This window comes from Comamonas guangdongensis (assembly GCF_041079535.1).
GTDB lineage: Bacteria > Pseudomonadota > Gammaproteobacteria > Burkholderiales > Burkholderiaceae_C > Comamonas > Comamonas guangdongensis.
Genome location: NZ_JBFYGN010000012.1, coordinates 1 through 54,106, shown reverse-complemented (window position 1 = coordinate 54,106; position 54,106 = coordinate 1). Strand labels below are relative to the sequence as shown.

Annotated in this window: 60 protein-coding genes and 1 pseudogene (1 of these 61 cut by a window edge); 28 read left to right on the top strand and 33 right to left on the bottom strand. The window is 63.3% G+C overall.

The features are described 5' to 3' along the window. The 5 genes from AB6724_RS12170 to AB6724_RS12150 all read left to right on the top strand — a co-directional run. A protein-coding gene (locus AB6724_RS12170; RefSeq protein ID WP_369338786.1) for a DUF3164 family protein crosses the window boundary here: on the top strand, nucleotides 1–347 show its 3' portion. 283 nt of this gene lie to the left of the window's left edge; only the last 347 of its 630 coding nucleotides appear in the window; the start codon falls outside the window, past its left edge; its stop codon occupies nucleotides 345–347. Continuing rightward, nucleotides 344–571, top strand: coding sequence for a hypothetical protein (locus AB6724_RS12165; RefSeq protein ID WP_369338785.1), 228 nt, complete (start codon nucleotides 344–346; stop codon nucleotides 569–571). The genes AB6724_RS12170 and AB6724_RS12165 overlap by 4 nt, the downstream gene beginning before the upstream one ends. 10 nt (nucleotides 572–581) lie before the next feature. Further along, on the top strand, nucleotides 582–1,040 hold the full coding sequence (locus AB6724_RS12160; protein WP_369338784.1) for a regulatory protein GemA: 459 nt from the start codon (nucleotides 582–584) through the stop codon (nucleotides 1,038–1,040). Continuing rightward, complete coding sequence (locus AB6724_RS12155) at nucleotides 1,037–1,453, top strand: Mor transcription activator family protein (protein ID WP_369338783.1); 417 nt, start codon at nucleotides 1,037–1,039, stop codon at nucleotides 1,451–1,453. Before AB6724_RS12160 ends, AB6724_RS12155 begins: the two co-directional genes overlap by 4 nt. Before the next feature lie 186 nt (nucleotides 1,454–1,639). Then, complete coding sequence (locus AB6724_RS12150; protein ID WP_369338782.1) at nucleotides 1,640–2,992, top strand: hypothetical protein; 1,353 nt, start codon at nucleotides 1,640–1,642, stop codon at nucleotides 2,990–2,992. A 328-nt stretch (nucleotides 2,993–3,320) separates the two neighbouring features. On the opposite strand, the gene AB6724_RS12145 is transcribed toward AB6724_RS12150, so the two are convergent. After that, on the bottom strand, nucleotides 3,321–4,037 hold the full coding sequence (locus tag AB6724_RS12145; RefSeq protein ID WP_369338781.1) for a hypothetical protein: 717 nt from the start codon (nucleotides 4,035–4,037) through the stop codon (nucleotides 3,321–3,323). Nucleotides 4,038–4,173: 136 nt separating this feature from the next. Here AB6724_RS12145 and AB6724_RS12140 point away from each other — a divergent pair, with 136 nt between their 5' ends. Together AB6724_RS12140 and AB6724_RS12135 are read left to right on the top strand one after the other, a co-directional pair. Beyond that, nucleotides 4,174–4,623, top strand: a complete 450-nt coding sequence (locus tag AB6724_RS12140) for a hypothetical protein (RefSeq protein ID WP_369338780.1) — start codon at nucleotides 4,174–4,176, stop codon at nucleotides 4,621–4,623. 196 nt (nucleotides 4,624–4,819) lie between these two features. Then, nucleotides 4,820–6,184 carry an AlbA family DNA-binding domain-containing protein gene (locus AB6724_RS12135; protein WP_369338779.1) on the top strand — a complete coding sequence of 455 codons (1,365 nt, stop codon included), beginning with the start codon at nucleotides 4,820–4,822 and terminating at the stop codon, nucleotides 6,182–6,184. 127 nt (nucleotides 6,185–6,311) lie between these two features. Here AB6724_RS12135 and AB6724_RS12130 read toward each other — a convergent pair. After that, a pseudogene (locus AB6724_RS12130) lies at nucleotides 6,312–6,741 on the bottom strand (DNA adenine methylase); the annotation flags it as partial. Nucleotides 6,742–6,810: 69 nt separating this feature from the next. Then, entirely contained in the window at nucleotides 6,811–7,473 is a 663-nt protein-coding gene (locus AB6724_RS12125) for a dihydrofolate reductase family protein (RefSeq protein WP_369338778.1), read from the bottom strand. A 335-nt stretch (nucleotides 7,474–7,808) separates the two neighbouring features. Between AB6724_RS12125 and AB6724_RS12120 the strand changes: the two genes are divergently transcribed. Beyond that, nucleotides 7,809–8,024, top strand: a complete 216-nt coding sequence (locus AB6724_RS12120; protein ID WP_369338777.1) for a hypothetical protein — start codon at nucleotides 7,809–7,811, stop codon at nucleotides 8,022–8,024. Between the two features lie 32 nt (nucleotides 8,025–8,056). On the opposite strand, the gene AB6724_RS12115 is transcribed toward AB6724_RS12120, so the two are convergent. From AB6724_RS12115 to xseA, 6 genes are all read right to left on the bottom strand, one after another. After that, nucleotides 8,057–8,611, bottom strand: a complete 555-nt coding sequence (locus AB6724_RS12115) for an SRPBCC family protein (RefSeq protein WP_369338776.1) — start codon at nucleotides 8,609–8,611, stop codon at nucleotides 8,057–8,059. Between the two features lie 29 nt (nucleotides 8,612–8,640). Then, nucleotides 8,641–9,354: a YceI family protein gene (locus AB6724_RS12110; protein WP_369338775.1), complete on the bottom strand. Its 714-nt coding sequence runs from the start codon at nucleotides 9,352–9,354 to the stop codon at nucleotides 8,641–8,643. Next, nucleotides 9,351–9,929: a YceI family protein gene (locus AB6724_RS12105; protein ID WP_369338774.1), complete on the bottom strand. Its 579-nt coding sequence runs from the start codon at nucleotides 9,927–9,929 to the stop codon at nucleotides 9,351–9,353. Before AB6724_RS12105 ends, AB6724_RS12110 begins: the two co-directional genes overlap by 4 nt. 79 nt (nucleotides 9,930–10,008) lie before the next feature. Then, entirely contained in the window at nucleotides 10,009–10,488 is a 480-nt protein-coding gene (locus tag AB6724_RS12100) for a VOC family protein (protein ID WP_369338773.1), read from the bottom strand. 263 nt (nucleotides 10,489–10,751) lie between these two features. Then, on the bottom strand, nucleotides 10,752–11,339 hold the full coding sequence (locus AB6724_RS12095) for a superoxide dismutase (RefSeq protein ID WP_369338772.1): 588 nt from the start codon (nucleotides 11,337–11,339) through the stop codon (nucleotides 10,752–10,754). A gap of 322 nt (nucleotides 11,340–11,661) precedes the next feature. Further along, the gene (gene xseA / locus AB6724_RS12090; RefSeq protein ID WP_369338771.1) at nucleotides 11,662–13,002 is read right to left on the bottom strand and encodes an exodeoxyribonuclease VII large subunit; all 1,341 of its coding nucleotides are present in this window, start codon (nucleotides 13,000–13,002) and stop codon (nucleotides 11,662–11,664) included. Nucleotides 13,003–13,408: 406 nt separating this feature from the next. On the opposite strand from xseA, the gene AB6724_RS12085 reads away from it, so the two are divergent. From AB6724_RS12085 to adk, 7 genes are all read left to right on the top strand, one after another. Then, a complete protein-coding gene (locus AB6724_RS12085; RefSeq protein WP_369338770.1) occupies nucleotides 13,409–14,044 on the top strand; it encodes a MotA/TolQ/ExbB proton channel family protein in 636 nt (211 codons plus the stop codon). A 16-nt stretch (nucleotides 14,045–14,060) separates the two neighbouring features. Further along, the gene (locus tag AB6724_RS12080) at nucleotides 14,061–14,492 is read left to right on the top strand and encodes an ExbD/TolR family protein (RefSeq protein WP_369338769.1); all 432 of its coding nucleotides are present in this window, start codon (nucleotides 14,061–14,063) and stop codon (nucleotides 14,490–14,492) included. 53 nt (nucleotides 14,493–14,545) lie between these two features. Beyond that, nucleotides 14,546–15,910, top strand: a complete 1,365-nt coding sequence (locus AB6724_RS12075; protein WP_369338768.1) for a hypothetical protein — start codon at nucleotides 14,546–14,548, stop codon at nucleotides 15,908–15,910. Nucleotides 15,911–15,976: 66 nt separating this feature from the next. After that, nucleotides 15,977–16,999, top strand: a complete 1,023-nt coding sequence (gene lpxK, locus AB6724_RS12070) for a tetraacyldisaccharide 4'-kinase (RefSeq protein ID WP_369338767.1) — start codon at nucleotides 15,977–15,979, stop codon at nucleotides 16,997–16,999. Nucleotides 17,000–17,065: 66 nt separating this feature from the next. Continuing rightward, on the top strand, nucleotides 17,066–17,257 hold the full coding sequence (locus tag AB6724_RS12065; RefSeq protein WP_369338766.1) for a Trm112 family protein: 192 nt from the start codon (nucleotides 17,066–17,068) through the stop codon (nucleotides 17,255–17,257). A gap of 3 nt (nucleotides 17,258–17,260) precedes the next feature. Continuing rightward, nucleotides 17,261–18,037 carry a 3-deoxy-manno-octulosonate cytidylyltransferase gene (gene kdsB / locus AB6724_RS12060; RefSeq protein ID WP_369338765.1) on the top strand — a complete coding sequence of 259 codons (777 nt, stop codon included), beginning with the start codon at nucleotides 17,261–17,263 and terminating at the stop codon, nucleotides 18,035–18,037. Nucleotides 18,038–18,358: 321 nt separating this feature from the next. Beyond that, complete coding sequence (gene adk / locus AB6724_RS12055; protein WP_369338764.1) at nucleotides 18,359–19,015, top strand: adenylate kinase; 657 nt, start codon at nucleotides 18,359–18,361, stop codon at nucleotides 19,013–19,015. 90 nt (nucleotides 19,016–19,105) lie between these two features. Here adk and AB6724_RS12050 read toward each other — a convergent pair whose 3' ends face one another. Further along, nucleotides 19,106–20,122 (bottom strand): asparaginase, encoded by a 1,017-nt coding sequence (locus tag AB6724_RS12050; RefSeq protein ID WP_369338763.1) that lies wholly within the window; start codon nucleotides 20,120–20,122, stop codon nucleotides 19,106–19,108. 101 nt (nucleotides 20,123–20,223) lie between these two features. On the opposite strand from AB6724_RS12050, the gene lexA reads away from it, so the two are divergent. The 4 genes from lexA (at nucleotide 20,224) to AB6724_RS12030 (ending at nucleotide 24,708) form a co-directional block, all read left to right on the top strand. After that, nucleotides 20,224–20,898, top strand: coding sequence for a transcriptional repressor LexA (gene lexA, locus AB6724_RS12045; RefSeq protein WP_369338762.1), 675 nt, complete (start codon nucleotides 20,224–20,226; stop codon nucleotides 20,896–20,898). 162 nt (nucleotides 20,899–21,060) lie between these two features. After that, a complete protein-coding gene (locus AB6724_RS12040) occupies nucleotides 21,061–21,435 on the top strand; it encodes a hypothetical protein (protein WP_369338761.1) in 375 nt (124 codons plus the stop codon). Between the two features lie 584 nt (nucleotides 21,436–22,019). Next, complete coding sequence (locus tag AB6724_RS12035; protein WP_369338760.1) at nucleotides 22,020–23,093, top strand: linear amide C-N hydrolase; 1,074 nt, start codon at nucleotides 22,020–22,022, stop codon at nucleotides 23,091–23,093. A gap of 412 nt (nucleotides 23,094–23,505) precedes the next feature. Further along, complete coding sequence (locus tag AB6724_RS12030; protein ID WP_369338859.1) at nucleotides 23,506–24,708, top strand: GGDEF domain-containing protein; 1,203 nt, start codon at nucleotides 23,506–23,508, stop codon at nucleotides 24,706–24,708. 193 nt (nucleotides 24,709–24,901) lie between these two features. Here AB6724_RS12030 and AB6724_RS12025 read toward each other — a convergent pair whose 3' ends face one another. Then, nucleotides 24,902–25,147, bottom strand: a complete 246-nt coding sequence (locus tag AB6724_RS12025; RefSeq protein ID WP_369338759.1) for a hypothetical protein — start codon at nucleotides 25,145–25,147, stop codon at nucleotides 24,902–24,904. A gap of 19 nt (nucleotides 25,148–25,166) precedes the next feature. Here AB6724_RS12025 and AB6724_RS12020 point away from each other — a divergent pair, with 19 nt between their 5' ends. Beyond that, nucleotides 25,167–26,186: a D-2-hydroxyacid dehydrogenase family protein gene (locus AB6724_RS12020; protein WP_369338758.1), complete on the top strand. Its 1,020-nt coding sequence runs from the start codon at nucleotides 25,167–25,169 to the stop codon at nucleotides 26,184–26,186. Nucleotides 26,187–26,204: 18 nt separating this feature from the next. On the opposite strand, the gene AB6724_RS12015 is transcribed toward AB6724_RS12020, so the two are convergent. From AB6724_RS12015 to AB6724_RS12005, 3 genes are read right to left on the bottom strand one after another with little or no spacing between them, the layout of a single operon-like run. Next, nucleotides 26,205–27,002 (bottom strand): hypothetical protein, encoded by a 798-nt coding sequence (locus tag AB6724_RS12015; RefSeq protein ID WP_369338757.1) that lies wholly within the window; start codon nucleotides 27,000–27,002, stop codon nucleotides 26,205–26,207. 3 nt (nucleotides 27,003–27,005) lie between these two features. Continuing rightward, nucleotides 27,006–27,437: a DNA polymerase III subunit chi gene (locus AB6724_RS12010; protein ID WP_369338756.1), complete on the bottom strand. Its 432-nt coding sequence runs from the start codon at nucleotides 27,435–27,437 to the stop codon at nucleotides 27,006–27,008. A gap of 52 nt (nucleotides 27,438–27,489) precedes the next feature. Further along, on the bottom strand, nucleotides 27,490–29,025 hold the full coding sequence (locus AB6724_RS12005) for a leucyl aminopeptidase (protein ID WP_369338755.1): 1,536 nt from the start codon (nucleotides 29,023–29,025) through the stop codon (nucleotides 27,490–27,492). 23 nt (nucleotides 29,026–29,048) lie between these two features. On the opposite strand from AB6724_RS12005, the gene lptF reads away from it, so the two are divergent. Genes lptF through AB6724_RS11980 form a run of 5 tightly spaced genes read left to right on the top strand, consistent with a single transcriptional unit; the run spans nucleotide 29,049 to nucleotide 33,889 of the window. After that, nucleotides 29,049–30,158, top strand: coding sequence for an LPS export ABC transporter permease LptF (gene lptF / locus AB6724_RS12000; RefSeq protein ID WP_369338754.1), 1,110 nt, complete (start codon nucleotides 29,049–29,051; stop codon nucleotides 30,156–30,158). Next, a complete protein-coding gene (gene lptG, locus AB6724_RS11995) occupies nucleotides 30,155–31,258 on the top strand; it encodes an LPS export ABC transporter permease LptG (RefSeq protein WP_369338753.1) in 1,104 nt (367 codons plus the stop codon). Before lptF ends, lptG begins: the two co-directional genes overlap by 4 nt. Nucleotides 31,259–31,262: 4 nt before the next feature. Continuing rightward, the gene (locus AB6724_RS11990) at nucleotides 31,263–31,697 is read left to right on the top strand and encodes a sirohydrochlorin chelatase (protein ID WP_369338752.1); all 435 of its coding nucleotides are present in this window, start codon (nucleotides 31,263–31,265) and stop codon (nucleotides 31,695–31,697) included. A 51-nt stretch (nucleotides 31,698–31,748) separates the two neighbouring features. Next, nucleotides 31,749–32,690, top strand: a complete 942-nt coding sequence (locus AB6724_RS11985; protein ID WP_369338751.1) for a CysB family HTH-type transcriptional regulator — start codon at nucleotides 31,749–31,751, stop codon at nucleotides 32,688–32,690. A gap of 32 nt (nucleotides 32,691–32,722) precedes the next feature. Then, entirely contained in the window at nucleotides 32,723–33,889 is a 1,167-nt protein-coding gene (locus tag AB6724_RS11980; protein ID WP_369338750.1) for a pyridoxal phosphate-dependent aminotransferase, read from the top strand. A 130-nt stretch (nucleotides 33,890–34,019) separates the two neighbouring features. Here the strand turns inward: AB6724_RS11980 and AB6724_RS11975 are convergent, their stop codons facing one another. The 10 genes from AB6724_RS11975 to AB6724_RS11930 form a co-directional block, all read right to left on the bottom strand. Beyond that, nucleotides 34,020–35,129 carry a YeeE/YedE family protein gene (locus tag AB6724_RS11975; RefSeq protein ID WP_369338749.1) on the bottom strand — a complete coding sequence of 370 codons (1,110 nt, stop codon included), beginning with the start codon at nucleotides 35,127–35,129 and terminating at the stop codon, nucleotides 34,020–34,022. A 74-nt stretch (nucleotides 35,130–35,203) separates the two neighbouring features. Next, nucleotides 35,204–36,937 (bottom strand): thiosulfohydrolase SoxB, encoded by a 1,734-nt coding sequence (gene soxB / locus AB6724_RS11970; protein WP_369338748.1) that lies wholly within the window; start codon nucleotides 36,935–36,937, stop codon nucleotides 35,204–35,206. A 66-nt stretch (nucleotides 36,938–37,003) separates the two neighbouring features. Beyond that, complete coding sequence (gene soxX, locus AB6724_RS11965) at nucleotides 37,004–37,657, bottom strand: sulfur oxidation c-type cytochrome SoxX (protein ID WP_369338747.1); 654 nt, start codon at nucleotides 37,655–37,657, stop codon at nucleotides 37,004–37,006. Between the two features lie 9 nt (nucleotides 37,658–37,666). Next, on the bottom strand, nucleotides 37,667–38,482 hold the full coding sequence (soxA, locus tag AB6724_RS11960) for a sulfur oxidation c-type cytochrome SoxA (RefSeq protein ID WP_369338746.1): 816 nt from the start codon (nucleotides 38,480–38,482) through the stop codon (nucleotides 37,667–37,669). 137 nt (nucleotides 38,483–38,619) lie between these two features. Further along, the gene (soxZ, locus tag AB6724_RS11955) at nucleotides 38,620–38,931 is read right to left on the bottom strand and encodes a thiosulfate oxidation carrier complex protein SoxZ (protein WP_369338745.1); all 312 of its coding nucleotides are present in this window, start codon (nucleotides 38,929–38,931) and stop codon (nucleotides 38,620–38,622) included. Between the two features lie 24 nt (nucleotides 38,932–38,955). Next, nucleotides 38,956–39,411: a thiosulfate oxidation carrier protein SoxY gene (gene soxY, locus AB6724_RS11950; protein WP_369338744.1), complete on the bottom strand. Its 456-nt coding sequence runs from the start codon at nucleotides 39,409–39,411 to the stop codon at nucleotides 38,956–38,958. A 49-nt stretch (nucleotides 39,412–39,460) separates the two neighbouring features. After that, nucleotides 39,461–40,525 carry a c-type cytochrome gene (locus AB6724_RS11945; protein ID WP_369338743.1) on the bottom strand — a complete coding sequence of 355 codons (1,065 nt, stop codon included), beginning with the start codon at nucleotides 40,523–40,525 and terminating at the stop codon, nucleotides 39,461–39,463. Then, a complete protein-coding gene (soxC, locus tag AB6724_RS11940) occupies nucleotides 40,509–41,858 on the bottom strand; it encodes a sulfite dehydrogenase (protein WP_369338742.1) in 1,350 nt (449 codons plus the stop codon). Before soxC ends, AB6724_RS11945 begins: the two co-directional genes overlap by 17 nt. Nucleotides 41,859–42,074: 216 nt before the next feature. Beyond that, the gene (locus AB6724_RS11935) at nucleotides 42,075–42,554 is read right to left on the bottom strand and encodes a thioredoxin domain-containing protein (protein ID WP_369338741.1); all 480 of its coding nucleotides are present in this window, start codon (nucleotides 42,552–42,554) and stop codon (nucleotides 42,075–42,077) included. Next, a complete protein-coding gene (locus AB6724_RS11930) occupies nucleotides 42,554–43,534 on the bottom strand; it encodes an MBL fold metallo-hydrolase (protein ID WP_369338740.1) in 981 nt (326 codons plus the stop codon). Before AB6724_RS11930 ends, AB6724_RS11935 begins: the two co-directional genes overlap by 1 nt. 153 nt (nucleotides 43,535–43,687) lie before the next feature. Between AB6724_RS11930 and AB6724_RS11925 the strand changes: the two genes are divergently transcribed. Continuing rightward, on the top strand, nucleotides 43,688–44,104 hold the full coding sequence (locus AB6724_RS11925; RefSeq protein ID WP_369338739.1) for a DsrE family protein: 417 nt from the start codon (nucleotides 43,688–43,690) through the stop codon (nucleotides 44,102–44,104). A gap of 54 nt (nucleotides 44,105–44,158) precedes the next feature. Here AB6724_RS11925 and AB6724_RS11920 read toward each other — a convergent pair whose 3' ends face one another. From AB6724_RS11920 to AB6724_RS11910, 3 genes are all read right to left on the bottom strand, one after another. After that, nucleotides 44,159–44,467, bottom strand: a complete 309-nt coding sequence (locus AB6724_RS11920) for an ArsR/SmtB family transcription factor (protein ID WP_369338738.1) — start codon at nucleotides 44,465–44,467, stop codon at nucleotides 44,159–44,161. 193 nt (nucleotides 44,468–44,660) lie between these two features. Then, nucleotides 44,661–45,242 carry an NUDIX domain-containing protein gene (locus tag AB6724_RS11915; RefSeq protein ID WP_369338737.1) on the bottom strand — a complete coding sequence of 194 codons (582 nt, stop codon included), beginning with the start codon at nucleotides 45,240–45,242 and terminating at the stop codon, nucleotides 44,661–44,663. A 141-nt stretch (nucleotides 45,243–45,383) separates the two neighbouring features. Next, nucleotides 45,384–46,304, bottom strand: a complete 921-nt coding sequence (locus AB6724_RS11910) for a LysR family transcriptional regulator (protein WP_369338736.1) — start codon at nucleotides 46,302–46,304, stop codon at nucleotides 45,384–45,386. 184 nt (nucleotides 46,305–46,488) lie between these two features. On the opposite strand from AB6724_RS11910, the gene AB6724_RS11905 reads away from it, so the two are divergent. Next, a complete protein-coding gene (locus tag AB6724_RS11905) occupies nucleotides 46,489–47,160 on the top strand; it encodes an orotate phosphoribosyltransferase (protein WP_369338735.1) in 672 nt (223 codons plus the stop codon). Then, a complete protein-coding gene (locus AB6724_RS11900; protein ID WP_369338734.1) occupies nucleotides 47,157–48,416 on the top strand; it encodes a hydantoinase/carbamoylase family amidase in 1,260 nt (419 codons plus the stop codon). Before AB6724_RS11905 ends, AB6724_RS11900 begins: the two co-directional genes overlap by 4 nt. A gap of 48 nt (nucleotides 48,417–48,464) precedes the next feature. Here the strand turns inward: AB6724_RS11900 and AB6724_RS11895 are convergent, their stop codons facing one another. From AB6724_RS11895 to AB6724_RS11870, 6 genes are all read right to left on the bottom strand, one after another. Further along, nucleotides 48,465–49,451 (bottom strand): tripartite tricarboxylate transporter substrate binding protein, encoded by a 987-nt coding sequence (locus tag AB6724_RS11895; protein ID WP_369338733.1) that lies wholly within the window; start codon nucleotides 49,449–49,451, stop codon nucleotides 48,465–48,467. Nucleotides 49,452–49,519: 68 nt separating this feature from the next. Beyond that, nucleotides 49,520–50,449: a 2-hydroxyacid dehydrogenase gene (locus AB6724_RS11890; RefSeq protein ID WP_369338732.1), complete on the bottom strand. Its 930-nt coding sequence runs from the start codon at nucleotides 50,447–50,449 to the stop codon at nucleotides 49,520–49,522. A gap of 8 nt (nucleotides 50,450–50,457) precedes the next feature. Then, nucleotides 50,458–51,228 carry a class II aldolase/adducin family protein gene (locus AB6724_RS11885; RefSeq protein WP_369338731.1) on the bottom strand — a complete coding sequence of 257 codons (771 nt, stop codon included), beginning with the start codon at nucleotides 51,226–51,228 and terminating at the stop codon, nucleotides 50,458–50,460. Nucleotides 51,229–51,270: 42 nt separating this feature from the next. Further along, on the bottom strand, nucleotides 51,271–52,815 hold the full coding sequence (locus AB6724_RS11880; protein ID WP_369338730.1) for a class I adenylate-forming enzyme family protein: 1,545 nt from the start codon (nucleotides 52,813–52,815) through the stop codon (nucleotides 51,271–51,273). An 80-nt stretch (nucleotides 52,816–52,895) separates the two neighbouring features. Beyond that, nucleotides 52,896–53,882: a tripartite tricarboxylate transporter substrate binding protein gene (locus AB6724_RS11875; RefSeq protein WP_369338729.1), complete on the bottom strand. Its 987-nt coding sequence runs from the start codon at nucleotides 53,880–53,882 to the stop codon at nucleotides 52,896–52,898. 128 nt (nucleotides 53,883–54,010) lie between these two features. Further along, nucleotides 54,011–54,106, bottom strand: a 96-nt coding sequence (locus tag AB6724_RS11870; RefSeq protein WP_369338858.1) for an electron transfer flavoprotein subunit alpha, incomplete at its 5' end; no start/stop codon positions are given.

Genomic DNA, 54,106 nt, shown 5'->3' with positions numbered 1-54,106 from the left:
TCAAGGTCGTGCGCCAGATGCAGGACCAGATCACCTTTGGCGAGCAGCTCCAGGCCGCCAAGAGCTTGATCGACCAGTGCGTGACGCGCTGGGCCGAGGGAGCCAACGACAACATCAAAGTGCTGGTGGCCGATGCCTTCCAGGTCGACAAGCAGGGCCTGATCAACACGGGCCGCGTACTGGGCCTGCGCCGCCTGGACATACAGGACGAGGACTGGCAGATGGCCATGAAAGCCATCTCGGACAGCATCCAGGTCGCCAGCACCAAGCCCTATATCCGCTTCTACAAGCGCAACGAAACCACAGGCGCTTATGACGCCATCAACCTGGACTTGGCTGCCGTATGACGACCACCCGCCTTGCCTCTACTGCCGATGTTGCTCACTCCGTCTGTACCAGCGAAGGGGCGCAATCGCTGCCCTTGATGCAGATCACCAAGATCGTGGACTTCACCCTGCGCACGGCCATCGGTCTGAATTGCCAGAACGGCAACACCCTGGAAATCAATCTCGACAACGGCCATGTCTTGAGCTGCTGTATCAAGAAAGCCATCGGCCCTACAGACGTTTAAAGGAGGCGACATGACCCGCTTTGTTGCTCACACCTCGCCTTTTGCTGCAAAAGATCAGCGCCGCCGTGAGCTGGGCCACATTCACCAGGGTCGCACAGCCTTGGGTTGGACGGATGACGACTACCGCTTCCACCTGGTCGAACTCACGGGTGTGGCCAGCTCCGCGGATCTGGACGCAGCGGGTCGTGCCAAGGTGCTTGCTCACATGGCTAAGCTGGGCTTCCAGCCCAAGTCCAGCAACTTCAAGCCATTTGGTCAGCCCGAGAAGATCAAATGGCTCTGGAAAAAGCTGGATGAAGCGGGAGGCCTGCGCGACGGCAGCGCTGCGGCCCTGCTCGCCTTCGTGGCCCGAACCATAGGCACTGAGGTGTCGGATGTGAAGTTACTGCCAACTGCCCAGGCCAGCACGGTCATTGAGGCGCTGAAGTCCATGCTGGATCGGGCCAAACGTCAGGCGCAGGTGAAATGAGCCACGCCATCACCGTCCCGATCGACCTGCTGCCGCCACTTCTGCAAGAGTTTGAGCGCCTGGTGGGTCTGCAAACCACCATGGCGCTGGTTCAGAAATGGGGTGGACTGCGGGTGTACTTCCCGACGCCGGAGCGTGTCACTGAAGAGCACCCCTATGCCGCAGTCATTGGCATCGACGCGCTTTTAAAGCTGGCAGAGGAATATGGAGGGCTGCCTCATTTTCAGCTGCCGAAAGCGGAAAGGGCGCTCCAGGCCGTGCGCAATGCTCGGATTGCTGCCGACTATGCAACGAACAAGACTGCTCGAGAAATTGCTGCGGAATATGGCCTGACAGAAGGGCAAGTGGTAAGGATTGTGGCCATATTGGGAGTGAATGCCCCACCTGATCGCCGCCAGCGGACACTTTTTTGATCTAGGATGCCTGCTCCACATATGCAAGCGCTCAACCCTTCACGCGGTTGAGCGCTTTTTTCTTTGGCTGGCGATTTAAGCCAAGCGCTGCAGCCCCCCCTAGCTCTAGGACTAATGTGAATCAAATAATTGTGTTGTCTTTATTCACTTTGACAACACAACATCCAAAAAGACATGATCCACCTTATGCAAAAAATCAAAAAGCCGGTGGGTCGCCCCGCCCTCCATATTAAGCCAGCAGTGCTCGCACAACTTCGTGCAGATGCTGGGTTTACACAATTTCAACTAGCTAGGGCCGTTTATGAATTGGCAAACAAGCGCTGGGAAAGCACAAACAGTCTGAAGAGCACAGCTCAACGCTGGGAGACTCGGGGCACCCTGGACAAAGCACTGGCTATTCACCTCGCAGCAGTCCTCAAAACAACGCTGCCAATTCTGACCGGAGAGCATCCAGTTTCCGCCCCCAGTCGCGTGGGCGAGCTGGAGGAAATTCTGAAAACACGCATGCAAGACCCGAGCAATCTGAAACTGCAGGAAGTATTGCGGCAAATGGGTGAACAGGGGTCAGACAATCCCATTCCCGAACTCGCCAGCGATCTGAACCGCTTTATTGAAGTCGCACAACTCAGTCAGTCCCCACAAGCCTTTGAGCACATCACCGCCCTAACGGGGCTGGAGCGTACAGAGCTGGAACAACCTACCAGTCACTTTGGTCTCTGGCTGATGATCGGTAGTGGTCATGGTCTTGCATTCCGTGAAATTGTCACCGGTATTGATAGCCTCATGCATAAACTGAGAGATGAATGGGAAGACGCATCAAAGTCCTTTCGCATTCGGGACTGCAGCATTGAATTTTCGGAAGAAAAGCCCTGGTTCAAGGTTCGCTGGACTGCCAGTGGCCTTGTTGGTTTTAGCCGCACAATCCGCTTTGTGCGCTGCCAGCCCAGCGCCAAAGGGCTGAGCTGGGTTGCTCCCTCAGAATGGGACAAATTTCATCTGGAATCTTTCGCCCCTTCGGCCCGACCATATTTCGACGTTGTAACCGGCTTCGATGCGGTGCAAATTCCGGCAGCCCTCAAAGACTTGCGGGTACGAGTCGAGAGAAATTATTCACCTCGTGAGTACGAAGCGAACCCATCCAGGGGGTACTCAGAAACATTGGCACTGCATTCAGGAGAACTGCCTGAATACGCTGGCCAAATTATTGAGACCTACTCTGCCTCCGCCAGCATCAGTTTAATGGCAATCCAGCATCTGTGCTTTGGCCTGTGGGACACTTTACTGCCACATCTTTCAGGGTGGCCATTGAAGTACTGGTCTATTCAGTCGGGCTTGAGTCATATCAGCGTTGTGCTGGGAGAAATTCCCCTAATGGAATGGCCATCATTGGACACTATGCCTCCGCTGGGGCACAGATTTTCCATCTCACTGGTGGAACTGCAAGCAGACGGCAGCTACCGCACAGCGCCATGGAGAACCGCCCTTGTTGAATTGATCTGTGAACGGCTCAACAAAAGGCTGGAAGAAGCGCGCACTTAATCAAGTCTAAATTTCAGTTGAAAAAAAGCTGCACGTGGCTATTGGTCCCGGGCTCGGTGTAGCTCATCCATTTTTCGGGACTAGGAGATAAATTATGAAGAAACCAGCACCCTTCAATGGACCCAGTAAGACCGGTGGCCCGTCTGGCGGTGGTCGCGGCAATAATCCCCCTCGCCCCAAATAAGGCAAGGCATATAAACACCTAATTCTGAAACTATAGTAGTTTAACGGCACCCAACTCCCAAGCGGCTGGGTGCCTTTCTTATGCGATCAACAAGGCACAGTATTCGTGAAATTTTCATTAAAAATATAAATCAGTACAACTTTTTCATTTCAGGGAAGGATGTGAAACAAATTCCATTTTTTCCAATGGAATGACACGGCTTCGCTGAATCTCAGTATCAAAAATTGCGATATAGGACGCAGATGTATCAATCACAAACCCATTGGCGACGGTGACACCATCCTTCTTTATCTCAACACAAGGCGTTCTTGGCTGCCAACACCCTTTTATCAACTCGGCCTTCTGACTTGCAGCTGCTGCCTCCCCACCACTTTCACCGAGAGCGGCAGGGATCACCATAAGTGCGGTCAACAGAATAAGAGTCAGAGGCATCATTGCCACAGCCATCGCTGTCAGAACGATATATCGAGCAAGACGCTGCTGCCACTCAGCCCGCCTTAATACCCAATTAGTCAGTTTGCCTGGCGTCTTGGAAACTGGTGTCTGTAGAACAAACACATACACACCTATAACTACCGTCGCAACCAACAGCCAGTGTATGTTCCCGAAGATTGCAGTCAAAATCACTGCAAACCTGTCGACGATACCGTAATACCCATTGATCAGTATCCAGTCCGTCGTTTTTGGGAACAGACCCGCATCAATGCCCCAGTAATGAAGGTACTGTCGGTGTCTAACATCGCCTATCAGATGCAGAGCTACTGTGCCTATGGCCACGAACACCGTGAGAACGCGGAGCATGGCAGGCCACTGCAAAGCAAGCCGCTCTTTGGACGAATCAGAGGTCTTTTCTTGTGTCATGTGCTTACTCTACCCTTAGAGCTGACCCAGCCCTTTAAGCCGCAGGACTGACAACAGTCAAAGCAATGCACAAAGGATTGAAGAATCTGTACAAAGCTCCAGTCCCAATGTCCGACCACAGAAAGCTCGGACGGCAATGAGCATTTACGTAGCTCACAGTAAGTATTTGTTTTTATTGAAAAATAGGAGCCTACAAGAAAGTGTGTCCGACCTATATGCGTCCGACCTTAGAAGAGATCGTCTACTTGTGGCGGAGCATAAGCCACACCTCCCCCCCCCACATTCCATCGGCGCATCATCAGCCCATTTTGGCCGTTTTATGCCTCTGGTCGGCCCAATCGGTGCCAAAGCTGCCAACATGCTCAACACCCTCGAAATCGCCTACAAGCCCGCATCAACATTAGCAAACCTGAAATTTCACAGGTTCCAACTCTGTGCCAAAACGGTCACTCCCCCACAGTTGCGCGGCCTTTGGCACAAATTTGCGCGAGCTTTGGCACAAAGTAGCACAGCCTTTGGCACCAAGGCTGACAAATCAGCAAGCGATCACATCATGCGATGTGTTGTTTTGTCGTCTATTGGCTAGTGTGCGACCGTCGCTGAACTCTCCCTTTGCGATCTCTCCGAGAAGTGCTGCAAAGCGGTTAGTTGATGCACAGACTATACTTTTGTAACAAATACGCCTGTGAATCCAATCCAACTGCATTCTTGCACTGCAAGGCCACAAGCCACTTGGAGAGCGGGGTCCACAGACTGGGGCAGCGGTCGAAGGGTAAAAGGATATGGTGGTCACCCAGATGCTTAATAGAGACATCAACTCGCGCTTCGAAGATTGGCTCTTAAGTCCGCGTGAGACACTCGATTTTGAGGTTAAGCAATGGCTCGATATGAGTGATGCCGAGTCACAAGGAGTGGTCGCTAAAGCTCTTATCGCATTGGAGAATCACGGTGGTGGCTTCCTCCTGTTCGGCTACAAAGAGAATGACGACAAGTCTCTTAGTCCAGACCAAAATCGTCCTGCTTCTTTGGAGCCGTACTTGACGGATGCGCTGAACGCGATAGTTAAGCGCCGCGCTGAGCCTCCATTCCACGTGGAGGTTATTCTCCAGCGGCACCCCACCTCAGGCGACGAGTACCCGCTCGTTCGCATTGCAGGCACTTCAAAGGTACCTGTGCGCTCCGATAGCGCTACGCCGGGAGGAAGCCTAAAGCAGCATGTCTACTACGTGCGGGCTCCTGGTCCAGAAAGCCGAGGGCCATTGAACGCGGGGGAATGGGATTCCCTACTCCGTCGCGTGATCATGAACCAGCGTGAGGAGAACATTAGCCTACTCCGAGCCCTCTTACCTACTTTTGCCACTGGAGTGGCATCGCAGGCGCCCCCCACAGAGGCAGACACTCTTCATGCATTCGCAGAAAAGGCGAAGCTGAAATGGAATGCACTAAATGATGCTCTAGATGCATCAAACCAGTCGAAAATCACCCACGGCACTTTCTCCTTTGCTGCACGTATTGTCGGAACTTCACGTAACCTTGACCCACGTCGTATTCTGGAGATAAATGAAAGCGCTAGACGCTACACAGGCTGGCCGGCCTTAGTGACTCTTAACCATGAGAAGACTAGGCCACGCTTGGTGGACGGTTGCATCGAGGCATGGCTTGCCGATATCAGCAACCCAGGCGTTGGATATGCAGACTTCTGGCGTATCGATCCTAAGAACGGAAACTTCTTCTTACTCCGCGGTTATCACGAGGATTCACTTGATCCAAGTCGTTTTGGCAAACCCGGAACCCTCTTTGAACTTACGCTCCCGGTTTGGAGGCTTGGTGAGTTCCTTCTTCGGGTTCTTGACCTGGCCGACGCTATGTACGACCAGCCCTATGAAGTGCTCGTTGAGTGTGAGTGGGACTGCATTGCTGGTCGTCATCTGTTCTCTCACAACTACAGGCGTCACATTCCCCCATACAAGTCTGCCGAGTCAACTGTTCGCACGACAGGGTCGTTTCCGCAAAACGTTCTTCGCGAGCTTTTGCCAGAGGCGGTCAAGGCGCTGACGAAACCGTTGTACGAGCACTTCGAGTTCTTTGTCCCGCCGGACAGCTTTTTCGCGGAAGAACTGAGCGAAATGACCAAAAATCGCTTCTAAGGCTCGTCACAGATAGCCGGCCCTGTCATCAATCGGGCCCCCGGTCATTGTTCCGGAAGACGTTAAAGGATAGTTTTTCACCGCCGTCGCAGTCTGCTTCTGGCCGACACGAGTCGGCCATTCCACTTTAAAACAGCCCTGCCGGCTCCTCGCTCCTGGCCCAGCTGTAAATCACCAGCTCTCCTCGCTCTACCCGGTTCGCGCCACCGCCTACGGTGTAGTCCAGCTTGAGCGCCTCCATCTCAAAGTCTTTGAAGCACTCCCTGATCGCTGGGTGATCGTTGATGCTGATGACGGCCTTGCCCTTGATCGTCTTGAGCTTCTGGGCCATCAGCTCGTATTGCTCCCAGGGAAACGGCACACCGTAGCCCTCGGTCTCCCAATACGGTGGGTCCATGTAGAAGAGCGTATGGGCGCGGTCGTAGCGGTCGATGCAGGCGGCCCAATCCAGCTGCTCGACATAGGTTCCAGATGCCGCGCAAATGCGCGGCCGAGAGGTTCTCTTCGATGCACAGCAGGTTGATGGCCGGGGCCGTGGTCGCCGTGCCGAAGGCCTGCTTGGAAAGACAGCGCTCATTCAAACGCTGAGCAGCCGGCTAGAGCCACGGCTCCAGCCCGTAGCCGGCCTAGGCCGCCGTACGCTGCTTGCGCCGCAGAACGACATGTGTCGCCTTCTCCGAGGCCACAAATTCCACACATTCGTATCCCAGAGCCCGCATATCCAGCCCCTGGAACAACGACTCCCCCTGGCCAAGCAGCACCGGTGCGATGGCAATGTGCAGCTCATCGACGAGGCCTTCGCGAAGATATTGCCGGATGGTGTGTGGCCCGCCGCCGATTCGCACATCCAGTCCCGCAGCGGCCTCGCGTGCACGCGCCAGCGCCTCGCGAATGCCTCCGGTGATGAAGTGGAATGTCGTACCGCCCTCCATCTCGATGGAGGGACGAGCATGATGGGTCAGGATGAAGGCCGGCACGTGATATGGAGGATTGTCTCCCCACCAGCCCTTCCAACTGGTGTCAGGCCAGGAACCACGGATGGGGCCGAACATGTTTCGCCCCAGAATCCAGGCCCCGACATTCTCAAAGCCGCGGGCCGCAAAATCGTCGTCGACCCCGCCGGTGCCGCCGTCCTTGCCAAACAGGGTCTGCTGGAAGGTACGCGTCGGGAGCAGCCACTGGTGCAGCTCCATCCCGCCAACGCCCAGCGGATTGTTGAGGTCTTGATCGGGACCGGCTCCATATCCGTCTAGCGAGATGGTGAAGCCCTCAACGCGAACTCGTGTCATCGCCTGCCTCCGTCCAGACACCTCGCGGCCAATCAGGCCTGCGTCCGGATATGCATCTTAGCCGGGAGCGAATGATTCGGCCGTTTCGAACATCGGGGCTCTGGTCAAAGCTTGTGTCGAAATGCTGAAGCAGGATCATGGCCGGAGGTCCGGATCCTGCGCCAAACCGGCGATGTGACTCCAATTGCACCGCGACCATAGCCAGCCTTGCGAACAATCCAGGCGCCGACGACCCCGCTAGCTCTCCGGCAATCAGCGGCCTCCATCCAGAGTCCAGCGGCTGCGCAAGTCACAAGCTATAGTGCCTGCAACTACATAGGGGGGATGGACAGAGCATGTTCAAGCGCGGCGATCTAGTGGAGTTCGATGGCCCGCTGGCCGTGGGCTCGTTCGAGGACGGCGCGGCGCCTGAGGATCATCTGGCCCTGTGGTTTGGCACGCCCCAAGGCATCCGCCAGTCGCAGGGAGGCCCGGGCGGCCTGCAGCCCGAGGTCTGGACCGTACCCTCCGACTATTGCCAGCCGGCCTCAGAGCCCATCGTCAGGCACTGATCTACGGCCTCCAATTCTCACCCCGGCCTGCCCTATTGCGCTTGAGCCGGCGGCGTCTGCGGTGCGGCCCGCGCTTCGCGCCGCAGGATCTCGCCCACCAGGGCGACAAATTGCCGCGCCAGTATTTTGCGCACCACCAGCTTGCCGACCAATGGCGGGATCGTGAAGTCGGGCAGCAGACGGCCCGCGTATGAGAGCCGAACTTTGCCATCGGGCAGAGTCTCCAGCGTATAGCTGCCATCCATCTGCTTGAGATTGCCGCCCACGGCATGCGCAACGATGCGCCGCGGCGGCGATTCGGTCACGGCCAGCCTGACCTGGATAGGCTGCTGAAAGAACAGAAAGCCGAACACTCCGGTCTGCTCCAATACCAGCTGGTTGCCGTTGCGCTGAACTACGCGCGAGCTGCGCATATTGGGCAGGAAGTCAGCCAGATGGTCGTAGTCGGAAATCACGCTCCAGGCCGTGGCCGGCTGGACTCTCATGTCGGCCGAGGCGCTCACCATGATCACTCCGCTGCTGTCCGAGGTCTCTATGCTGAGTTCCTGCGTCCATGCCGCATGGCAGACCCAGAGCAGGAGCGGCATAGTCCAGCGAACGACAAGGCCGCGAGCGCTCATGGCACCGCCGGGCGCTCGCTGGCGCGCACATCAAAGCGCAGTTCGACCCGGTCTTGAACCTGGATCGCCCCGCCCAGAATCGAGAAAGGCGCGATGCCGAAAACGGATTGATCGAAAGCCAGGCGGCCATGGACTCTCAATCCGTGGCCGTCGCGCTCGATGTCCGCCGGCACACTGAAGCTGCGCGTGACGCCGTGCAGCGTGATGTCCACCGCCAACGGCACAGCGCCCGCCGCGGCCGGGGCGGCGCGCACATGGATGAGTACAAAAGGAAACTGCCGTGTCTGCAACACCTTGGTCAGCATATTGGCGCGGGTTCCGGCGATGTCGGCCGCGCTGGGCTGGGTGTCGAAGCCGGCCTCGGCGCGCAGCGCCGGCTCGTCTACCGACAGGCTGTCCAGCGCAAGATACAGGTCGGCCCGGCCTTGCTCGGGCGCCACATAGCCTTGGAGTTCGCGGCTGGAGACCACATGGTCATGCCCCAGCCTGGCCAGGGGCCCGCCGCTGCGCACGGTGATGGCGATCTGCGAAAGCGCGGGATCGACCCTCAGCACCTTCTGCCTCTGGGCCGCGACCTGCGCATAGGCCGCGGCGGGAAACTCTGCTGGCGCCGAGGTCGATGCGGTGACCGGCTGCGGCCCGTGCTCCGGCTGCGCGCAGGCCGCGAGCAGCGCCGTCAAGGCCAGGACCAGCTGCGCACGGAATTTCATAGCGGCTTATTCAGCTTGACGCGAAACTTCACCTTCACATCGGCGCCCACGGTATCGGTGGCCGCCCATTCCCCCGTGCCTATGCCGAAGGCCGCGCGCTGCAGCACGAACTCGCCCTCCAGCATGGCACCAGCGCCCACCGCCATCCAGGCAAACGGCACCTCCACCGGCTGCCGCACGCCTTTCAGGGTGAGGACGCCGCGCGCCAGATAGCGACCGGCGGAGGCATCTCCGGACAGGCGGCGGATATCGTCGGTATGGAATTCGGCCTGCTGATAGCGGGCGAAGTCGAACCAATCCCGCGTCGCGATCGCCTTGTTGATGTCGACGCTGGCCATGTCCGCACTGGCCACACGGATGCTCACGTCCAGATGTCCGCCGGCCGGCTTTTCAGGGTCGAAATCAAGCCGCACCGCGAAGTCCTTGAAGACCCCGGTTGCAGGCGCCTGCTCAAAGGTAGCAATGAACTCGAGCCGGTTGCCCGCGGCCGTATCCATCGTCCACTCGGCGGCCTGGGCCTGGTGCAGGCAGGCCACGGCGGACAACCCAGCGAGGCAGAACGCGATTTTGCTCATCTCGATGGCTCCTGAAAGGCGGAATTCGGCTCCACATGGCTTTGGCACTGCGGCAACGGGACAGCCCGCGCCGCTGGCATCAACCGAGCCGCGCCGCTTCGATCGCGGCGATATCGATCTTTTTCATTCCCATCATGGCTTCGAACACGCGCTTGGCCGCCGCGCCGTCGGAATCGCCGATGGCGGCGCTCAGCACGCGCGGCGTGATCTGCCACGACAGGCCCCAGCGGTCCTTGCACCAGCCGCAGGCGCTTTCCTGGCCGCCGTTTTCCACGATCGCGTTCCACAAGCGATCGGTTTCGGCCTGGTCGTCGGTCGCGACCTGGAACGAGAACGCTTCGCTGTGCTTGAATGCCGGCCCTCCGTTCAGGCCCAGGCACGGGATGCCCATCAGCGTGAACTCGACCGTCAGAACATCGCCCTGCTTGCCTGCGGGATAGTCGCCAGGCGCGTGATGGACGGCGTTCACCGCACTGTCGGGGAATGTCTGCGCGTAGAACTGCGCGGCTTCCAATGCCTCGCCGGCGAACCAGAGGCAGATCGTGTTCTTGCTGACCATCTTCGCTCTCCCCAATCCGGAAAACCTGGACCGATGGGCGCCCGCAAGCCAGCCGCTTCATGGCTGCGCATGCAGTGCCGCGCATGCATCTCACTTCATCGAACGATTGGACTCGTATTCGCCTGCGGGATCAAGCCTCGGCTCTCGGCCCTGAGCTCTGCGCAGCTGTGCCGCTGCGGAAATGAAAAAACCTCCTTGCGGAGGTTTTATTCATGGCGACAGATCGTGCCCGCACCCATGCGGGCCGGGCCCGGATACTGTCATCAAGCCGCGAAGTTGGCTTCGGCGAACTTCCAGTTCACCAGCTTTTCCAGGAAGGTCTCGACAAACTTGGGACGCAGATTGCGGTAGTCGATGTAGTAGGCATGTTCCCAGACGTCCACGGTCAGCAGAGCCTTGTCGGCGGTGGTCAGGGGGGTGCCAGCAGCGCCGGTGTTCACGATGTCCACGGAGCCGTCGGCCTTCTTGACCAGCCAGGTCCAGCCGGAGCCGAAGTTGCCCACGGCCGAAGCCTGGAAGGCCTTCTTGAACTCGTCGAAGCTGCCCCACTTTTTGTTGATGGCGTCCAGCAGAGCGCCGCTGGGAGCGCCGCCTCCGTTGGGGATCATGCAGTTCCAGAAGAACGTGTGGTTCCAGATCTGGGCCGCGTTGTTATAGATGCCGCCGGAAGACTTCTTGACCACGTCTTCGAGCTCCATGTTTTCAAACTCGGTGCCCTTTTGCAGGTTGTTCAGGTTCACCACATAGGCGTTGTGGTGCTTGCCATGGTGATACTCCAGGGTTTCCTGGCTGTAGCCAAACGGTGCCAGTGCGTCGATGGCATAAGGCAGTGGGGGCAGAGTGCGTTCCATGATGGTTTTCCTCGTGGTTGAAATATGGGGCAGTCTCGCGCCCTCATAAAGGCTGAGGGACGCGGGCGATGACCGTTGTGCTTGCAAGGCCGGCTGGCACATTGCTGTACTACAGCCGTCAAGTATTGCACTAACCAAGCCATTGTAGAAAGAACTCGGGGCCCGAACGCCGTTCAACAGGACTATTCGGCGGCAGACCCTGAGCAGCCGCTCACGCTCCGATGCCTGTCGCTTCTGGACTTTCCGCCATTGAGCGCCCCGGCGGCAAAAGAGACCTGATCAAGAACCCGGTTAACTCTGAGGTCAAATCGGCCCATGCGCATCACAGCAGGCGCGGCTGCGTGACCACCACATCAACCGTACCGTCCGACAGCTGCGCCTTGAGGGCCGCGCCCGGCGGCGCCTGCCGCACCTGGGTGACAGGCCTGCCCTGCTCATCGCTGAGCAGCGCATAGCCGCGCTGCAGCACCAGACGCGGGTCCAGCAGCTGCAGGCGCAGGTCCATGCGCTCCAGCTTTTGCCTCTGCTGCTCCAGGCCGCGCTGCAGGACCTGAGGAAAATGGCTCTGCAACGCTTGCTGGTTCTGCGTCAGCCGCTGCAATTTCAGAAGCATTGCATGCCGCAGCCGCTGCGCCTGCCGGGCCAGCTGCAGCCGATTGCGGGCCAGCTGCTCGCTGGGGCGGCCCAGGCGCTGGGCCGCCAGGTCCAGGCGCTGGGCCTGCCTGTCCAGCAGGCGCTGGACGGCGTTGTCCAGCCGGCCCTGCAGCAGATCCAGTGCCCCCAGCCAGACCTCGCGCGGCTGGGCCACCAGCTCCGCCGCCGCGGTAGGCGTAGGCGCGCGCAGGTCGGCGCAGAAGTCGGCAATGGTGAAGTCGGTCTCGTGCCCCACCCCGCTGATCAACGGCACCGGGCTTTGCACTATGGTGCGTGCCAGCTGCTCGTCGTTGAAGGCCCAGAGGTCCTCGAGCGAGCCGCCGCCGCGCACCAGCAAGATGGTGTCGATGATGGGGCCATCACCAGCAGCCGGGTCGCGCTGTGTCGCTTGCCCATCCTGCGCCATCCGATACAACTTTGATAGCGCCTGGACCAGGGACTGAGGCGCCTGCGCGCCCTGTACCAGGGCCGGGACAATGAGCACGGGGATATGCGGCACGCGCCGGCGCAGCGCCGTGACCACATCGTGCAGCGCCGCCGCCCCCAGCGAGGTGACCACGCCTATGCCGCGCGGCAGCGCGGGCAGCGGACGTTTGCGAGCGGGCTCGAACAGGCCTTCGGCTTCCAGTTGGGCCTTGAGGCGCAGGAACTGCTCGAACAGCGCGCCCTGGCCCGCGCGCTGCATGCTCTCCACCACCAGCTGCAGATCGCCGCGCTGCTCGTAGACGCCCAGCCGCCCACGCACTTCGACCAGTTCGCCATCGCGTGGCGCGAAGCCCAGATGGTCGGCCGCGCGGCGGAACATGGCGCAGCGCAGCTGGCCGCTGGCGTCCTTGAGGTTGAAATAGCAATGCCCGCTGGCGGCGCGCGAAAAGCCGCTGAGTTCGCCGCGCACGGCCACGGGGTTGAAGCGGGCCTGCAAGGCATCGCCAATGGCGTGGCATAGAGCGCCAACTTCCCATACGCGCGGCGCGGCTGCTGGGCTCGGGCTTTCAAAGATTGAATTCATGCGGTGTTTACAAGGTCTGGCTCGGGCTGAATTTTCCACAGATGTCGGCGTGCAGCCTTCTCGGCGACAAAATCCCTATCGGCTCATCAAGCAGGCTACAAACAGAATGCAAGCCATTGATTTCAATCATCAATTACTGATTCACCGAGTCGACACACTCGTAACCAGCCGATTCCTCGGCCCTGCAGCCGCCGCGTGCGGCGCAAAAGAGCACAAAGTTATCCACAAAAGCTGTGCTATACGCGTGTAGGCGCACAAGCCGCCGGGCTGAAAGAGCCGCGGCAGGCGCCCTGCCAGCCGCATGCGCTCTGAGCAGGCGCAAATGCGCTGTCGATTACGGTCAAAGCAGCCGCATCGCTGGGTGATAATCGCCGACTGCAATTTCGAACGACGAGGGAGAGCAAAGTTGCTGTCGATCATACAAGCCGCAGGATGGCCGATCTGGCCTTTGATTGCCTGCTCCATTCTGGCCCTGGCCCTGGTTTTTGAACGCTTTGCCTCGCTCAAGACGGCCAAGGTGGCTCCGCCCAATCTGCTGGACGAGGCAATTTCCGTCTCTACGCGGGAGCTGCCCAGCAGCGAAACCACGCAGCAGCTGGCCCAGAGCTCGGCCCTGGGCGAGGTGCTGGCCACGGGCCTGCGCATGCTGCAGACCCACCCGGAAAGCAATGAGGACGAGGTGCGCGCCGCCATGGAAGGCGCCGGCCGTGCCGCTGCCCATAAGCTTGAAAAATATCTGAGCGCCCTGGCCACCATTGCCTCGGCAGCTCCTCTTCTGGGCCTGCTGGGCACGGTGATCGGCATGATCGAGATCTTCGGCTCCCAATCGGGCGCCGGCGCTGCGGGCGGCGGCAACCCCGCACAGCTCGCGCATGGCATCTCGATTGCGCTGTACAACACCGCCTTCGGCCTGATCGTGGCCATACCCACGCTGATCTTCTGGCGCTACTTCCGCGCCCGCGTGGATGCCTATCTGCTGGGCATGGAGCTGGCTTCCGAGCAGTTCGTCCGCCATCTGGCCCGCCTGAAGCTGTCCAAGTAAGCGGAAAGCGCGCACCATGAACTTCCGTCCCCGCCACCGCGATGAGCCCGAGATCAATCTGATCCCCTTCATCGACGTGCTGCTGGTAGTGCTGATCTTTCTGATGCTCTCCACTACCTACAGCAAGTTCACCGAACTGCAGCTGACCCTGCCCGTGGCCGATGCCGAGCAGCAGCGCGACCGGCCCAAGGAAATCATTGTTGCCGTGGCTGCCGATGGCCGCTACGCCGTCAACAAACAGGCGCTGGACGAACGCAGCGTCTCCGCAGTCACGGCCGCACTCGCCGGCGCCGCAGCCGCCGGCAAGGACAGCATCGTCATCATCAGCGCCGATGCCACGGCCCCCCACCAGTCGGTGGTGACGGTGATGGAAGCCGCGCGCCGCGCGGGTCTGTCGCAGATCACCTTTGCGACCCAGTCCTCTACGGCAGCCGGCCAGGCCAAATAGGCTTCCCCGGTCCGCCCGAGCCGTCGGCAACTGGCGTCCAGCGCGAAACTCTCATGAAGCATCTGCTCCTGCGCACGGCCATGCTGGCCTCCCTTGCCGCGCCGGCCTGGGGCCGCACTGTCGCGCACAAAGCCGGTGAAATTACGGCCTGCGTACCCAATGCGCAAAGCCAAGCGCTCGCGCAGCCCTACGACGGCTACCAGCCCACCGGCTACAAAGGTGCGCTGGAGCGCGACAGGGCTTGGTTTGCGGCGGTAAGCAAAACCAGGCACCGCGATGGCACATCGCGCTATGTCTTCAGGCATGCCCGGGGGGCCGGACGCCGCGTCGAGTTCGAATCCATTGAAACCGTGTCGCTGGGAGGCAGTGCCGTCGGCTTTGCGGCCTATCGCCAAGGTTGCGGCGACCTGTTCGATGCGCGCGGCCAGCAGCTCGACGTGCCGGCCTTCGAGAAGCTCGAATCCGACGGCTGGGATCTCCCGCCGCAGAGCGCGCGCCTCAAACGCAAGGTCTCCGGTCCCGAGGAAAGCAGCGGCGCTTTTTCCTATTTGCTGTTCGTTAATGGCCAGCTCATGGCCGCCTCCCCGCACCAATACCTCGCGAGGTATAGCCAGGCAAAAATTTCGTCCGCCAACACCCAAATAGCAGCGACGGAAAGGGCCATCGTGGCCGTCACCCCGTCGGCAGGCATCGGTCTTCTGGACCTGCGCACTCTGCGCGAAGTGCTGGCACCGAGCTGGGAAGGCGTCGATCAGATCAGCGACTTCACTCTCGGCAACGACAGGTCGGCTGCCAGCTATCTGCTGGCCCTGGATCAAGACGGTCTGCACCTGCACACCTTGGACGGCCGCCCTATTGCGCTGCCGCGCTTCGACAGCATCAGCTTCATCCACGGGTGGTACGCACAGGACAACGCCAGACTGTCGCCCGACAGTGATCCGCTCGTGATTCAGACTCAGGAATTGAGCCGCGATGCGCACGGAAAAAACGCCGATGGTCCGTGCCGGCTGTACAACCAGGCACTCCAGCCGCTGCTGGAATCTGCCCTGCCGGCCGGCGCCTGCCTGCGCAAATCGGTGCGCAGCGCACGCTACTTCGCTTACTCCAGCGACGGCAGGACACAGATCTACCGCAAGCAGTTGACGGGCGACCATCTCCTCACACTGGAGCGCATCGCCACCGACGTTGATGGAGCGCTGGTGTATGCGCTTGACGGCGGCGCGCTGCTGCTGCAAACAACGAGACAGCCGCCCTACCGCCTCGTCACGCCCGAAGGACAGGATGTACCCGAACGCAACTTCGATGCATTCCACAACATGGGTTGCGGCTTTGTATCGGTTCGCCGGGGAGACAAGCGCTGGATGCTGCAGCAGGACGGCAGCCTGTCTTCGCAGCTGCTCTACCCCTTCAGTTGCTGAGAGCAGACCGGCATCAGCGCACCGACAGCCGCCGTATGATCGGCGGCTACCCGATAGACATCCAACATGCTCCAGACCTCCTCCAGCAACAGCTCCCGGCAGACCGGCTTGCGCGCCCTCTGGCGCCGGCGAGGCCTGGGCGCCTGGCTGCTGTGGCCGTTTTCCTTGCTCTATGGAGCGCTGCAGGGCTGGAACGCCAGGCGCATGCGCCAGGGCCAGCAAAGCGCGGGCCTGCCCGTCATCGTGGTCGGCAATGTGATTGCGGGCGGCGCGGGCAAGACTCCCGTGACCCAGGCCGTGGTCGCGCATCTGAAAGCCCGTGGCTGGCGGCCCGGCATCATCTCGCGCGGCTACGGCCGCCAGACCTCGGACTGCCGCGAGGCCCTGGCCGACAGCCCCGCCAGCGCCGTGGGCGATGAGCCCGCCCTGCTGTCGCGCAGCACCGGCGTGCCGGTATTCGTGGCCGCCCAACGCCTGGAGGCCGTGCGCGCTCTGCGCCGCAAATACCCGCAGGTGAATGTGATTGTCAGCGACGACGGCCTGCAGCATCTGGCGCTGGCCCGCGATGTGGAACTGTGCGTGTTCAACGACGAAGGCCTGGGCAACGGCTTTCTGCTGCCCGCGGGGCCGCTGCGCGAACCCTGGCCACGCCCCGTCACTGCGACCCTGTATGCGGGCCGCCCGCCCGAACCCCAGGGCCAGGCCCCGGTCTTTGCGCTGCAGCGACAGCTGGCCGCGAGTGCCCGCAACGGCCGGGGCGAAAGCCGGCCGCTTGCGGATTTTGCGGGCCAGAAGGTGGAAGCCGTGGCCGCCGTGGCGCGGCCCGAATCCTTTTTTGCCATGCTGACCGCTTGCGGCATCGCACCGACCGCTACCCAGGCCTTGCCGGACCACTACGATTTTGAGAGCTTCTCACGCAAGTTGGAAAAAGACCAGCCGCTGATTTGCACCGAAAAAGATGCGGTCAAGCTCTGGCGTAATCACCCCGAAGCCTGGGCCGTACCGCTGGAGCTGCAGCTGCCGCAGGCCTTCTGGGAGCTGCTGGACGCCAAACTGGCCGCGGTTTGCGCTCGAGGCGGCGCGGCCTGACTATCATTGAACCATCTGTTGCGGCCGCCCTGGCTGCCGCCCACCTCTTGTTTGCAGGAATACTCCATGGACGCCAAACTTCTTGAACTGCTGGTCTGCCCCGTCACCAAGGGCCCTCTGCGCTTTGACCGCGAGCGCCAGGAACTGATCAGCCACAGCGCGCGCCTGGCCTACCCCGTGCGCGACGGTATTCCCGTGTTGCTGGAAAACGAAGCCCGCACACTGTCCGACGAAGAACTGGAAGACGACAAGCAATAAGCCATGAGCTATACGGTACTGATCCCGGCCCGCCTGTCTTCAACCCGCCTGCCCGGCAAGCCACTGGCCGATATCGCCGGCCTGCCCATGGTGGTGCGCGTGGCCCAGCGCGCGGCCCAGGCCGGCGCGGCGCGCTGCGTGGTGGCCGGCGACGATGAAAGCATCGTGGCCGCCTGCGCCCGCCATGGCGTGCAAGCGATTCTGACCCGCAAGGACCACCCCAGCGGCAGCGACCGCCTGGCCGAGGCCTGCGAGCAGCTGGGCCTGTCGGGCGACGACGTGGTCGTCAACGTTCAGGGCGACGAGCCCCTGATAGACCCAGCCCTGATCGATGCCGTGGCCCGGCTGCTGCCAGCGCGGCCCGAAGCCAGCATGGGCACGGCCGCCCACCCCATCCACAGCCTGGCCGACTACCGCAACCCCAATGTGGTGAAGGTGGTGTGCGATGCCCAGGGCCTGGCCAGCTATTTCAGCCGCGCGCCTATCCCCTTCTCGCGCGACCATGGCGACGAAGAGTGGTGGCATACGGCAGCGCCCCGGGCCGGTCACACAGGTTTCACACCGCTGCGCCATATTGGCATCTATAGCTACAAGGCCGGTTTTCTGCGCGCGTTTCCGCAGCTGGCTCCGGCCCCCACCGAGGCCATGGAGCAGCTCGAGCAGCTGCGCGCGCTGTGGCACGGTCACCGCATCGCCGTGCATCTCACGCCGCAGGCGCCGGGGGCCGGGGTGGACACGCCCGAGGATCTGGAGCGCGTGCGCGCGATCTTTGCCGGCTAGGCTCCGCCAATCGCCTGATCCGGGCCACCCTTGAAAAGTGCCCAACCCCAGGTCGGACAAGCGCTCAAAGCTATACTTTCCGCTTAGTCCGAACAGCACATGCGGTCTACAGCCTGCGTGGCTTACAACTGCAGCCATCGTGTTTGCAGCGAATGCATGCCGCCAATCGGCTGCACGGGCGACAGTCTTGACTGGGCCGTGTAAGCCAGCGTTGGCCTTGTGCGTGCTATCCTTGCTCGCGAAAAAATATAGCTGGAGGACTACAGGCGACCACCCGCCTCCTCCGGCAAGCAAGAATTTCTACTCTCCTCAAGGATTTCCATGAAACTGATTTTGTTGGGTGCGCCTGGCGCCGGCAAAGGCACCCAAGCGGCCTTTATTTGCCAAAAGTACGGAATCCCTCAAATCTCCACTGGCGACATGCTGCGTGCAGCCGTCAAGGCCGGCACCCCCCTGGGTCTGCAGGCCAAGGCCGTGATGGATGCCGGCCAGCTGGTCAGCGATGATCTGATCATCAATCTGGTCAAGGAGCGCATTGCCCAGCCCGACTGCACCAAGGGCTTTCTGTTCGACGGCTTCCCCCGCACCATCCCCCAGGCCGATGCCATGAAGGCCGCCGGCGTGAAGCTGGACTATGTGCTGGAAATCGACGTGCCGTTTGAAGCCATCGTCGAGCGCATGAGCGGCCGCCGCAGCCACCCCGCATCGGGCCGCACCTACCACGTCAAGTTCAACCCGCCCCAGGTCGAAGGCAAGGACGACGTGACCGGCGAGCCCCTGGTGCAGCGCGAAGACGACAAGGAAGAAACCGTCAAGAAGCGCCTGGACGTTTACAGCAACCAGACCCGTCCCCTGGTGGACTATTACAGCAACTGGGCCAAGGCCGATGCCGCTGCCGCCCCCAAGTACCGCGCCATCAGCGGTACGGGCACGGTGGAAGAGATCACCGCGCGCGCCCTGGCCGCTCTGGCCGAGTAAGCCGGCCTTGCCCACCTCCGCAAAAAAGCACCTTCTCAGGTGCTTTTTTGTTTTCCGGCCCCCACAGGGCAAGCGCCATCCGCGTCCATCTCAGGAGCCTGAAGCCAGGGCCAGCATCAAGGCCACGCGGGCCTTGCTGGGCGGCAGCAGCACGCAGTCCAGACCTGTCTCGTCGCCGGCCTTGAGCAGTTGTGCCGGAATTTCATCGTGTTCCGATCCAGCGGGTAGCCCCCCCTGGCCCACGGCCTGCCCTTCCAGGCAGCGCGTGCCAAGCCACACGACCACGCCCTGGCTTCTGGCCCGCAGCAGGGCCTGCAGCAGATCCCGATGGATAGTGGCGTTGCCGGTGCCCGCCACCACCAGCCCCTGCACCCCGGCACCTACCAGCGCCTGTACCGCCCGCTCGCCCTGCAAGGCGCCCGACTGCACAATCTCCACCCAGGGCAGAGCCTCGCAAGCCAACAGCTTCTGCAGACGCTGCTCGCCCCAGGGCGCGCGCGCGGCCACCCCGGCAATCCAGCGCACCCTGGACTCTTCCACATAGGCGCAAGGCCCGCCTTCATAGGAATGCAGCGCATTCAAGCGATAGGGATGGACCTTGAGCACCCGGCGCGCCGAATGCACCTCGCCCGCCGCCACCACCCACACGCCCGCCCCCCCATCCGCGGCCACGGCCACGGCATCGCGCAGGTTTTGCGGACCATCGGCCTGCAGCGAGGTCGCGGGGCGCATGGCACAGGTCAGCACCACGGGCTTGGCCGGCTGCAGCAGCGCCTGCAGCAGCCAGGCGGTTTCCTCCAGCGTGTCCGTGCCATGGGTGATGATCACGGCCTGTGTGTCCGCATCGTCCAGCGCCGCCTTCACGGCCTGCAACAGGCTGCGCCACACGCTCCAGTCCATGTCCTTGCTGTCGATCTGGGCCAGTTGCACGGCCTCCAGCATGGCTCCGGTTCGGCCCGCAGCCAGCTGGGACAGGTCCGGCACGGCCGCAAGCAGCCCCGCCACACTGATCTGCCCTGCCCGGTAGCCCACACCCTGGGTGCTGGCCTGGGCCTGGCCCGCGATCGTTCCACCCGTCCCCAAAATCACAATCTTTGGTTGTGCCACTTGCTCTCCGCAAAAAACTGGTTAAAAATACAGGTACTGTATAAACCAACAGATCAGAATTCCAGCTTAGGCCCAGCCTACTGAACGACCGGAAGCCAGACATGCTAGACCATCCCAAGCTCACTCCCCGCCAGCAGCAGATTCTGGATCTCATTCAGTCCACCATCGCCCGCACCGGCGCGCCGCCCACACGGGCCGAGATTGCCAGCACCTTCGGCTTCAAATCGGCCAATGCCGCCGAGGAACACCTGCAGGCCCTGGCCCGCAAGGGCGTGATCGACTTGGTCAGCGGCACCTCGCGCGGCATCCGCCTGCGGGCCGATACCGTGCGCAACATCAATGCCGCACGCGGCACCAGCTTTGCGCTGCCGCTGACGGCGCTGGCACCTCTGGTCCTGCCCCTGGTGGGCCGTGTGGCCGCTGGCTCGCCCATTCTGGCCCAGGAACATATAGACCAAAGCTATTCGGTGGAGCCCGGTCTGTTCGCCGCCAAGCCCGACTATCTGCTCAAGGTGCGCGGCATGTCCATGCGCGACGCCGGCATCATGGACGGCGACCTGCTGGCCGTGCAAGCCACCCATGAGGCGCGCAACGGCCAGATCGTGGTCGCCCGCCTGGGCGACGATGTCACCGTCAAGCGCTTCAAGCGCACCCCGCAAGGTATTGAGTTGCTGCCGGAAAACCCCGATTACAAGGTGATCCATGTGGCGCCCGAAGAGCCTTTTGCCATTGAAGGCCTGGCCGTGGGCCTGATCCGCAACAGCATGTTCATGTGATGCCATCCATCGGCGCGGCCTGAACGGTACGCCGAGTCCCGATCCCTCTCCAGTCCAGGTGGTAGGCGCGAAGTCGGTTTGCTTCGCCCTGGGCGGAGCTTTGCCCGATAACTGCAATCCTGCCCTTATCCATGCCGCAAGGCTATCGAGAGGAGTTGCCAAATGGGATTCGCCGCACCTTTGCTGTCTTTGAGCCGCCTGGGGCTGAAAGCCTTCCCCGCAGCCATGCCTGCCAATCGTGCGCATCTGGTCCGCGATGTGCACGAGGATCCGGTCACGGCCTCTCCCGACAATGTCTTCACCATGCGCAAAAGCCGCAAACGCCAGCGCAGCAGCGCCAAGGCGCTGCCGCTCAATGCACAACTGACCCTGCCCTTGCAGACCGAAGCCCTGGATAGGCAAGAGCCGCGCGTGCTGAAAATCGTACAGCGCGAGCCGCGCAAGCAGCCCGAATGCCTGCTGATCTCCGGCCGCATGGCCGATGTCTGCGCGGCGCTCGAGCGCATGGCCCGCAACGAGCACACGCTGCAGGCCTAGTCTTTCCTCAGGCCTGCATCTGCATGGACCGCGGCAGGCGTAGGCATGTTCCATGCCGAGGCCCGGGTCGCAGGCATTCATCATGGCGCTTTGCCTGGCTTGATGCCCGGGCTGCAGCACATGCCGGCTGAATGCCCCGACCGCTCCCGAGCCGGGTGGGCATGCAACTGTCACCCGGCATGCCCGGACATGTGCCGCACCGCATCCCTGCTTTGGCAGCTCAGCCCCGTCCCCATGGCATGGTCCGAGTTAATCACACGGCTTCTGCTGCCGGGGACCTCAAACCCAGCGCTTTTCTGGACCGATATTGCCCGGATATGCCAGCCAATACCGGAAATGATATTGGCTGGCGTTTTTCTCATGTCTCCGCTCATCTGAAATTTGATGTACTTCCCAGCGGCAGGCTCTGATATTCACCAGGAATACAGACGCGGCACTGTATGCTTTACAGTTAACATCGTGGATTAATCCAAGCCTTGACTGGATTCACTCAGGCGCAGGAGAAGAAACTGTAACCGGGTTTTATGCAGCCAAGGCCGCATATAGCGGACAGTGCTTCCGCATTTTTTATTTAGGAGTAATGGATGAAAAAGCGCATGCCACGCATCAGCCAAACGCTGGCGGCCTTGCTGATTGGAGCTTCCGGCCTGGCGGCCGCAGGAAGCGCATGGGCCTGCACCCGGCTGGTTTTTCATGGAGCCAATGGCCAGGTGATCACGGCCCGCTCCATGGATTGGAAAAGCGATATCGTCAGCAACCTCTGGGTATTGCCGCGCGGCATGGAGCGATCCGGCCAGACGGGTGCCAATACCGTTCGCTGGACCTCCAAATACGGTAGCGTTATCACCTCGGGCTACGATATATCGACCACCGATGGCGTCAACGAAGCCGGGCTGAATGCCAATCTGCTGTGGTTGGTCGAATCGCAATATCCCTCGTTCGATGCCGGCAGCAAGCCCGGCCTGACAATTGCCGCCTGGGCGCAATATGTGCTGGATAACTTCGCTACGGTTCAAGAGGCGATAGCGGCCCTGCAAAAGCAGCCATTCACCATAGTCTCCGATAATGTCCCCGGAGAAAACCGGCTCACCACCTTGCACCTGTCCATATCCGACGCCAGCGGCGACAGCGCGATTGTGGAATATATCGGCGGCCGCCAAGTCATCCACCACAGCCGGCAGTATCAGGTCATGACCAACTCACCGGTTTTCGAGCAGCAGCTGGCGCTCAACACATATTGGAAGCAGATCGGCGGCACCACCATGCTGCCCGGCACCAACCGGGCCGCAGACCGCTTTGCACGCGCCTCGTTCTATGTCAATGCAATCCCCAAGGACCCAGACCCCAACAAGGCTCTGGCCAGCGTTTTCAGCGTGATTCGCAATGTATCCGTGCCCTACGGCCTGAACACGCCGGAAGAACCCAATATCTCATCCACACGCTGGCGCACCGTCTTCGACCACCAGCGCAAGCTGTACTTTTTCGAGTCGGCGCTGACACCCAACACCTTCTGGATCGACCTCAAGGCACTGGACTTTGACCGGAGCAGCGGCAAGGTCCTCAAACTCGATCTGGGACAGAACCAGAATCACACTTTTTCCGGAGACGCCACCAAGCAATTCCAGCCATCTGCCCCATTCCAGTTTCTTGGCATCTAATTCCTTTCCGCCCCCTCTCCTCCAGCCCGCCGCCGAGCGAGCTTTGCTTTTTCCGCCAGCTCCTGAAACAGGCTCTTCAGACAATATCCGGGCGCACGGTGGACTGCCAGACCGCGGCGCCTCTTCGCCGGCAGCCCCATGCCTGGTTCAAAAAAGTCATTGCCTGGAGGCTCTGGCTCGCGCAGTGTCAATGCCTGCAATGCTGCAGCTTTGTGCCAATAAACCCCATGTTTTCCTTGGCCTCCACAATCACCGGACAAACCGTCGGCAGTTGCAAGCATTTGAAAATTTATGTGCCCAAGAATCAAAAAAGCAGCGGCATCCGTGAACCTTAGCCAAGGGATGCGCAAGGCTTGAGACGACAGGGGGCTGCTCTATGTGCGTGATCTGTATCGCCAGCATAGGCAATGAGATGTCGGCCGCCGACGACCGCATCTTCCTGCTCGCGCCGTCCCTGGCCATGCTGTTTCTCGCCGGCCTGCTCGGCATCTGCTGGCTCAACCAGCGCCAGCAGCGTTTTCTGCTCTGGCTATGCTCGGCATACGCGCTGACGGCGCTGTACCTGGGCATTCGCAGCCTGCTATCTCCCGAGGACCTCGATCATCACGCCACCGGCATCGGCACGCTCTACCTGCTGGGCTCATGGTGCCTGGCCCGAAGCTTTGCGGAGCGCAGGCGGGTATCCACCCACCCCGGACTTGCGCTGCTGATAGGCTTGGTGGCCCTGGCGGCGCTTTTCTATTTCACCCATATCGACCAAAACTTCTGGGACCGACTGTATTCGTTCAACCTCGGCATTGCGCTGATTCTTCTGCTTCCGGTCTCCGATGTCTTCAAGAAGCCCCGCGCCAAGGACTGGCTCAATCAAACCCTGCTCTGGTCCTACATCACATATGCGCTCTTCACCATGGCGCGGCCCCTGCTGGTCTCGCTCTGGGGACACACGGGCCTCGGCGGCGCCATGCAGCCCAACTCCCTGTATTGGGCCACCACCTTGATGAGCGTGCTGTTCTTCGCGCTGCTCTTCACCGTGCTGATATGCGCAGTCACCATGCGCGACATCGTCAGCCAGCTGCGCAGCGAACGCGACCACGATGCCCTGACCAAGACACTGAATCGCCGGGCCTTCAACGAAGCCGCCAGGCTGCGGCTGGCGGACCAGCGCCTGCACCCCATTGCCATTCTGGCCGGCGACATCGATCACTTCAAACGCATCAACGACGGCTGGGGACATGAGCGCGGCGATCGGGTGCTGCAGCTGGTGTCGGCCACACTGCAGCGCAATGTGCGCAGCCCCGATCTGGTGGCGCGCTTTGGCGGAGAAGAGTTTGTGCTGCTGCTGAAGTGCATCGATCTTGCAGGCGCGGGGCGCCTGGCCCAGCGCATCCGGCTCGAGCTCGGCGCCGACAACACCGTCCTGCCTCACGAGGCCCAACTGACCATGAGCTTTGGCATCAGCGCCGTCAAAGCTTCGGCCCAGCTGGATAGTGCGCTCAAGGAGGCAGACAGGCTGATGTACAGCGCCAAGAATGCAGGCCGCGATCGCGCGCACACTGCCGGGGTGCTCTATCCGGACGCTGGGCCCGGCTTGCAGATGCTGGCGGCCACACCCTGACCTGAACAGCAACAGCACCTGCCAGCGCGTTTCCTGCCCGGAGCTTCCTTAGCCTACATCGCCCGGGAGCCTCGAAGCTGCAACCCAATCCCTGCGCGCCGGCTGCCAAGTCCGGTCCCGAGCATGCATACATCGATGACCTGGGACTTGTACCTATAGACCCAACTTTTGCCCGATGCGCTTGCCTCGAGCCTCAATCCCGGGCAACCTTGGACGACAATACGCTCATCTGCCGGCCTGGCTTTGCGAAGCGCGCATCAAAATGCATGCGAGCCGCTTCAAGCGGCATCGATTTAAGAGCTGCGCCCAAAGCGACGCCAGATGATGGAGTGTATGGAGTTGCATTGATGGTTTGGTGGCCTGGGTCTTGGCACAGCTTGATGCCAGAAAAGCTCATGAACGATTGATTGCCTTGGATTTTCCCAACAAATTCAGCCACTTATTTAAGGATCCCGGTGGTGAACATAGTTATCCTAGACGATTACCAAGACGCGGTACGCAAGCTCGATTGCGCCAAGCTGCTTGATCCCTTCAACGCCAAGGTCTACACCAATACCGTCAAAGGCGTGGGCCAGTTGTCGGTACGCCTGCGCGATGCCGATGTCATCGTCCTGATCCGCGAACGCACCCAGATCTCCAGGCAGTTGCTCGAGAAGCTGCCGCGCCTCAAGCTGATCGCCCAGACCGGCAAGGCCGGTGCCCATATCGATGTCGAGGCCTGCACCGAGCGCGGCGTGGCCATTGCCGAAGGTGTGGGCTCCCCGGTCGCGCCGGCCGAGCTGACCTGGGCCCTCATCATGGCGGCCATGCGCCGCCTGCCGCAATACATAGCCAACCTCAAGCATGGCGCCTGGCAGCAGTCGGGACTCAAAGCCGCGTCCATGCCGCCCAACTTCGGCCTGGGCAGCGTGCTGAGTGGCCGCGTGCTGGGCATCTGGGGCTATGGCCGCATAGGCCGGCTGATTGCCGGCTATGGCAAGGCCTTTGGCATGCAGGTCTGCGTCTGGGGCAGCGAGAGCTCACGCCAGAAGGCCGAGGCCGACGGTTGCCTGATTGCTCCCAGCAAAGAGGCATTTTTCGAACAATGCGATGTGCTGTCCATGCATCTGCGCCTGCATGAGGCCACGCGCGGCATCGTCACGGCACAGGATCTGGCTCGCATGAAGCCCACGGCGCTGTTCGTCAACACATCGCGGGCCGAGCTGGTCGAACCCGAGGCCCTGCTGTGCGCACTGAACCGGGGCCGCCCCGGCCTGGCCGCCATCGATGTGTTCGAAAGCGAGCCCATCCTGCAAGGCCATGCGCTGCTGCGGCTGGAAAACTGCATCTGCACCCCGCATATAGGCTATGTGGAGCAGGACAGCTATGAGCTGTACTTCCGCACCGCATTCGAGAATGTGGCGAATTTTGCCAATGGCCATCCCACCAACATCCTGAACCCCCAGGTCTTCAGCGGCCCGGTACGGCTCAACCGCTGACCGTGCTGGGAAGTAGGCTCAGCCCTCGGATCTGATTTGCGCCTGCTGCGCAAGCTCGGCCTCGACGGCCTCGTACACGGACTGGCGCACCACGGACTCCACCTCTTCGCGCAGGCGCAGGACCATGGAGCGGGTCTGCTCCTGCACGGCCAGCACAATCGCTTCCTGCAGCCGTTGCTCCAGCACCAGGTCCACGCGCTGCATCAGCCTGTGGACCAGATACTCCTCGGTCACCTGCGGGGCCTGCGCGCTCCAGCCCTGGTCTTCGGTGTTTTCCGCAAAAGTCTGGACTGCCGCAGCGGCCTCGTGGCCGTCATCATGACCGGCAGCCAGATCGCAACCAGACTCGTCCGGCAGAACCTTCACCGGCAAGTGTTGCTCCTCGGCAGATTCCGGCTCCGGGACCGCTGCAGATTGCGCTGGCTCCACCAGCCCTGGCTCCAGGGCGGACTCCAGCACAGTCTCTGAATCGACCTCGTCCAGACTGACCCCGGAGCTGTCCGCAAAAGGCTGCTGGGGCGGCAAGGACTCCGGCAGGGGCGGCAGATCGCGGGGAATGGTCGCGGGCTTGCGGCGCACATACAGCCCGTCTGCAAGCCAGGGGGTGTGGAAAGACGCCAGCGGCGCGGCGATAGGAAGCTCCGTATCGGCATTCTGCTCGGGCTGGGGCGGCGCCGGTTCAAGGCCCGCGAGCGCTGCGTCGGGCGCCAGACCCGGGGAATCGGCCGCTTCACTCTCAGCGCGTTGGGCATCGGCCTGCACGACCTCGGTCAAGGTGGGAACAAAGCGCGGAGGGACCTTGGAGGAAGAATTCATGGCCTAGCCCTTGAGATTCAGATCGTGCCGGACAATGGAAAAGCCGCGCGCTGCATAGTCGCGCCAGCGCGTGCGAGCCTCCTGGCGATCCATCTCGTCGCCCGACGAGACAATCTCCACCACGCGTGCAAAACGCTCGAAGTCCTCGGGCACCTGGGCCGTCAGATTGACCAGCACATCGTGGTGCGGCAGCTCCTGCAAGCGCTCGGCCAGCACGATAGGCGATGCGGCCAGCATCTGCGCGCCGTCTGCGGCCGTGGCATGGGCCAGGAAGTCCGTGGCAGACACGCTCCAGAGTCTGGCGGAGAGCTGGCTCAACGTCGCGGCATCGCCCAGTATGACCAGACGCGCCCCATGGCGCAGCGCCTTGCGGGCAAAGCGGCACACATAGGCCAGCTTGTCCGGTGCATTGAAATGAAAAGCAATTTCAGTCACATCTTGCTCCGGCCGGCATGGCTTTGATCAAGCCACACCGTCCGGCTCTCCATCAGGCAGATGCCTTGGCTACGGCTTTGGCGCCAGAGCGCCCGGCGGGCTTGGCCGCGCGGCGGGGCGCGGGCGCGGCCTGCGCGGTTTTGCCAGCCTGGGCCTGGCCCAGCAGATATTGCAGCAGCAGGCCCACGGGGCGGCCCGTGGCACCTTTGGCGGCGCCGCTCTTCCAGGCCGTTCCCGCGATATCCAGATGCGCCCAGGGAATGTCGCCCACGAATTTCTGCAGGAACTTGGCAGCCGTCACCGCCCCGCCGGCGCGACCGGCGACATTGCCCATGTCGGCAAAATTGCTCTTGAGACCTTCGGCGTATTCATCGTCCAGCGGCATGCGCCAGCATGGGTCCAGTGCCGCCTCGCCCGCGGCCTGCAGCGCGGCAGCCAGCTTGTCGTCGGTGGAGAACAGGCCGCTGCGCAGACCACCCAGGGCGATGACGCAAGCGCCCGTCAAGGTGGCCATGTCCAGCAGCGCCGCAGGCTTGAAGCGGGCGGCGTAATGCAGCGCATCGCACAGCACCAGACGGCCTTCGGCATCGGTGTTGAGAATTTCTATGGTCTGGCCGCTCATGCTGGTGACCACATCACCGGGCTTGACCGCAGCGCCATCGGGCATGTTTTCGCAGGCAGGAATCAGGCCCACCACATTGATGGCCGGCTGCAGCCGGGCCAGGGCCTGGAACACGCCGAGCACGCTGGCCGCGCCGCCCATGTCGAACTTCATCTCGTCCATCTCGGCCGCAGGCTTGAGCGAGATGCCACCGGTATCGAAGCTGATGCCCTTGCCGACCAGCACGATCGGCGCCTCGGCCTTGGCCGCGCCGTTGTAGTGCAGCTCGATAAAGCGCAGCGGCTGGCTCGAGCCCTGGGCCACGGCCATGAAAGCGCCCATGCCCAGCTTGGCCACTTCGGCGGGGCCATGAATCTTGCAGCTCATGCGCGCGGCCTTGGCAAGGCTCTTGGCCGCGTTGGCCAGCATGGTCGGCGTCGCATGGTTGGCCGGGCGGTTGGCCCATTCACGGGCCATGGCCACGCCTTCCTGCTGGGCCACGGCGGTCTCGAAAGCCGTGGTCACGGCCGCCGTCTTGGACGGCAGGCCCAGAACCACCTTCTTGAGGCCGATGGCCTTGGCCTGGGACTTGGTGTGGGTATAGGCATAGGTCGCATCGGCCACGGCCTGCACGGCTGCGGCCGCGGCCTGCGCATCGGCGGCGAAGGCCAGGCTCACCACGGCCTTGGCCACGCCCTCGGACTTGAGCGTCGCCGCACATCCGGCCAGGGCGCTGCGTACCTCCTTGGCGGAGCCCGCACCCACGCCCAGCAGCAGCACGCGGCGCGCCGCGATGGCGGGCACTTGATACAAAGGCAGTTGCTGGCCGCAAGACAGGGCAAAATCACCCTGTTTCACCGCATGGGCCACCATGGCGCCGATCGCGTCACTGCCAAGCGCAGCCTGCTCGGAAACCAGCACCAACAGCAGGTCACATTTTTCACGCGCTGCGGCCGCAGCGGTCAGAGCCTTCAGTTCAAAGTTCATAATCGGTGTTTTCCTTTTAGCCAATGTTATTCGATTCATCCATACGCAAAGAGCTGGCCCGCAGCTTTGGTGCGACAGCCGTGGTCCTGATCACCGTGGTGATGACCATGATGCTGATTCGCACGCTGGGCCAAGCTTACAAGGGCAGTGTCAGCCCTTCCGACGTGATGCTGGTCATGGGTTTCACCGTGCTCGGCCAGCTCCCGACCATTCTGGGCCTGAGCCTGTTCGTGGCCATCGTGGGCTCGCTGTCGCGCATGTATCGCGACAGCGAGATGGTCATCTGGTTTGCGGCCGGCCAAGGTCTGGCCAGCCTGCTCAAGCCGCTGCTGCGCTTTGCCTGGCCGGTGATCTTCATCACCGCCGTGCTGGCCCTGGGCGTGCTGCCCTGGTCCTACCAGCAGATCGAGCAGATCAAGACCCAGTTCCAGCAGCGCAGCGACCTTGACCGCATCGCGCCCGGGGAGTTCCAGGAGTCCGCGGGCGGCAAGCGGGTTTTCTTCATCGACAAGGACACGCCTTCGGACATGACCGCCAGCAATGTCTTCGTGGTCTCGCGCGAGCCTGGCAAGGAATCCGTGACCTCCGCCAAGGGCGCACACCTCGAAGTCATCAAGGGGGAGCGCATGGTTATTCTGCAAAACGGCCAGCGCATGGAGACCCGAGCCGATGACGGCTCGGTACGCGTGACCGAGTTCAAGGAATACGGCGTCAAGGTCGATGGCGACAACCCCGTGGCCATGGAAGAGATGGCGGCGCGGACCATGCCCACCAAGGACCTGATCCACCGCAACGAGCCGATTGCACGCTCGGTACTGGGCTGGCGCCTGGGCCTGCCCTTGGCGGCGCTGAACTTCGTGATCCTGGGCCTCGCTGTCTCCAGCGTGAACCCGCGCGCCGGCAACAGCACCAGCCTTATGATTGCCCTGTTCGCCTTCATCATCTACTACAACCTGATGACGCTGGGCGAGAGCTGGGTGGGCGCCAGCAAGATCAGCATGTGGGACCTGCTGGGCCTGCTGCATGGCGGCATTTTTGCGGGCAGCGTGCTGGTGCTGCTGGCGCGCCACTTCCGCTGGTCGCCGCGCGACCTGCTGGGCGGCGCTGGCAAGCGCCGGGGAGCTGCACAATGAAGGTTCTGCGCAATCTGATCTACCGCGAGGTGATTCTCGCGGTGCTGTATGTGACGCTGGCGTTTCTGGCGTTGTTCTTCTTTTTCGACCTGGTCGACGAGATGCGCTGGGTGGGCAGCGGCAACGCTGGCTATACCGCCGGTCGCGCCCTGCTCTTCGTGGCCCTGTCCATACCGGGCCATCTCTACGAGCTCATGCCCATCGCGGTGCTGATCGGCGCCATTTTCGTCATGGCCCGCTTTGCCCAGAGTTCCGAATTCACCATCATGCGCACCAGCGGCATGGGGCCCTGGCTGGCGCTTCGGACCCTGCTCGCCCTGGGCCTGGGCTTTGTGCTGCTGACCGTGGCGGTGGGCGACTATGCGGCGCCCGCGGCCGACAAGTTCAGCCAGAAACTGCGCGCCATGACCGGAAGTCAGATCTCCAGCGGCGCCACCGGGGCCTGGCTCAAGGAAAAGCAGGGCGAGCATTCGGTGGCCATCAATGTCGGCAGTATCAAGACGCCCGGCGATTTTCTCAATGTGCGCATCTTCGAGTTCGGCGCCGATGGCCGCATCCTGTCTCAGATCAATGCCCAGGCGGCCCAGGTCGATGAGGACAATGATCAATGGCTGCTGCAGGGCGTGCAGGCGACGCAGCTCAGCCAGGATGGCACGAAGACCAGGCTCACCCGCGTCAACGAAGCCACGCTGAACTGGCCTACCAAGGTCACGGCGGCCATGGTTTCGGGGGCTTTGCTCAACCCCGACCGCATGACCACGATTGCGCTGTTCCAGTTCATCCGCCATCTGCAGGACAACGGCCAGGCCGCGCAGAAGTATGAGATCGAGTTCTGGCGCAAGGTGTTCTATCCGCTCAGCTGCCTGGTGATGGTGGTGCTGGCCCTGCCTTTCGCCTACCTGCATTTCCGCTCGGGCGGCATTACCGCCTATGTGTTCGGTGGCGTGATGGCCGGCATCAGCTTCTTCCTGCTGAACAATGTGTTCGGCTATATCGGCACGCTGCAGAGCTGGTGGCCGTGGCTGGCGGCCGCGGCTCCGGGCATGCTGTACACGGCCTTGTCGCTGTCGGCCTTCGGCTGGCTGGTACTTAGGCGCTAGCACCATGCAGGACCCGGCTTCCTCCGCCACCATCCGGCCCGGCCTGATTCTGCTGGCCCACGGCTCCCGGGACCCGCTGTGGCGCCAGCCCATCGAGGCCGTGCAGCACGCCGTGCAGGCCATGCAGCCCGCCCTGCCCTGCCTCAGCGCCTATCTGGAGGCCTGCGCTCCCGATCTGGCCACGGCTGCGGAAACACTGATCGCCCAGGGCAGCAACCACCTGACCGTGCTGCCGCTATTTCTGGGCACGGGCAAGCATGCGCGCGAAGACATTCCGCGCCTGCTCGATATGCTGCGCCAGCGGCATCCGCAATGCCGGTTCGAGCTGCAGACCGCAGCCGGCGAAAATCCCAGGGTGACAGCCCTGCTGGCCCAGCTGGCCATGGAGGCCGCGGCATCCGGCTCACCCACAAACATAAAAATTCAAGATAAAAAATAGCTTCTTTAGATAAATGAAGCATAATGATGCAAGTTCTTAGTCCATGCCGTCATGAACCTGCATCAATTTCGCTTCGTCCAGGAAGCCGCGCGCCGCAACCTCAACCTCACCGAGGCGGCAAAGGCCTTGCACACCTCCCAGCCAGGCGTTTCCAAAGCCATCATCGAGCTTGAAGAGGAACTGGGCATAGACATTTTTGCCCGCCACGGCAAGCGCCTCAAGCGCATTACCGAGCCCGGCCAGGAAGTCCTCAAAAGCATAGAGCTCATCATGCGCGAGGTGGGCAACCTCAAGCGCATAGGCGAGCAGTACAGCGCCCAGGACAGCGGCACGCTCAGCATCGCCACCACCCACACCCAGGCCCGCTATGTGCTCCCGCCGGCCGTGGCGCGGCTGCGCGACATGTATCCCAAGGTCACCATCAGCCTGCACCAGGCCACGCCCGCCGAAGTGGCACGCATGGTAATCGACGAAGTGGCCGAGATCGGCATGGCCACCGAATCCCTGGCCGACTACCCGGACCTCGTGACCCTGCCCTGCTATGAATGGCAGCACGTGCTGGTGCTGCCCACCGGCCACCCGCTGGCGCAAAAAGAGCGCATCACGCTGGAGGACATCGCGCATGAGGCCTTGATCACCTACCACCCCTCCTTCACGGGACGCGGCAAGATCGACCATGCTTTCGAGATGCGCCGCCTGTACCCGCATATCGTGCTCGAGGCCATAGACGCGGACGTGATCAAGACCTATGTGCGCCTGGGCCTGGGCATTGGCATCGTGGCCGAGATGGCCATGCGCGACGATCCCGCGGGCGACCTGGTCGTGCGCCCCGTCGGCCATCTTTTCGGCACCAGCGTGGCCCGCGTGGCCATCAAGCGCGGCGCCTATCTGCGCAACTTCGTCTACAAGTTTGCCGAGCTGCTCAGCGACCGCCTCTCGCGCGATCTCATCATGCGTGCCATGAACGGCAGCGTGGACGATTTCGGGCTCTGATTTCCCAGGCACGGGACCAGTGGGCCCCGTCCATGCATTGCAAGACCATCGTGACTCCGACCTTTCCCAGCAAGCTGCCCCATGTGGGCACCACCATCTTCACCGTGATGTCGGCGCTGGCCGCCGAACACCGGGCCGTCAACCTGGGCCAGGGCTTCCCCGACTTCGGCTGCGACCCCAAGCTGCTAGACGCCGTGGACCAGGCCATGCGCGCTGGCCACAACCAGTACCCGCCGATGGCGGGCTGGCCCGCGCTGCGCGAGGCCGTGGCCGCCAAGATCGAGGCCCTGCACGGCCGCCGCTATGACGCGGGCAGCGAGCTCACAATCACCGCCGGCGCCACGCAGGCGATTCTCACGGCCATTCTGGCCACAGTGCACCAGGGCGACGAGGTCATCGTGCTCGACCCCTGCTACGACAGCTATGTGCCGAATATCGAGCTGGCCGGCGGCGTAGCCGTGCGCGTGCCGTTGACGCCCGGCAGCTTCCGCCCGGACTTTGCCAGGATCGCCGCAGCCATCACGCCGCGCACGCGATTGCTCATCATCAACAGCCCACACAATCCCAGCGCCACCATCTGGACCGACGCCGAGATGCGCGAGCTCGAGGCGCTGTTGGCTCCCACCAATGTGCTGCTGATCAGCGACGAAGTGTATGAGCACATGGTCTACGACGGTGCCCAGCACCTGAGCAGCGCCCGCTACCCGGGCCTGGCCGAGCGGGCCTTCATCGTCTCCAGCTTTGGCAAGACCTACCATGTCACGGGCTGGAAGGTCGGCACCGTGGCCGCGCCCGCCGCGCTCACCGCCGAATTCCGCAAGGTCCACCAGTTCAATGTGTTCACGGTGAACACGCCCATGCAGGCGGGTCTGGCGCAATACATGCAGGACCCGGCCCCCTATCTGAATCTCTCGGCCTTCTACCAGGCCAAGCGCGATCTGTTCGTGGGCGGCCTGCAGGGCTCGCGCCTGAAGCTGCTGCCCACGGCCGGCACCTATTTTCTCTGCGCCGATATCTCCTCGGTCTCCGAGCTCAACGAGGCCGAGTTCTGCCAGTGGCTGGTCAAGGAAGTCGGCGTGGCCGCGATCCCGCTGTCGGCCTTTTATGGCGACGGCTTTGATCAGCGCGTGGTGCGCTTCTGCTTTGCCAAGAAGGACGAGACCCTGGTCGAAGCCGCGGCGCGCCTGCGCAAGCTTTGAACCCGGCTGCTGAATAAAAAAGGAGCGCTTTCCGCGCTCCTTTTCTCATTTTTGGGTAGTTGTAAAGCTGGAATGCCCATCCAGCCTGCGCCAGCAGCTAGCAGAATATTCGTCACCAAGGCTGTTGCCATCAGTCCAGCGCGGCCAGGCGCTTCAGGGTCAGCGCGGCCCCGAGCACAATGCCGGTGACGGCCACAAAGCTGCCAAGACTGAACATGGACATCGCGCTGATGCCCTGGCCCACGGTACAGCCCATGGCCGTCACGCCGCCCATGCCCATCAGCGCTGCGCCGAGCAGATGGCGCGCCAGGTCCCGGGTATCCGCAAAGCCCTGCCAACGGAAATCGCGGCGCCACAGCGCATGGGCCAGGCTGCCCAGCACCATGCCCAGCACCGAGGCTATGCCCCAGGTCAGCACCTTGCTGCTATCGCTGAAGAACATCAGCCAGTCCAGGGTATGGGCCACCGGGGTCACAAAGCTGAAGGCCTCTATGCGCCCGCTATAGGTCGTCGCATAGACATGCTCCAGCGTCTGCGGATGTTCGGCCACTTCCGCGGCACGGCCGCCGAGCCACCAGGCAACCGTCACGCACAGCCCCACCAGGGCGCCGCCCAGCAGCGCGCCGCGGCTGCGCTGCGCATCGCGCACGGGATTGAACGCCAGCAAGATCAACAGCCCGCCCAGACCCAGGCCCAGCCACAGGCGGCTGGCGGCGACGGACCAGCCCGCGAACCTGGCCAGCAGTTCCGGCAGCAGCGCCAGGGTGCCGAATTCCAGCTGCCAGCCGTCCAGCCAGCGCACGCGCGCCACGGCCGTGATGCCCTTGAGCGTGGCAAACCCGGCCACCGCCATCACCAGCAGCACGACCAGGGCCTTGAGGCTGCCGCCCCCGAGGCGCGTGAGATTTCTGGCCCCGCAGCCCGAAGCCAGCACCATGCCCACACCGAACATCAGCCCCCCGGCCAGCGCCGAGACCCAAAGCAGCCGGGTACTCGCATACAGCACATCGCCGACCTGCAAGCCCCCCCACAGCGCCAGCGCCGTGAAGCCGAGCATGGCCACCCCGACGGCCATGGCCCACTGGCGCACCCGCCCCCAGTCCTGCAGATACACCACATCGCTGATGGCCCCCATGGTGCAAAAGCGCGTCTCGCGCATCACAAAACCCAGTGCTGCCGCCAGCAAAAAAATGGCCACCAGAATGGTGGCCGACAAGGTCTCAAACTCTGCGGGATTCATGCACGCATTGGAATGCGCATCGCGGCCTCAGCCCACCCGCATATACCCGCAGCCCGGCAATAACGCTGCGTTAATCAAGCCGGGGCCAGGCCCTGGTTGGGCTTGACGTTCAACAGTCCGGGCTCGTTGAGGCGGCGCGGCTTGAGCACCTTCTGCTCCTTGAGCCAGGGCTCCACCACCTCCCATATCTGCTGGTTGCCGGCGCTCCTGGCTTCCTCGGCCACCGGCGCCCAGCCCGCGACCTTGTATTTCTTGTCGGCCTCGAGCAGCTGGCCGTTCAGCCGCATCTCGCTGATGCGCTTGCCCGCGCCCGCCGCCGGGTCGCACTGGTATTGCAGGCCACCCACGCGCACCATGTCGCCGCCCTGCTGGTAGTAGGGGTCGGGGTTGAACAGATTGTCGGCCACGTCTTCGAGCACCGTCTTGATGGTGCTGCCCGTCATCTCGGTCACCGTGGCATAGGAATAGGTGGTGGCCGTCATGTCCAGCAGCCACTCGCGCGTGATGTCCTGCCCGGCCAGCAGCGAAGTGCCCCAGCGGAAGCCCGGCGAAAACGCGATGGGCGCATCCTGCACGGCCATCATGGCGTCCAGCAGCAGTTGGTCGCCCGTGCCGTTGAAGTTGCCGCGGCGGTACAGCGTGCCGTCGGTGGTCGCCAGCACCTCGTTCAGCCGGGACTCGTAGGGCGCGCGGATCTTGGTGATGAGGGCCTGCATCTCGGCATCCGCGGGCAGGATGTTGGCGAACACCGGCAGCAGGCGATAGCGGAAATCGCGCACCTGGCCGTTCTTCACGTCGAAATCCAGCACGCCCAGGAACTTGCCGTTCGAGCCGGCGTTGGTGACTATGGTCTTGCCGCCCGCGTTCTCGACCAGCGTGGGCACGGGCATGCCGTCATGGGTGTGGCCGCCCAGGATGGCATCGATGCCGCGCACGCGGCCGGCCATCTTGAGGTCCACATCCATGCCGTTGTGCGAGAGCACGACCACGACCTTGGCGCCCTTGGCGCGCACCTCGTCGACCATCTTCTGCAGATTGTCGTCCTGGATGCCGAAGCTCCAGTCGGCCACCATATAGCGCGGGTTGGCGATCGGCGTATAGGGGAAGGCCTGGCCGATGATGGCCACCTGCACACCGTTGATCTCGCGCATCACATAGGGCTTGAACACCGGGTCGCCGAAGTCCGCGGTCTTGACGTTCTGCGCCACGAACTCGAGCTTGCCGCCGAAATCCTTGTCGATGATCTCCTGCACGCGCTGCATGCCGTAGGTGAACTCCCAGTGGCCCGTCATCACGTCCACGCCCAGCAGCTTGCAGGCATCGACCATGTCCTGGGCATTGGTCCACAGCGACGTGGCCGAGCCCTGCCAGGTGTCGCCGCCGTCGAGCAGCAGCGCACCGGGGCGCGAAGCCTTCATGCGCTTGACCAAGGTGGACAGGTGCGCAAACCCGCCCAGCTTGCCGTAGCGTTGGGACGCGGCCTCGAAATCCAGATAGCTGAAGGCATGGGCCTGCGCCGAGCCGGGCCGGATGCCGCTGGCCTTGAGCAGATGCTCGCCCACCAGATGCGGGCGCTGGTTGCGCATGGCGCCCACGCCGATGTTGACGCTGGGCTCGCGGAAATGAACGGGCTTGAGCTGGGCGTGGCAGTCCGTCATGTGCAGCAGCGACACATTGCCGAACGGCGCCACCTCGTACAAGGCCTTATCGGCCAGCTTCTGGTCCGCATGCGCATAGCGCTGCAGGCCCATGCCCGAGACGCTGGCCGCCGCCAGCACCTGCAAAAATTCGCGTTTGGAAAGGCTCATAGTGCTAAGAAGCCGGCAGCCCCAGTCTGAATCGACGCTGCCAGCTATGCTTTCAAGAGTGATGTATCAGCGGTTGACCGGCGATTGGGGATCGACCAGCAGCGCCACCAGATCGCGCACCTGGGCTTCGCTCAGGATGCCCGCATGGCCGAAGCGCGGCATGCCCGAGCAGGCGTTGTAGGCCTTGGCGTTCCAGACCTTGCCCCAGGTGTATTCGACGATGGCTTTGGACTCCGGACCGTCCGGGTTCTGGATGCCGCGGATCTTGCCGTAGTGGTAGAGGCTGGGGCCCAGCGTGCCGTAGGAGATCTCTTCCTTGCTGATCTGGTGGCAGTTGTAGCAATTGCCGCCGTTGACGCTGCCGGCCTTGTCGCTCCAGGTCATGCCGCGGCCGTTCTGGGCGATCTTCTCGCCCTCCCGCCAGTCGCCGACCAGCCTGCCGTCCCTGGGCCATTGCACGCTTTTGAGGTTGGCCGCCTCTATGGCCTGGGCGCGCCCCGCATCCAGCGGCTGGCCCGCAGCTTCGGCCTGGCTGCAGGCCGCATTGGCCTCGTCCTGCTGCAGGCGCTCCACCTTGGCCATGCCCTCGTCGCGGAAGGAGGTCTGCACCATGCTGCGCGTCAAGGCGTCGATATCGGCCGTGCTGTTCACCGAGGCACAGCCCAGTATCGCCAGCGACGCGGCAACGGCCAGGTAAGGCAAACACTTTTGCTTCGACATGAGGCTTCCTTATCGCTTGATGGCCGGCGCCGTGGAAACGCCGCCCTTGCCGTTGACACCCATGAACACGCCCAGCGCGATCGTCGCCTCGCTGGCGTAGCCGGGATAGGGGAAGCGCTGCTGGCGGAAGCAGTCGTTGAGGCGGCGCTGCATGCTCCACAGCTCGCCCGAGGAAACACGGTAGGCGGGCCAGGCGCCAAAGCCGTCGGCCGCGCCGGGGTTCTTGGTCAGATTGGGCAGGTCCTGCATGCGTATGCGCTTGCCATCGGCGCCATGGCAGGTCGCACAGGCAAAGTCGTGCGGGCCGCCGCGCATATAGAACAGGCGCTTGCCGGCCTCGTACATCTGCTTTTCCTGGACATGGCCCTGCGGCAGGTCGAACTTCAGGCCCTTGGACTGCGATGAAATCCAGGCCACCAGCCCCTCGATGTTCTTTTGCTCGTCCTTGCCGAACGGCGTGGCGGCAATCTTCTTGGCGTCCAGGCCCTGCAGCCTGTCCATGCAGGTCAGCAGCCGCGACTCCAGATCCTGCACCTTGGCGGTGTCGGCAAAGTAGCGCGGCAGCTCCACAAAAGCCCCCCGGACCACGCCCGGCCCCTTGCCCAGATCGCATTGCTCCAACGAGGCGTTCCTGGGGCCGCGCTTCTGCGTCCACAGCTCCTCGCCTTTCATCTCGAACAGCTCGGCGGGGTTGCCGTCCTGCAGCATCTCGCGGTATTCGGCAATGCCGTCCGCCGTACTCTTCTGGGCCAGCGCGGGCAGGCCGGCGCACAACGCCAGCACGGCCGCCGCGGCCAGGCTCCCGGAGGAGAAGGAAGGTCTCATGGGGCACCTCTCTTTTGTAGGACCTGCGCAGGCATGGACGCTCATCAGGCCTTGGGCCGGGCCGACTCTGCGCAGGTCTGGTTCTGGTTCGGACTCTGTCGACGCGGGCGGGCCAGGCCCGCGCGCGGTTCATGGGCTCAGCTGACGGTGGCCTCGTCGGTGCGGGTCTCGCCCCGGCTGTCCTTCCAGCTGACGGCGATCTTGTCGCCGGCCTTGGCGCCCTTGACCACGAACTGCAGAAAGGGGTTCTTGGACACCGCCGGCCCCCATTCGGCCACCAGCACCTGCTTGCCGTTGAGCGAGGCCGTCACCTCCTGGATGAACCAGGCCGGCACGGTCTTGCCTTCGGCGTCTTTGCGCTGCCCGGTTTCCATCTCATGGGACATCAGCACGCGCACGGTGGTTTTGTCGCCCGCGGCCTGCGCGCGGATACGCATAGGATCTGCCATGTTTTTCTCCTTGTTCCCGATTGATCAGCCGCCGCAGCCGCCGAGAGTGACCTTGACTTCCTTCTTCGCATAGAAGGCCTTGCCGTCGCCGGTGATGGCCACCGCATAGACGTCCGAGGACTGGCCCAGCTTGGCGCGCGTGAGGAAGTTGGCTTCAACCGCATCGCTGACCGCAAACGACGCCACCAGCGTGTTCGGGTTCTTTTCCACCAGCACCAGCACCTGCTTCACATTGGGCAGGCTGGTCGCCGCGCCCAGGGGCACGACGGCGCCGTTCTCGGCGATATCGGGCGCCGTCAGCGTGACCTCCTTGCTCTCGGCCGGCGCCGCTGCGCCCAGGGCCTTGAGCACCTCGGCCACGGTCTTGGCGTCGAACGCGGCCTTGTTGTAGCCCGCATATGCGGCCTGGGGCAGCAGGCCGGCGGCCAGCAACATGCCCAGCACGGCAGCGCTGTTCTTGAGTGCATCTCTGCGTTTCATCTCTTGTCTCCTTGTCATGGGGGGATCACATGCGCGGTGCGCTTGTCGTTTAAGGCTTGGCCGCGCCGGCCAGCCATTGGGCAATGAGCTTGGCGTCCGCGTCGCTCAGACCGGGCTGGGGCGGCATGGGCACCGAGCCCCAGACGCCCGCGCCGCCGCTCTTGACCTTGGCCAGCAGATAGTCCGCCTGGCCGCCGTACTTGCGGGCGATGTCGCTGAATGCGGGGCCCACGATCTTCTGCTCCATGCCATGGCAGGCCACGCAGCTGTTCTTCTCCAGAATCGCGCTGGGTGCGCCGTTGCCGGATTTCGTCTGCGGCACGGCAGGCTTGGCCGCGCCCCCATCGGTTTCAATGCCGCGCTGAGCACCGACTAGGCGGTTTTGCTGAGCCAGATTGCCGTGGTTGTTGCTTGCATGCTGCGGCAGGGCCGAGCGGATCTGCGGCGCGGGGCCGCAGTTGCTCATGCAGGCCGCAGCCTGCACATCGGGCCTGGCGTTCCTGGCGAATTCGCTGCCCGGCCACAGCGCATGCTGTGCACTCATGCCGTTGCGGTTGGGCAGCTTTTGCTGCACCTCGGCAATGTTCTTGTCGCTGAGCGTGAAGCTCTCGGGGACGACCCCGCCCAGGTTCAGCAGATAGGCCGTGACCGCATAGACCTCGTCGGTCGACAGAGATTTGGGCGCATTCCAGGGCATGGCGCGGTTGATGTAGTCCCACAGCGTGGAGACGGTGGCGACCTTCATCAGCGTCGTACGGCCCGGAAATGCCGGATCCTTGAGGCGCGCGGCATGGCCGGTCTTGATGTCCTCGGCCGTGGTGCCGCCGATCAAGGGGCTGAACACCTCGTTGGACTCGCCGAACACGCCGTGGCATGAGGCGCACTTGGCCTCCCAGACATCCATGCCTTTTTGCACCGAGCCCGAGCCCGGCGGCAGGCCCTTGAAGTCGGGGCGCACATCGATATCCCAGGCCCGGACCTCGCCGGGCGTGGCATTGCGGCCCACGCCGGGAAAGCGCTGCTCGCCGCTCTTGCCCTGCGCCAAGGCGGGCGCCGCGACGGCTCCAAGCACCGCAGCAGCGGTCAGGATGAGCGATTTACGCAAGCTGAACATTGGCGACCTCCCCGTTGGCGCGCACCGCCCAGGACTGAATGGCATTGTTGTGATAAATGGAGCGCGCGCCGCGCACCGCGCGCAGCTGCTGGTAGCTGGGCTGCACATAGCCGGTCTCGTCCATGGCACGGCTCTGGATGATGCATTCCTCGCCGTTCCACACCCAGTCGAGGTTGAAGCGCGTCAGGCATTTGCTCATCACCGGGCCTTCGAGCCTGGCCGTGCGCCAGTTGCGGCCGCCGTCCACGCTCACGTCCACGCGCTTGACCTTGCCGCGCCCCGACCAGGCCAGGCCCGTGATGTTGTAGAAGCCCTGGTCGAGCAGCATCTGCCCGCCCGAGGGCGTGGTCACCACGCTCTTGCATTCCTGGATGCTGGTGTACTGGCGGTGCTGGCCGTCGGGCATCAAGTCCACATAGTGAATCGCCTCGTCCTTGGCCGCATAAGGCATGTCGCCGACCTCGATGCGGCGCAGGTACTTGACCCAGCTCACGCCCTGCACGCCGGGAACCACCAGCCGCAGCGGATAGCCCTGTTCGGGCCTCAGCATCTCGCCGTTCTGGCCATAGGCCACCAGCACCTCGCCCGAGGTGATGAGCTCGACCGGAATCGTGCGCGTCATCGACGAACCGTCGGCGCCTTCGGCCAGGATGAACTTGCCTTGCTTCAGATCGGCCCCGGCCATCTCCAGCAAGGTGATCAAAGGCACGCCCGTGAATTCGCTGCACGACAGCATGCCATGCGTGTACTGCACCGTGGGCACGGCCACATTGCCCCATTCCATGCCGGTGTTGGCGCCGCATTCGATGAAATGAAAGCGGGAGACCGCGGGCAGGCGCATGATCTCGTCCATGGTGAAGACCTTGGGGTTCTTCACCAGGCCGTTGATCATCAGCCTGTGCTTGGAGGGATCGATATCCCACCAGCCCTGATGGTGGCGCTCGAAGTGCAGGCCGCTGGGCGTGACGATGCCGAACAACGACTGCAGCGGCGCAAACGACACCGAAGCCTGCTTGGTCTGCGTCAGACCCGGACTTTGGCGACGCTGCACATTGGCTTCGTATTTGGAAGGCTTGCCATAGCCGTCGGTCACCACCGGCTGGCCCAGGCCCTTGCTGTGTGCGGGCAGCTCCAGAATATTCGGGTCGCCCTCGCCGACTGCCGCCTGCTGCGCCTGCGCATTGGCAGCCACCGCTGTCGCCGCGGCGGCAAAAGCGCCGCGAATGAAGTCGCGCCGCCCGGCCCTGGCCTCGGCAAACACCGTGCCGACCTCGTCGGATCGCACAAAATTCTCCGGTGCCTTGCGCACCTTGCCCATTAGCTGGCTCCGCATATGCTCCCTCTTCAATAGCAAACCACGCACCGTTTGGAGGCAGTCCATGCCCTGCAGGCATGCAGCCCGACCTCCGCCCCTCAGAGCTGTCGCAGTCTATATTCATATATAAGCATGTTGTTATTTAAAGTATGCGGCACCGACCGAGGTTTGAAATCTGGCAATAACCCGCGTTATTCAGATTCAGAATAGCGATCGCAAACCCGCTGAATTTCCTCAGCGGCTGCGCAGCGTGGCCCTTGCCGCAGCCATGCGCTCGTCAAGATAGGCGCCGTAGAAATCGGGAATCGAGCCTCCGACCAGGCGCGCCGCCACCTCCTGCTGCGCGGCGCCATAAAACAGCAGGCTGGGGGCCAGCTCAATCCCCAGTTGCCTGATCACCGCGCCATGGGTGCTTGGCTCGCCCGCCCAGTTCCGCAGCGGATCGCGGGACAAAAAATGAACCTGGGTGACGCAGGCTCCGCTTTGGCTCAGAGGCAGCAGAAAATGCTCGCGCACCAGCTTGCAGTACGGACAGCCGTGCAAGCTTGCCATCACCACCAGCGGCTCTTTTCGGGCCAGTGCCGCGAACAGATCGCGCGGCAGGTCCTGGCTGCTGGGCAGCAGGCGCTCCGAGGCATCCGGCGCCGCCATTGCCGGCGCCGCGCCGAGCGCCAGAGCCTGTATCCAGAGCCTGCGCGTGTACATAGAGCGCATCAGGGCTTCTCCTGCTCCATCAGCAAGAAGGTGTTGTAGGCATTCATGCGATTGGCCTCCTTGAATAGCGGATACCCGGCAAACCTTGACCAGTCAGTGGCTTTATAGGCCTCGTCAAAAGGATCAAGATTGGCCGCTGCCTTGCCCATGGCGGTGCGCAGATACTGCAGATAGTCACGCGTAAGCTGCATATCCTGGCCGGGCCTGTCGGAAGCGCCTCCATGGCCTGGCACCATGACCTTCACGGGGAGCTTGAGCAACTCGTCCAGCGCCGCAATCCAGTGCCGGCTGTCGGCCTGCCCCACATAGGGTATGCGGTTGCGAAACACCACGTCTCCTATGAACAGCACCCCGCTTTGCGGCAGGAAGATCGCCGTGTCCTCGGGGGTGTGCGCGGGCCCCATGTGCTGCATCACGAAATCGACGCCGCCTATCGAAAGCCGTTCGGCATCGCCGGACACCCATTGATTCGCGGCCACCATGCGCGTGTCCGCGTCGATCCAGGGCGCGAGTTCCTGGCGCGATGCCTGCAGGCGCAGGCGGGCGGTTTCCGAATTGATGTACTCCCGTGCCAGGGCATGGGCCACGATTTTTGCGCCCAGCGCTTCGAACACCTGCAGCCCGTAGATATGGTCGGCATGGTAGTGGGTCAGAATCACATGGCTGATGGGCTTGGAGGTGAGGGATCTGATCTTTTCCACCAGCTCCTGCGCCAGCGCGGGCGATCCCAGGGCATCAATCACCACCACGCTGTCGGTGGTGATCACAAAGCCGGCGTTGGAGATGAAGTTCCGGTTGGCGGGACTGCCCAGCGCCGACACGCCCTGCACAAAATAGACATTGGCCGCAAGCTGCTGCAGCCGCATGGGCGCTGCAGAGGCGGCCTGCGCGGTCGGCGCCGCTGCCTCCTCATGCCCCGATGCAGCCCCCGCGACGGCCAGCAGCGCAGCCAGGGCCGCAGCCTTCAAATGTCTTGCCATGTTGTCTCCTTGCATGGGTCGTGACGCTGCCCGCTCCGGCACTAGCGCTTGCCCTATTTTTCAAATCTTGCGTGGCGACTAATATAAGCAGATAGCAATATTTAACAAGCAGCATCTTCCCGCGACGACTGGCTGCACCAGAGGAGACAAGAGATGAAGCGCCAACTCATAGCACTGGGCTTTGCACTGTGCACGGCCGTCGCCGCGGCCCAGGACCATATCAAGGTTGTCTATCACGTCAACACCGGCGTGGAGACTGCCGCCGCCATCCTGAGCAATATCAGCAATGAGCTGAATGCCTCGCCCACGGACAGAATCGTGGTGGTCACGCATGGGCCGGGCATAGACTTTCTGCTCAACGATGCCAAGGACAGCAAAGGCCGCGAATTCAGCGGCCAGGTCAGCGCCCTGGCCGGGCGCGGCGTGGAGTTCAAGGTCTGCAATAACACGCTGCAGACACGCCATATCGATGCGGCAAACCTGTTGATGGAAACCCAGATCGTGCCCTCGGGCGTGGCCGAGGTCGCGCGCCTCCAGGCCAGGGAAGGCTTTGTCTATCTCAAGCCCTGAGCTTTTTCGGTCCATGAAAAAAGGCGCCAGAGGCGCCTTTGGTATTTCGGCCGCTCAATTTTGCTCTATCGCAATCTGGACGCAGATGGTGCGGCACATATGCACCACCTTCTCGTTGGCGATGAAGTAATAAATGCTCACCCCCTCGCGCCGGCGCCCCAGGATGCCGGCCTGGTACAGAGTATTCAGGTGCTGGGACATATTGGGCTGGGTCGTGTCGATATTGGCCAGCAGCTCGGAAACATTTTTCTCGCCATTGCAAAGCGCGCTGATGATCTTCAGGCGCATGGGCGCCGCCATGGCCTTGAACAGTTCGGCGGCGCTCTCAAAGACACTGTCATCCTCAAGATTCGGCGATTCCATTGATGAACTCCTGAACATATATGCGCCGGCGGCCGCCGGCTGCGGCCGCCAGCCATAGAGACATGCGGCAAGTTTATAGGATGCCCGGCGCAGACTCGGGACAGAGAGCCCCGGATGAAGATCCATCAAGAGCCAGATTCGGCGCGGCAGGCCAAACCCGCCGCACGGGCCCGGCCTCCGGGCAGCAAGCCCATCACAGGACTTGCCAATCGAGCTGCCATGCACCGCTTTGCACATTCTGCAGCCACAGGCAGCAGCTCAGCGTCTTGGCATCGGTCACCTGCCCGGTCTGCACGCCGTGGAAGAGCTCCTCGGGCGTCATGCTGCAGACATCCAGGGACTCGTCCGCATCCAGATGGCGCTCGCCGGCCGTCAGGCCGCGCGCGAAAAACACGTGGATGACTTCGGTGGAATAGCCTATCGCCAGGTGCAAGGGTCCCGCATAGGCCCACTCCCGCGCCGTATAGCCGGTTTCCTCCAGCAGCTCGCGCCGCGCGCAGACCAAGGGCTGCTCGCCCGCATCCAGCTTGCCCGCCGGAAACTCCGTCATCACCAGGCCCACGGGGTAGCGAAACTGCCGCTCCAGCAGCACACGACCGTCATCGAGCAGGCCGATCACCACCACCGCCCCCGGATGCACCACATATTCGCGCGTCGCTTCGCCGCCGTGCGGCAGCCGCACGGTATCCAGCCTCACCTGCAGAAAACCGCCCTGGTGCACGACCTGGGTCTTGAGCCGGTGCTCCAGCAAATGGGCTTCCTTATCGATCGTCATTGCCTTGTCCCTCCCTGCAACACGCTGCCGCATCACTTCCAATCATCCACATTGGCGCATATTTCTCGATGGATCGGCCAACTATTCACCTTGGCCGCCCAACCGCAATGCATCCATCATATAAAAGGCAGGCCGGCAGCATTAGCGCTGCGGCACCAGGGCCGCAGCGAAATGCCGAGCCGGCGCGGGCAGGTCGGCAAAACGGGCCGCATACAGATTCAGGCTGCGCTCGGCCCAGGCATCGGTCAGCGGCACCGCATGCAGAGCGCGAGTCTCGCCCAGCCTCTGGTAGGCGCCCTCGGGCATGACGCCCACGCCCAGCCCGCATTCGATCATGCGGCACATGGCGCTCAGGCTGTCGACCTCGATGCGCTGGCGCAGCATGCGCCGGCCCGCACGGGCCTCCCGATTGAGCATTTCCTGGACGATGCTGCTGTCGCGCAGCCCGATCTGCGCGTAGTCCAGCGCTTCTTCATAGGCCAGCTCCCGATGGCCGGCCAGGGCATGCTCCCTGGGCATGATCAGCACCATGCGCTCACGCCGATAAGGCATGGATTCCAGCCCCTCCACCTCATCGCTGGGGCTGCAGACCCCCAGATCGGCAATATGGTCGCGCACGGCACGCGCGACGGATCGGCTGGTCGCCTGGCGCAGATCGATGCGGATGTCGGGATGATGCCTGACGAAGACCGCAATATCCTCGGGCAGGAACTGCTCCACGGCGGATGCATTGGCGCTCAGGCGCACCAGCCCGCGTACGCCGCGCGCATATTCGCCCAGGTCGTCGCGCAGATGTTCGACGCCCTGGAGGATGGTGCGCGCATGCGCGAGCAGCAACTCCCCGGCCGGGGTCGCGCGCACGCCGCGGGCGTGGCGCAGCAGCAGCGGGGTGCGGGCCAGGGATTCCAGCTCGGCAACACGCTTGCTGACCGCCGAGGCGACCATGCCGCCATGTTCGGCCGCGCGCGCAATGCTGCCGTACTCGCAGATCAGCACAAACAGGTCCAGGGATGAAAGGTCGATCTGGCGCAGAAAGCTACGCGACGAGGTGAAGTCGGACATGGGAGCAAGGCGCCGCAGCGCCTATGTGCAGCGATGCCGGGCGGGGCGCCGCGGATAAAAGATGGGGCATGCGTCAACACATGCAGCACGAGCCATCACGTTCTGGAACGGCTCGAGGAATTTTAGCCACTTCTTGCCCAGGGCCCAGGTTTTTAACATGCGCGTTTTGCACACGGACACGCTCATGCTTCTTTCCGATTCCGACGCGCCACGCGTTGCCCAGGCCCTGGTGGACCTGGGCGCTGTACGCATTGCTTCGCATCAACCGTTTATCTACACCTCGGGCTGGGCCAGCCCGGTCTATGTGGATGCGCAAGTCCTGATGTCGGATGTCGCCCTGCGCCGCGAAGTCATGGACCTTGCGGCCCGCTGCATGCGGCCGGTGATTGCCGCCCGCGGCATCAATGCCATCGTGGGCACCGAAAGCTCGGGCATTGCCTTTGCCGCCTGGCTGGCCGAGCGGCTGGAACTGCCCATGCTCTATCTGCGCAAGCGCCCCGTGGGCTGGGACATCACGGCCCAGCTCGAAGGCCGTCTGCCGGCCGATGCCAAGGTCCTGCTGGTGGACGATGTGACCACCGACGGTCGCTCCAAGGCTGGGACGGTCGCCGCCCTGCGCCGCGCAGGCCCTGTGGTCGAGGACGTGCTGGTTCTGCTCGACTATGCGCTCTATGCACCGCAGGCCGGCACCCTGGCCGAGCATGCCCTGTCCCTGCATGCGCTGGCGACGTGGAATCAGCTGCACACAGCCCTGCTGGCCAGCGGACAGCTCAGTGCCGATCAGAAGGCCACGCTTGCGGACTTCTCGGCCTCGCCCGTGGCCTGGTCCATCCGCCATGGAGGTACCGGAGCATGACGGTCTGCGCTACATCGGTGGATACGCGTGCGCTGGCGCAGTCCCTGTTCTCTGAAATCCGCGAAGCCACCCGTGACGGCCTGGGCGTCACGCGTGAAAGCTATGGCGCGGGCGAAAACACTGCACTGCGCATTCTCGAGGACCGGGCCGAAGAACTGGGTCTGGGCCATGAGCGGGATCGCGCCGGCAACCTGTGGCTGAGCCTGCCGGAGGAAACCCGGACGGAGCCCTTTGTGGCGATAGGCTCGCACGCCGACTCCGTGCCACAGGGCGGCAACTACGACGGACTGGCGGGCATTGTTGCGGGCATGCTGATGCTGCTGCAGCTGCGCGGCCGCCATGAAGAGGCTCCGCCGCTACGCGTGCTGGCCCTGCGCGGCGAGGAAAGCGCCTGGTATGGCAAGGCCTATCTGGGCTCTCTGTCCCTGCTGGGCAAACTGCCTGCAGCCACCTTGACGCGGCCCCATCGCGACGGCACCGGTGTGCTGGGCGAAGCCATGTCGCGCTGCGGCGCCGACGTAGAGGCCATTCAACGCGGCGAGCCACTGGTCGACCTCGCGCATATCGCGGCCTATCTGGAGCTGCATATCGAGCAGGGTCCGGTCATGGTCAATCGCGGCTGGCCCGTGGCGCTGGTGACGGGCATCCGCGGCAACGTCCGCCACAACCTGATCCGCTGCATCGGCGAAACCGGCCACTCGGGCGCCGTGCCGCGTTGGTTGCGCAAGGATGCGCTGCTGGCGATTGCCGAGCTGCTGTCGCGCATGGACGAGCACTGGCGCGTGCTGCTGCAGATGGGCATGGACCTGGTGATGACCACGGGCATCTGCTCCACCTCGGCGCAATCGCATGCGGTGTCCGTCATTCCGGGCGAGGTGGCCTTCAGCTTCGAAGTGCGCAGCCAGGACACCCAGACGCTGGAGCGCTTCTACACCCTGATGCGCGAGGAATGCCAGGCCATAGAACGCGCACGAGGTGTGCGTTTCGAATTCGACGAACGTCTGTTCACGGAGCCCGCGACCATGGATGCTGGCTGGCTGCAGCGGCTGGAGGCGGCCGCACCGCAGGACATGAAGCTGGAGCGCATGGCCAGCGGCGCCGGCCACGATGCGGCGGTGTTTGCCAACGCGGGCGTACCCTCGGCCATGGTCTTCATCCGCAACGAGAACGGCTCGCACAATCCCCATGAAGCCATGGATACAGAGGACTTTCTGACGGGGGTGGCGCTGCTGGCCCGCGCGCTCACCGGCGCCTGAGGGTGCGCTTCCGGGAGGCCACCTCATACGGGCGGCCATGGGACCGGCTCAGTCCAGCGTCACCTTGGCCTCGCGTATCACCTTGCCCCATTTGGCGGTTTCGGCCGCAATGAAGCGATCGCACTCCTCGGGGGTCGAGCCTTCGGCAAAAGTGCCCATGGTCTGCTCCAGGCGCTGCGCAATCTCGGGGCTGCGGATGATCCGCGCCACCTCGGCGGACATGCGCTGCACGATCTCGCGCGGCACGCCCGCCGGGGCGATCATCGCGGCCCAGGTGCTGCCCATGAGATCCGGAATGCCCTGCTCGGCAAAAGTGGGCACATCGGGCAAGGCGGCCAGGCGCTTGTCGCTGGCCACGCCGATCAGACGGATGCGACCGGCCTTGGCAGGCTGGATCAGATTGGGCGGAGGATCGAGGAACAACGGAATCTGACCGCCCATGAGGTCGGTCAGCGCGGGGGCGGCGCCCTTGTAGGGCACATGGATCATGTCGGTCTTGGTCAGCAGCTTCATGAGCTCCGTGGTCAGATGCGCGCTGGAGCCGCTTCCCGAGGAGCCAAAGCTGACCTTGCCCGGATGGGCCTTGGCATAGGCAATCAGCTCCTGCGTGGTCTTGAACGGGGCATTGTTGGCCACGGCCGCCACCAGCGGCGAGACCCCCATCAGCGACACGCCAACCAGATCCTTCTTGGGGTTGTAGGGCAGCTTGGGATAGAGCGTGGTATTGGCCGCATAGGCCGCGATCACCACGCCGAAGGTGTAGCCGTCGGGTGCGGACTTGGCCAGTTGCTCCACGCCGATCAGACTGTTCGCGCCCGGCTTGTTCTCCACGATGATGGGCTGACCCAGGGCTTTTTGCAGGCCCACCTGCAGCAGTCGCGCCATCTGGTCGGTAAAGCCGCCTGCCGTATAGGGCACGATGATGCGTATGGGTTTGGCGGGCCAGGGGCTCTGGGCCCAGACCGAGGGAGCCAGCATGGCGGCACCGGCTGCGGCGCTCGATTGCAGAAAGCTGCGGCGAGATGTCGAAGGCATGAATGTCTCTTGGTTCTTTTAGGGAGAAAGCGCCGCGCGGCGGCGCGGCAGTTAAGGGCAAGAATGTCTCAGTATCCCCGGGCCACGTCCACCAGATTGAGCAAGGGCTCGCCCACGCGCAGGCGGCGCAGGTTCTCCAGGCACTGACGGGCCACGGTGTCGGCCGAGGCCTGGGCCGCGATATGCGGTGTGACAAAGGCCTTGGGATGCCCCCACACCTTGTTGCCGGGCTGGGGCGGCTCCTCGCGCAGCACGTCCAGCGCGGCGCCGGCCAGATGGCCTTCGTCGAGCAGGGCCAGCAGCTCGTCCTCGACCACCTGCTCGCCGCGCCCCACGTTGATGAAGTAGGCACCGCGCGGCAACAGGGACAGGGTGCGGCGGTTCAGCAGATCGCGCGTCTCGGGCGTGAGCGGCAAGGCGCAGACCAGAATGTCGCTGCCGGACAGCAGTTGCTGCAGACCCTGGGCACCGCTGTGCGTGCTCAGGCCGGCAATGTTCTTGGCGCTGCGGCTCCAGCCCGCGACAGGATAGCCCACGGCCTGCATGGCAGCAGCCACGAAGCGGCCGACCTCGCCCAGACCCAGAATGCCCACGCGGCAGTCGGCGCTGGCGCGCACGGGGCGGCGCAGCCAGTCGCCGGCCTGCTGCTGGCGCGCGAACAGATCCAGCTCGCGCGTGTGGCGCAGCGCGGTGCCGACCACATACTGGGCGATCTCCACATGCTGCTGCGGGTCGACGGTACGCGCCACGGGCAGGCCGGCCGGCAGGTCGGGCACGGCCAGCAGCTTGTCCACGCCCGCACTGGGAGCGCACAGCAGCTTGAGCTGCGGATAGGCGGGCAGCACGCCGGGCTTGAGGCTCCAGGCCAGCATGGTCTCGACCTCGGCGGCAGGCGCTTCGTCGCGGTGGGCCCAGACCCGCAGATCGGGCGCCATGGCGCGCAGCGCATCAACGATGGGCGCGCCCATGCTCGGATGGATATTGACCAGAATTCCCATGGTTTCCTTCAGTCCTTGTAAGAAGGGTCTATGCGATCCAGGCGGCGCAGCAGGCCCGGCCAGGCCAGGCCCGCGCCCTTGCCCTTGGTGACCTGGCGCGACTGATTGACCGCGTCGGCAATGATGGTCTGCGGGATGCGGGTCAGCTCGCCGCCGCCCGACTGCGCGAGGACCTGGATGCGGCAGGCCGACTCCAGCGTGTACATGGCCAGCACGGCCTCGGCCACGCTGCGTCCGCAGGTCAGCAGGCCGTGGTTGCGCAGGATGAGGAAGTTGCTGGCACCCAGATCGTCCACCAGGCGCGGCTTCTCGTCATCGCGCAGGGCCACGCCCTCGTAGTCATGGTAGGCTAGGCGCGCCAGCGGGAAGATGGACTGCTGCGAGATGGGCAGCAGGCCATCTTTTTGCGCCGACACGGCCACGCCGTAGCGCGTATGCGTGTGCAGCACACACTGCACCTCGGGCCGGCCGTCGTGGATGGCGCTGTGGATGACGAAGCCCGCGGGGTTGACGTCGTACTCGGTCTCCATCAGCGGCTGGCCTTCGTGATCGACCTTGACCAGGCTGGACGCGGTGATCTCATCGAACAGCATGCCGTAGGGGTTGATCAGGAACTGTCCGGGCTGGCCCGGCACGCGCGCCGAGATATGGGTGAAGATCAGGTCGTCCCAGCCGAAGTGGGCGACCAGCCGGTAGGCGGCGGCCAGCTCGACGCGGGTCTGCCACTCCTGGTCCGTCACCTGGCGACGGACTTCGGACATCGTGGTGTCATGGCTCATGGGATAGGTCTCGTGATGGGCATCGTGGAATGAAAGACAGGCTCAGCGCCCCGCCGCGTACTGGTCGCGCAGCTCGCGCTTGAGCACCTTGCCGATGGCACTGCGCGGCAGCTCGGCGATGAAGCGCAGATCGGCCAGGCGCTGGGTCTTGCCGGCCTGCCGGTTGTACCAGCCCATGATCTCCTCGGGCCGCGCCGGCTCTCCCGTGCGCGACACCACATAGGCCACGGGCGTCTCGCCCCATTGCTCGGAGGGCACGCCAACCACGGCCACGTCGTCCACGGCCGGGTGGGCGCGCAGCTGGGCCTCCAGGTCGCTGGGATAGATGTTGAAGCCGCCGCTGATGATCATGTCCTTGCGGCGGTCGAACAGGGTCAGGAAGCCGTCGGCATCGAAGCGGCCCACATCGCCCGTGCGGATGAAGCGCTTGCCCGTGGCATCGAACCATTCGGCCTCGCGCGTCTTGGCGGGCTGGCCGTGGTAGCCGCTCATCATGCCGGCCGAATGGCCCACGACCTCGCCGTCCGCGCCGGGGGCGACCTCGCGGCCTTCCTCGTCGATGAGGCGGATGTCATGGCCTTCGGCGGGCCGGCCCACGGTGTGCAGCTTGTCCGGGTGCAGATGGGCTTCGAGGATGCAGGTGCCGCCGCCTTCGGTCATGCCGTAGAACTCGGTGAGACTGCCGGGCCAGCGAGCCACCACATCGGCCTTGAGCTCGGCGCGAAACGGCGCGCTGGTGCAGAACTTGGCGCGAAAGCTCGACAGATCATGCGCGTCGAACTGCGGCAGCGCCATGATGCGCTGGTACTGCACAGGCACCAGCATGGCGTGGGTGACGCGGTGCTGCTCGGCCAGCTGCAGATAGCGCGCCGCGTCGAACTTGGGCATGAGCACCACGCAGCCGCCGCTGCCCAGCGTGGGAAAGAACACCACCAGCGTGGTGTTGGAGTACAGCGGCGTGGCCAGCAGCGTCGTACCCTCGGGGCCGTAGCCGTAGACGCCACCCCGGTTGATATGGGTCCAGCGCATGCCGTGCGACTGCACGATGCCCTTGGGAGTCCCCGTGGTGCCGGAGGAATAGATGATGTTGAACGCAGCCTCGGGCTCCACACTCACGGCAGCGGGCTGCGCGCCTTCGGGCGCGAGCCAGTCCTCGAAGGCACGGCCCGGCGCCACCCCGTCCAGAGAGATGCATTGCAGTCCGGTGTCGGTGGGCACCAGGTCCTGAGCCGTCTTGTCGAGGAACAGATGACGCGCCTGGGCATCGCGCAGCATGGAGGCCAGGCTCTCGGCCGTGGAGGATGGCGCCAGCGGCGCGACCACCACGCCCGCGCGCAAGGCTCCGAGGAACAGCGCGGCATAGCGCACGGAATTCAGCGCGCAGATGGCGATGGCCTGGCCCGGCTGCACGCCGTCGCGCTGCAAGGCGGCGGCCACGCGGTCCATGAGGGCGTCAAGCAGGGCATAGCTCAGGGTCTGCTGGTCGTCGCGCAGCGCGGCATGGCCGGGCTGCTGGCGCGCATGGCTGCGGATCAGCGCGGCCAGCGTGGTGAAGGGGGCATCGGGGGAAGGCAGGCAGACGGCCATGAAGGCTCCGGTTCGGGATGGGCAAGCGGGGCTGCGCCCGCGAGCCCCCTGGCCCTGCAGGCGCGTCGGAAGACGGTGGTCTATTTGGCGGCCAGACCCAGGCGGTCGATCAGAACCTTGTCCTTGGCAAAGGCCTCCCTGGCCCATTGTGCATAGTCGGCACCCGAACGGTACCAGGCGTCCTGGTTGAGCTGCTTGAGCACCTCGACATGGCGCGGGTCGTCCATGGCCTTCTTGAAGGCGTCATGCAACTTGCGCACCACGGCCGGATCCATGCCCTTGGGGCCGGCCAGTCCGTAGGGCGAGGTGGAGACCACGCCATAGCCCAGCTCCTTGGCCGTGGGGACATCGGGCCAGCGCTGGGTGCGCTTTTCACCGAAGGTCATGAGCAGGCGCATCTGGCCGCCATCCACATAGGTGTCCCAACCCGAGGCATCGCTTTGCGCCGCCACATGACCGCCCAGCAGGGCCTGTTGCAGGTCGGCATTGCCCTTGAAAGGCACATGATTGAGAGTGACCTTGGCGTTCTCGGCCAGCTCCTCCATCAGCAGATGCGGCGAGGAACCTATGCCCGTGGAGCCGTATTCGATCTTGCCGGGAGTCTTGCGCGCGGCGGCGATGTACTCGTTGAAGCTCTTGTAGGGCGAGTCCGAGCGCACCGTGAAACCGAAGGTATAGCCCGAGACACCGATGATGTAAGTGAAGTCCGTGACCGGGTTCCAGGCGGTCTTTTGCATATGCGCCATGCGCAGCATGGACATGGGGAACTGGGTGATGGTGTAGCCATCGGGCTTGGCGGTGCGCGCCATGGAGCCGGGGCCTAGCGTGCCGCCCGCGCCGGGTTTGTTCTCGACGATGATGGACTGGCCCAGTTGCTTGCCCGCAATATCGGCCAGGGTACGCATATGGCGATCGGTGGGGCCACCGGCCGGGAACGGCACGATCAGCGTGATCGGCCGCGCCGGATAATCGCCGGACTGCGCCCAGGCAGATGCGCTGGTGCCAGCGGCGGTCACAAAAGCGGCTGTGGCGAGCACGAGGCTGCGGCGGCCAAGGGAAATCTGCATGTCTTGTCTCCTGAATCTCTGAACCAGGTGGGGCCGGGGCACATGCCTTGTGTGCCGCTCTGGCCAGGCCCCGGAACCGTGGTCCGGAGCCGTTGGCACCGCCTTGCTGCACGGTGCCATGGCAACGCTTAGGCCGTCTTCACCAGCTCCGGCACGGCCGTGAACAGATCGGCTTCCAGCCCGTAGTCGGCCACCGAGAAGATCGGCGCCTCCGGGTCCTTGTT

Coding starts and splice junctions, on each gene's coding strand:
- AB6724_RS12165 (WP_369338785.1), top strand. CDS start 344: ATGACGACCACCCGCCTTGCCTCTACTGCCGATGTTGCTCACTCCGTC.
- AB6724_RS12160 (WP_369338784.1), top strand. CDS start 582: ATGACCCGCTTTGTTGCTCACACCTCGCCTTTTGCTGCAAAAGATCAG.
- AB6724_RS12155 (WP_369338783.1), top strand. CDS start 1,037: ATGAGCCACGCCATCACCGTCCCGATCGACCTGCTGCCGCCACTTCTG.
- AB6724_RS12150 (WP_369338782.1), top strand. CDS start 1,640: ATGCAAAAAATCAAAAAGCCGGTGGGTCGCCCCGCCCTCCATATTAAG.
- AB6724_RS12145 (WP_369338781.1), bottom strand. CDS start 4,037: ATGACACAAGAAAAGACCTCTGATTCGTCCAAAGAGCGGCTTGCTTTG.
- AB6724_RS12140 (WP_369338780.1), top strand. CDS start 4,174: ATGAGCATTTACGTAGCTCACAGTAAGTATTTGTTTTTATTGAAAAAT.
- AB6724_RS12135 (WP_369338779.1), top strand. CDS start 4,820: ATGGTGGTCACCCAGATGCTTAATAGAGACATCAACTCGCGCTTCGAA.
- AB6724_RS12125 (WP_369338778.1), bottom strand. CDS start 7,473: ATGACACGAGTTCGCGTTGAGGGCTTCACCATCTCGCTAGACGGATAT.
- AB6724_RS12120 (WP_369338777.1), top strand. CDS start 7,809: ATGTTCAAGCGCGGCGATCTAGTGGAGTTCGATGGCCCGCTGGCCGTG.
- AB6724_RS12115 (WP_369338776.1), bottom strand. CDS start 8,611: ATGCCGCTCCTGCTCTGGGTCTGCCATGCGGCATGGACGCAGGAACTC.
- AB6724_RS12110 (WP_369338775.1), bottom strand. CDS start 9,354: ATGAAATTCCGTGCGCAGCTGGTCCTGGCCTTGACGGCGCTGCTCGCG.
- AB6724_RS12105 (WP_369338774.1), bottom strand. CDS start 9,929: ATGAGCAAAATCGCGTTCTGCCTCGCTGGGTTGTCCGCCGTGGCCTGC.
- AB6724_RS12100 (WP_369338773.1), bottom strand. CDS start 10,488: ATGGTCAGCAAGAACACGATCTGCCTCTGGTTCGCCGGCGAGGCATTG.
- AB6724_RS12095 (WP_369338772.1), bottom strand. CDS start 11,339: ATGGAACGCACTCTGCCCCCACTGCCTTATGCCATCGACGCACTGGCA.
- xseA (WP_369338771.1), bottom strand. CDS start 13,002: ATGAATTCAATCTTTGAAAGCCCGAGCCCAGCAGCCGCGCCGCGCGTA.
- AB6724_RS12080 (WP_369338769.1), top strand. CDS start 14,061: ATGAACTTCCGTCCCCGCCACCGCGATGAGCCCGAGATCAATCTGATC.
- AB6724_RS12075 (WP_369338768.1), top strand. CDS start 14,546: ATGAAGCATCTGCTCCTGCGCACGGCCATGCTGGCCTCCCTTGCCGCG.
- lpxK (WP_369338767.1), top strand. CDS start 15,977: ATGCTCCAGACCTCCTCCAGCAACAGCTCCCGGCAGACCGGCTTGCGC.
- AB6724_RS12065 (WP_369338766.1), top strand. CDS start 17,066: ATGGACGCCAAACTTCTTGAACTGCTGGTCTGCCCCGTCACCAAGGGC.
- kdsB (WP_369338765.1), top strand. CDS start 17,261: ATGAGCTATACGGTACTGATCCCGGCCCGCCTGTCTTCAACCCGCCTG.
- adk (WP_369338764.1), top strand. CDS start 18,359: ATGAAACTGATTTTGTTGGGTGCGCCTGGCGCCGGCAAAGGCACCCAA.
- lexA (WP_369338762.1), top strand. CDS start 20,224: ATGCTAGACCATCCCAAGCTCACTCCCCGCCAGCAGCAGATTCTGGAT.
- AB6724_RS12040 (WP_369338761.1), top strand. CDS start 21,061: ATGGGATTCGCCGCACCTTTGCTGTCTTTGAGCCGCCTGGGGCTGAAA.
- AB6724_RS12035 (WP_369338760.1), top strand. CDS start 22,020: ATGAAAAAGCGCATGCCACGCATCAGCCAAACGCTGGCGGCCTTGCTG.
- AB6724_RS12030 (WP_369338859.1), top strand. CDS start 23,506: ATGTCGGCCGCCGACGACCGCATCTTCCTGCTCGCGCCGTCCCTGGCC.
- AB6724_RS12015 (WP_369338757.1), bottom strand. CDS start 27,002: ATGAATTCTTCCTCCAAGGTCCCTCCGCGCTTTGTTCCCACCTTGACC.
- AB6724_RS12005 (WP_369338755.1), bottom strand. CDS start 29,025: ATGAACTTTGAACTGAAGGCTCTGACCGCTGCGGCCGCAGCGCGTGAA.
- lptF (WP_369338754.1), top strand. CDS start 29,049: ATGTTATTCGATTCATCCATACGCAAAGAGCTGGCCCGCAGCTTTGGT.
- lptG (WP_369338753.1), top strand. CDS start 30,155: ATGAAGGTTCTGCGCAATCTGATCTACCGCGAGGTGATTCTCGCGGTG.
- AB6724_RS11990 (WP_369338752.1), top strand. CDS start 31,263: ATGCAGGACCCGGCTTCCTCCGCCACCATCCGGCCCGGCCTGATTCTG.
- AB6724_RS11985 (WP_369338751.1), top strand. CDS start 31,749: ATGAACCTGCATCAATTTCGCTTCGTCCAGGAAGCCGCGCGCCGCAAC.
- AB6724_RS11980 (WP_369338750.1), top strand. CDS start 32,723: ATGCATTGCAAGACCATCGTGACTCCGACCTTTCCCAGCAAGCTGCCC.
- AB6724_RS11975 (WP_369338749.1), bottom strand. CDS start 35,129: ATGAATCCCGCAGAGTTTGAGACCTTGTCGGCCACCATTCTGGTGGCC.
- soxB (WP_369338748.1), bottom strand. CDS start 36,937: ATGAGCCTTTCCAAACGCGAATTTTTGCAGGTGCTGGCGGCGGCCAGC.
- soxX (WP_369338747.1), bottom strand. CDS start 37,657: ATGTCGAAGCAAAAGTGTTTGCCTTACCTGGCCGTTGCCGCGTCGCTG.
- soxA (WP_369338746.1), bottom strand. CDS start 38,482: ATGAGACCTTCCTTCTCCTCCGGGAGCCTGGCCGCGGCGGCCGTGCTG.
- soxZ (WP_369338745.1), bottom strand. CDS start 38,931: ATGGCAGATCCTATGCGTATCCGCGCGCAGGCCGCGGGCGACAAAACC.
- soxY (WP_369338744.1), bottom strand. CDS start 39,411: ATGAAACGCAGAGATGCACTCAAGAACAGCGCTGCCGTGCTGGGCATG.
- AB6724_RS11945 (WP_369338743.1), bottom strand. CDS start 40,525: ATGTTCAGCTTGCGTAAATCGCTCATCCTGACCGCTGCTGCGGTGCTT.
- soxC (WP_369338742.1), bottom strand. CDS start 41,858: ATGCGGAGCCAGCTAATGGGCAAGGTGCGCAAGGCACCGGAGAATTTT.
- AB6724_RS11935 (WP_369338741.1), bottom strand. CDS start 42,554: ATGCGCTCTATGTACACGCGCAGGCTCTGGATACAGGCTCTGGCGCTC.
- AB6724_RS11930 (WP_369338740.1), bottom strand. CDS start 43,534: ATGGCAAGACATTTGAAGGCTGCGGCCCTGGCTGCGCTGCTGGCCGTC.
- AB6724_RS11925 (WP_369338739.1), top strand. CDS start 43,688: ATGAAGCGCCAACTCATAGCACTGGGCTTTGCACTGTGCACGGCCGTC.
- AB6724_RS11920 (WP_369338738.1), bottom strand. CDS start 44,467: ATGGAATCGCCGAATCTTGAGGATGACAGTGTCTTTGAGAGCGCCGCC.
- AB6724_RS11915 (WP_369338737.1), bottom strand. CDS start 45,242: ATGACGATCGATAAGGAAGCCCATTTGCTGGAGCACCGGCTCAAGACC.
- AB6724_RS11910 (WP_369338736.1), bottom strand. CDS start 46,304: ATGTCCGACTTCACCTCGTCGCGTAGCTTTCTGCGCCAGATCGACCTT.
- AB6724_RS11905 (WP_369338735.1), top strand. CDS start 46,489: ATGCTTCTTTCCGATTCCGACGCGCCACGCGTTGCCCAGGCCCTGGTG.
- AB6724_RS11900 (WP_369338734.1), top strand. CDS start 47,157: ATGACGGTCTGCGCTACATCGGTGGATACGCGTGCGCTGGCGCAGTCC.
- AB6724_RS11895 (WP_369338733.1), bottom strand. CDS start 49,451: ATGCCTTCGACATCTCGCCGCAGCTTTCTGCAATCGAGCGCCGCAGCC.
- AB6724_RS11890 (WP_369338732.1), bottom strand. CDS start 50,449: ATGGGAATTCTGGTCAATATCCATCCGAGCATGGGCGCGCCCATCGTT.
- AB6724_RS11885 (WP_369338731.1), bottom strand. CDS start 51,228: ATGAGCCATGACACCACGATGTCCGAAGTCCGTCGCCAGGTGACGGAC.
- AB6724_RS11880 (WP_369338730.1), bottom strand. CDS start 52,815: ATGGCCGTCTGCCTGCCTTCCCCCGATGCCCCCTTCACCACGCTGGCC.
- AB6724_RS11875 (WP_369338729.1), bottom strand. CDS start 53,882: ATGCAGATTTCCCTTGGCCGCCGCAGCCTCGTGCTCGCCACAGCCGCT.